Below are 56,547 nucleotides of genomic sequence, written 5' to 3' on the forward strand. Positions count from 1 at the left end.
GCCAGTACAGCGCGGACAGCGGCAGCAGCACGGGGATGAAGATGTACCCCGCGCCGTAGTACGACCAGACCGTCGCGTCCGGGAACGCCGAGCTGTCGATGACGGTCAACGTTCCGACGACGAGGACACCCGCGAGTTCGGCGGCGCAGCACACCTGTGCCGCCCTGCGGGCCGTCTCGCCGCCGCGGATCAGGGAGTACGTGATGAATCCGTACACCACGCCCGCCACGGCCGACAGGGAGTAGGCGAGCGGGGCCCGGTCGAACTCGGTGGCGATCTGGTAGACGGAGCGGGAGACCGCGCCGACGACCATCACGCCGTAGAACCAGACGAGCAGCATGCCGGGCCCGCTGATGAGCCGCTTCGGCTTCTCTTCCACGGTGTTCTCTTCCACGGTGGTCATCTCAGCTTCCCCAGATGTCGTAGAGCCGCACTTCGAGGACGGCGAGGACCACACCGCCGGCCGCGGCCGTGATCGAACCCCAGCGGGTGCGCTCGGTCAGGGACATGAAACCCGCCGCCGGGACGGACGCGAACGCGCCCAGCAGATACGCCACGAAGATCACGGTGCCCTGCTCCGCCTTCTCGCCGCGCGCCAACTGCACGATGCCGACGACCAGTTGGACCGTGGCCAGCAACGTGACGACGGCCATGCCGATGAAGTGCCAGTCCTTGGTCGGCTGATCACGGTAGGCCGCCCACCCGCACCAGGCGGCGAGCAGCAGCGCGGCGACACCGGTCGCCAGCGTCAGGGCATCAAGCATGGAGTGACCCTATTACGGGCCAAACGGCAGGTGACCGTAGGGTCGGGAACATGAAGATCCACGCTGAGGCCCTCCTGTTCGACAACGACGGCACGCTCGTCTCCTCCCTCGAATCCGTACGCCGGTGCTGGACCCGGTGGGCACAGGAGTTCGGGATCACGGCCGAGGACTTCGCGCGGACCGAACTGCACGGGCGGACCGCCGTGGCGATAGCCGCCGACCTGCTGCCCGCCGACGTCGTCCCGGCCGCGGTCGCGCGGATCGAGGCGCTGGAGGTGGAGGACGTGCCCAACGGCGGCGCGACCCTGCTGCCCGGCACCCGGGACTTCCTCGACTCGCTGCCCGCCGACCGCTGGGCCGTCGTCACCTCCGCCACCCGGCGCCTGGCCGAGGCCCGGCTCGCTTACGCCGGCATCCTCCCCAAGACCCTCGTGGTCGCCGAGGACGTCACCCGCGGCAAGCCCGACCCCGAGCCCTACCTGCTCGCAGCGCGCCAGTTGGGCGTCGACCCGGCCCGCTGTGTCGTCTTCGAGGACGCCCCGGCCGGACTCCAGGCGGGCCGCGCGGCCGGAATGATCACCGTGGCATTGGCCACAACGCACGAGGCCCACGAGCTCGACGCCGACCTTGTTGTGAGTGACCTGTCAGCCTTGTCCGCGCTGGTCAGCGACGGGGGAGTGGAGATCTCGGTGCGCGGCTGACGGGCGTCCGCCGCTGTCCGGGATGCGGACAGCGGCCCTTTGTCAGGACCGTACGTCTGCTTTACTGATTCCATGACCACGACGAGCTACCGCACCCTTGCGACCGAGGCGACCCTGACGCCCGGTGCTCGTTGTATGTGTCGAATGTGCGCCTTCTAGAGGGCCCCCGCACCACCTCCGAGCCTCGCGCCCCGAAGCGAGTCGCCGTGGCATGCGCATGTCCGTGCGTCGCATTTCGTACGTGACTGACGCCGCCCCGCGCACATTTCCCCCCTCGTACCAGGGCACACCCACGCCCGCGTACCCGACAGTCATGGAACCCCAGTGATCACCACATCGGGCCTGACCAAGGTCTACCGCTCACGCGGCCGGGAGGTCACCGCCCTCGACGGCGTCGATCTCCACGTCCGCGAAGGCGAGGTCTACGGCGTCATCGGCCAGTCCGGCGCCGGCAAGTCCTCGCTCATCCGCTGCGTCAACCTGCTGGAGAAGCCCACCGTCGGCACGGTCACCGTCGCCGGGCAGGACCTCACCGCCCTCGCCGGGCGCGGACCGCGCGCCGGAAGGGAACTCCGGCAGGCGCGCAGCCGTATCGGCATGGTCTTCCAGCACTTCAACCTGCTCTCCTCGCGGACCGTGCAGGACAACATCGAGCTGCCCCTCGAAATCCTCGGCAAGTCCGGGAAGGACCGGTCCGCCAAGGCACTCGAACTCCTCGACCTCGTCGGGCTCGCCGACAAGGCGAAGTCCTACCCGGCGCAGCTCTCCGGCGGCCAGAAGCAGCGCGTCGGCATTGCCCGCGCGCTGGCCGGCGACCCCAAGGTGCTGCTCTCCGACGAGGCCACCAGCGCGCTCGACCCGGAGACCACCCGCTCGATCCTCCAGCTGCTGCGCGACCTGAACCGGCAGCTGGGCCTGACCGTCCTGCTCATCACCCATGAGATGGACGTCGTCAAGAACGTGTGCGACTCGGCCGCGCTCATGGAGAACGGCCGCATCGTCGAGTCCGGCACGGTGAGCGAACTGCTCGCGACCCCGGGCTCCCAGCTGGCCTCCGCGCTCTTCCCGGTCAGCGGCGAGGCGCACGGCACCGACCGCACGGTCGTCGACGTCACCTTCCACGGCGAGGCCGCGACCCAGCCCGTCATCTCCCAGCTCTCGCGCACCTACAACATCGACATCTCGATCCTCGGCGCCGCCATCGACACCGTCGGCGGACTCCAGGTCGGCCGCATGCGCATCGAACTGCCCGGCCGCTACGAGGACAACGTCGTGCCGATCGGCTTCCTGCGCGAACAGGGCCTGCAGATCGACGTGTTGGGCCAGGAGCCCGTACTGCTGAAGGAAGGTGCCAAGTGACCTGGTCGGAGATGCAGCCCCTGCTGTCCCAGGCGTGTTGGGACACGCTGTACATGGTCGGCTGGTCCACGGTCATCGCCGTCGTCGGCGGACTCCCGCTCGGCATCCTGCTGGTCCTGACCGACCGTGGCGGACTGCTCCAGAACGTCGCCGCGAACAAGGTCATCGGGCAGATCGTGAACGTCGCTCGCTCGCTGCCGTTCATCATCCTCATGGTCGCGCTGATGGGCTTCACCCGGACCATCACCGGCACGACCATCGGCCGCGAGGCCGCCATCGTGCCGCTCGCGATCGGGGCAATCCCCTTCTTCGCGCGCCTTGTTGAGACGGCTGTCCGCGAAGTGGACGGCGGGCTCGTCGAGGCCGTGCAGTCGATGGGCGGCAACACCTGGACCGTCGTGCGCAAGGTCCTCGTGCCGGAGTCCCTGCCCTCGCTGATCTCCAGCACCACGACCACGATCGTCGCGCTCATCGGCTACTCCGCGATGGCCGGCACGGTCGGCGCCGGCGGCCTCGGCGACATCGCCATCCGCTACGGCTACCAGCGCTTCGAGACCCAGCTGATGTGGATCACCGTCGCGATCCTCGCGGTCGTCATCTCCCTCATCCAGTTCGCCGGCGACTACGCGGCCCGCTCGCTGCACCGGCGCGGCGGACAGTCCGGTCCCGGGCCGAGGCTCCGGCTGCTCAAGGCGTCCACCGCGACGAGCAAGACCGTCTGAGCCACCCCCTCAAGAACCTCCCCGCACCACCCAACGCGGGGTCGTACCACGCGACACCCTTCAGGAAAGGCACTTTTCGTGCGTAACACCACAAAGCTCACCACCGCCGTCCTCGCTGCCGGAGCCCTCACCTTCGGGCTCTCCGCCTGCGGCTCGGGCAGCGGTTCCTCCTCGGCCTCCTCCGACTACAGCGGACCGCTGGTCGTCGCCGCGAGCCCCACCCCGCACGCCGAGATCCTGGACTTCGTCAAGAAGAACCTGGCGAAGAAGGCCGGACTCGACCTGGAGGTCAAGGAGTTCACCGACTACGTCACGCCGAACACGGCGACGGAGGACGGCTCGGTGGGCGCCAACTACTTCCAGAACCAGCCGTACCTCGACGACTTCAACAAGAAGAACGGCACCCACATCGTGCCCGTCGTCACGGTCCACCTGGAGCCGCTCGGCCTCTACTCCCACAAGGTCAAGAGCGCCGACGCCCTCAAGAGCGGCGCGACCGTCGCCGTCCCGAACGACAGCGTCAACGAGGCCCGCGCCCTCAAGCTGCTCGCGGCGAACGGCCTGATCACCCTCAAGTCCGGTGTGGGCAACGAGGCGACCCCCGCGGACATCACCAAGAACCCGAAGAAGCTCAAGTTCAAGGAGCTGGAGGCGGCCCAGACCCCGCGCTCCCTGGACGACGTCGACGCGGCCGTCATCAACGGCAACTACGCCATCTCCTCGGGCCTGAAGCCCGCCAAGGACGCCCTCGTCCTGGAGTCCGCGACGAACAACCCGTACGGCAACTTCCTCGCCGTGAAGAAGGGCAACGAGAAGGACCCGCGCGTCAAGAAGCTCGCGAAGCTGCTGACTTCGCCCGAGGTGAAGAAGTTCATCGAGGACAAGTACGCCGGTTCCGTCATCCCGTCCTTCTGACCGTCCTTCTGAACAGAGCCGGGGGAATCACCATGCGCAAGAGCATCGCCGTCACGGCGGCCGGACTGGCCGTGACCTTCTTCGGCCTCACGGCCTGCGGTTCGGGCTCCGGCTCCGGCAAGAGCGGTGGCAAGGACGGCACTCTCGTCGTCGGCGCCACCGCCGTACCGGCCGGCGAGGTCCTGTCCTACATCAAGGACAACCTGGCCGAGAAGGCCGGACTGAAGCTGGAGATAAGGGAGTTCACGGACTACGTCCTCCCGAACACCGCGCTCCAGGAGGGCTCGCTGGACGCGAACCTCTACCAGAACCAGCCCTTCCTGGACGAGTTCAACAAGTCCAAGGGCACCGACCTCGTCTCGGTCGTCAAGGCGTATCTGCCGCCGATGGGCGTGTACTCCAAGAAGGTCCAGGACATCGGGAAGCTCGCCGACGGAGCCACCGTCGCCGTGCCGAACGAGACCACCAACGAGGGACGCGCCCTCAAACTCCTCGCCGCCAAGGGGCTGATCACCCTCAAGGCGGGGGCGGGCACGGACGCGTCCCCGGCGGACATCACGGCCAACCCCAAGCACCTGAAGTTCAAGGAGCTGGACCCGGCCCAACTGCCGCGCTCGCTCGACGACTTGGACGTGGCCGTCATCAACAACAACTACGCCCAGGACGCGGGCCTCAGCCCCGCCAAGGACGCGATCCTCCTGGAGTCGGCGAAGGACAACCCCTACGCCAACCTCCTGGCCGTCAAACGCGGCAACGAGGACGACCCCCGCGTCGAGAAGCTCGCGAAGCTTCTCGTCTCCTCCGACGTGAAGAAGTTCATAGCGGAGAAGTACAAGGGCTCTGTCCTGCCGGTCACTTCCGGCTGACGGGGGCGTATACGGCGTATCACCACGCACGGGGTCCACGCCCTCACGATGTGTGGACCCCGTGGTGCGGTTCCCCGCTTTCATGCTGCATGCTGGGCAGTTCAGGTAGGCCCTGAACATTTTCCGAAGGTTACGGAGCGGCGCATGACGAGCACCTTCCCCAACATCTCCATCAGCACGGAGCGGTTGGTGCTCCGGCCCCTCGACGAGGACGACATTCCCGCGCTGACCGAGATGATGAACGACGAACAGGTCGCGGCCTGGACCGACGTCCCCCAGCCGTTCACCGAGGCGGGCGCCCGCCGGTGGATCACCGACTACGCACCCGCCGAACGTACCTCGGGCCGCGGCCTCGACCTCGCCGTCACCGAGTTCCTCACCCAACGGCTCGTCGGCATCGTCCAGTTGACCAAGACCAACTGGCATGTCCGGTCCACCGAGCTGTCGTACATCATCGCGCCCTGGGCCCGCGGCGAGGGCTACGCCTCCGAGGCGGCGCTCGCCACCGCCCAATGGCTGTTCGGGGACCAGAAGTTCGAGCGCATCGAGCTGCGCACCGCCGCCGACAACACGGCGTCCCAGCAGGTGGCCCAGAAGATCGGCTGCATCAGCGAGGGCGTTCTGCGCAACGCGTGCATAGTGCATGTCCACGCCGACGACGGCACCTGGAGCGACGTCCGCACCGACTTCATCGTGTGGAGCCTCCTCCCGGAGGACCTGGAGGGCACGGCCGAACAGCTCGAGGACGTCGACGGTTTCACGTCACTCGCCGACTGGAACTGAATCCGGCGGGTACGACCACGGGAGCACCGCCCAGCCGCACCAGGTACCCTCACGGTGCCCGCGTACGGGCCGCTTTCCCCGACGACCCGCGAATCACCCCTGGAGACTGACGACGATGGCCGACCGCGTCACGGTGATCGGCTGGGACGGCTCTCCGCTGACCGCCGCGGCACGCTCCGCCCTCGCAGCCGCCACCCTGGTGGCCGGCGCCCCCCACCATCTCGCGCTCCCCGAGGTGTCGCAGCGCGCCGAGCGCATCCGCCTCGGCAGCGTGGCCCTCGCCGCCCGCCGGATCGCCGGGCACCGCGGGACCGCGGTCGTGTTCGCCGACGGCGACCCCGGCTTCTTCGGAGTCGTACGGACCCTGCGCGACCCGGAGTTCGGCCTGGAGGTCGAGGTCGTCCCCGCGGTCTCCTCCGTGGCCGCCGCCTTCGCTCGGGCCGGGATGCCCTGGGACGACGCACAGGTGGTGGTCGCACACAGGCGCACCCTGCGACGCGCGGTGAACGTGTGCCGGGCCCACACAAAAGTCGCCGTCCTCACCTCACCGGGCGCCGGACCCGCCGAACTCGGCCTCCTCATGGAGGGCGTCCACCGCACCTTCGTCATCTGCGAGGAACTGGGCACCGAGCGCGAGCAGGTCACCGTCCTCACCTCCGACAAGGCCGCCGACCGCACCTGGCGCGACCCCAACGTCGTCATCGTCATGGGCGGCCCGGTCGGCCCGACCGTCACGGGCACCACCGCCGAGGGCTGGATCGCCGGCCGCGACCCGTCCGCGGTCGCCCGCGGCTGGACCCTCCCCGCCGAGGCCTACGGCGGACAACTGGGCGAAGGGGAAACGGACTTGCTCCGCGCCGCCCAGCTCGCCCGCCTCGGCCCCCGCGTCGGAGACCTCGTGTGGGACATCGGCTGCGGCAGCGGCGCCTTCGCCATCGAGGCGGCCCGCGCCGGAGCCGCCGTCATCGCCGTCGACCGCGACACCCAGGCCTGCACCCGCACCGACTCCGCCGCACGCAGCTTCGGCGTGCACCTCCAGATCGTCCAGGGCGACGCCCCGCACATCCTGGAGAACCTCCCCGAACCTGACGTAGTACGGGTCGGCGGCGGGGGAGTGGCCGTCGTCTCCGCGGTCGCCGACCGGCGCCCGCAGCGCATCGTGGCGCACGCCTCCACCCGAGACGAGGCCGAACTCGTCGGCCGCGACCTCACGGAGCACGGCTACCACGTGGAGTGCGCCCTCCTCCAGTCCGTCGAACTCGACACCAGGGCCTGGACGGAGACGGAACGGAGCGTCGCGTTCCTGCTCAGCGGCCTCCTTCCGGAGCGCGTTTCGTGACCCCTCGTACCGTCCCCGTGATCCTGTTGTCGTACTGCGCGCGGTAGGCTGGCGGACTGTTGTACCGCATCGGGTGACCCGGCACTTCGTTCGTCAATGTCCGGAAAACCCGCCCGTTTTGGGGTGAGTGTGGTACGGCGGAACCGGAGGACGCGCAACGTGGCGCAGTCCACAGCGGGCCGTCGCGGGTCAACCTGTCGCGACGGCCGAACGGCCGCGACAATGCCAGTCAATGGCTTTGTCGTCTAAATGGCTTTGTCGCCTTTTGACGTCGGGTCGTTCGTGCCGCTGGACAGGCACGCTCGTTCTCCACTGCGGGGCGGTCGGTGCGCCGTTCCCGGTGAGCGGGTCGTAGAAGCACTAACCGATGGGCGAGGGGTACGCATGACCGACACCGGCCAGATCCCGGCCGAGGGGCTGCCGGAGAACGCAGGCATGGTGGAACAGCCAGGCGTTCCCGCGCACGGCGCGTACACCTACCTCTCCGAGACCACCGCCGAGGACGAAGACCTCCTGCTGCTCCCGGGCGCCCAGGGCGCTTGGGGCAACGAGGTCCCGCCTCCCGCCCCCGAGCCCGTTTTCGAGGCGGTCCACGAGCCGGCTCCCCAGGAACCGGCGGCGTACGAGCCCGGCCTGCACGAGGCTGCCGCGCAGGAGCCGGGTGTGTACGCCCCCGCTCCGCAGGAACAAGTTCCGCACGAGGCCGTCGCGTACGAGGCTCCCCTGCCCGAGCCGGCCGCGTATGAGGCCGCCGCACACGAGGCTGCCGCGCCGCAGGAGCCGGTTCTGCAGGAGGCCGCTCCGCCCGAGGCCGCCGTGCACGAGCCGGGTCCGCATGAGACGGCCGGCCGTGACAGCGGTTCCGTCGATCTGGGAGGCGTACGGCTTCCCGCACCGCCGCCGCCCGCGCCGGTTCCGCCGCGCCGTCCGCTGCACCTCGGCCCGCCTCTCCCCGACACCTCCGCGAGCCCGGTCCGTTCCCTCGCCGACCGCGGCCCCGCGGGCGCGCCGGTACGGCAGATGGGCCCGCCGGCGACCGGCCCCGAGTACTTCGACGCACCCCAACTCCGCGACCTGCCCCCGCAGGGCGCGGCTCCCTGGGGCGCCCAGGCTCCGGTGAGCGCGGGGGTGCCGACAGCGGAAACGGTTGTTCCGGTTGGCAAACCGGACGGCGAACTCGTCGCCGAGCCCGTCGGCGGCGGGATCGCCATGGCCCTGGACGCCGGGGTGGTCGTACCGGAGCCGCAGCCGGAGCCCGAGCCGGCTCCGTTCATGGGCGCGGTTGCGAGCACCGGCAAGGACGCCGACCTGGCGAAGGCCCCCGACGCCGGTGGGGCGTGGCAGGGGCACGGGCAGTCGTTCGACGGGGAGCCCGCGGCCGCGTTTGCCCACGTGAGCACGGAGGGCTCCGGGCACGCCGGTGTCGCCGAGGCGGGTCAACTGCCGGAGGGCGCGTTCGAGGCCGAGCCGGTCCCGGTTCCGGTTCCCGAGGACGCGTTCGTCGTGGCTGCCGAGCAGGAACCGGAGCAGGTTGCCGTCGCGGTTCCCGTACCGGGTGCGGATGTCGCACCGGAACCTGAGGTCGCGCCGGAGCCCCAGGTCGTGCCGGAACCTGAGGTCGTGCAGGTTCCCGAGGAGGCGGTCGCTTCCGAGGGTGCGGTGTTGCCGGAGGCCGTCGAGGTGCCGGGAGCCGAAGAGGTCTTCGACGCCGGATTCGCTGTCGCCAACGAGCAGGTCGCCCAGCCGGTGGTCGAGGCTCCCGAAGAGGTACTCGCGCAGGATGCCGCCCCCGAGGCGGTAGCCGTTCCGGAGCCGGTCCAGGCGGAGGACGTCGTGTACGCCCCCGCGCCCGAGCCGCTTCCCGAAGCCCCGCACGCCCCGCACGCCCCCGAGGTCACCCCGGTCGACGAGCCGGCGGTCATCCAGGAGGCCGAACCAACTCCGGCTGCGTTCACGGCAGTTGAGACACCGGTCACCCCCGAAGCCGAAGCCGCAGTCACCCCGGCCCCCGAGCCCGTCGTAGCCGAAGCCCACGTAACGGAGACGGCTCAGCCGGAACCCGAGCCGCAGCCGGAGTTGCAGCACCAGCCGCTGCCCCACCCGGACGACTCCCTCGGCCGGTTCGTCCCGGTGGAGGGCTCCGTGCCCACCACCCCCCATCTCGCACCGACCCCGCCGCACCCGCTCGTCCTCCCCGCGGAGGAGCGACCGGGCGTCGTGGCGGAACCCTTCGCCGCCGTTCCCGCCCCCCGTGAGGCAGACCCGGAACTCGTACAGCACGTGGACGACCTGGACACCCGGGCCGCTGACCAGGAAGAAGAGAGCACGGCCGTAGTGGAAGACGTACGAGAGTCCACCGGACCGGCCGCTCCCGCCTACGACGACGCCGAGCGCGAGGCCGTGCTCAAGGTGATGCGCGAGCGCCGGGACATCCGGAACGGCTTCCGCAGCGACCCGATCCCGCACGACGTGCTGCTGCGGGTGCTGGAGGCGGCGCACACGGCGCCGTCCGTCGGGCACTCGCAGCCGTGGGACTTCGTCGTCATCCGGTCCGCCGACACGCGCCGGAACATGCACGAACTGGCGCAGAGCCAGCGCGAGGCGTACGCGAAGTCGCTGCCGAAGGGCAGGGCGAAGCAGTTCAAGGAACTGAAGATCGAGGCGATCCTCGACACCCCGGTGAACATCGTCGTCACCGCCGACCCGACCCGCGGCGGCCGCCACACCCTGGGCCGCCACACGCAGCCGCAGATGGCGCCGTACTCCGCCGCGCTCGCCGTCGAGAACCTCTGGCTCGCCGCCCGCGCCGAGGGCCTCGGCGTCGGCTGGGTCAGCTTCTTCGACGAGCGCGAGATGGTCCGCGCGCTCGGCCTGCCGGAACACCTGGAGGTCATCGCTTACCTCTGCGTCGGCTACGTCGACGAGTTCCCGGACGAGCCCGAGCTGATGCAGGCCGGCTGGTCCAAGCGCCGCCCGCTGTCGTGGGTCGTGCACGAGGAGACCTACGGCCGTCGGGCGCTGCCCGGCGAGGACCCGCACGACCTGCTCGCGGAGACCGTCGCCGGGATCCGCCCGCTGGACGCGAAGGCGCTCGGCGAGGCGTGGGAGCGGCAGAAGCGGATGACGAAGCCGCCGGGCTCGCTCGGCATGCTGGAGATCATCTCCGCGCAGCTGTCCGGTCTGTCCCGGCAGTGCCCGCCGCCGATCCCGGAGCCCGCGGCCGTCGCGATCTTCGCGGGCGACCACGGTGTGCACGCGCAAGGGGTCACTCCTTGGCCGCAGGAGGTCACGGCCCAGATGGTCGCCAACTTCCTTGGCGGCGGGGCGGTTTGCAACGCTTTCGCGAGTCAGGTGGGCGCCGAGGTGTGCGTCGTGGACGTCGGCGTGGCATCCGAACTCCCGGCCACGCCCGGCCTGTTGCCCCGCAAGATCCGTGCCGGTACGTCCGACATGACGACCGGTCCCGCGATGACCCGCGAGGAGGCCAAGCAGGCCATCGAGGTGGGCATCGAGACCGCCCGCGACCTGGTGGCGGCCGGCAACAAGGCGCTGCTCACTGGCGAGATGGGCATCGCGAACACGACGGCGTCGGCTGCCCTGATCTCGGTGTTCACGGACACCGACCCGGCGGAGGTGACGGGCCGTGGCACCGGCATCAACGACGAGACCCTCGCCCGCAAGACCGAGGTCGTGCGCCGCGCGATCGACCTCCACCAGCCGGACCCGGCCGACCCCATCGGCGTCCTCGCGGCGGTCGGCGGCTTCGAACACGCGGCGATGGTCGGCCTGTTGCTCGGCGGCGCGTCCCTGCGTACGCCGGTGATCCTGGACGGCGTGAGCGCCGGCGCGGCGGCTCTCGTGGCTCGCGCGATCGCGCCCGAGGTCCTCGCGGCCTGCATCGCGGGCCACCGCAGCGCGGAACCGGGCCACGTGGCGGCCCTGAACAAGCTCGGCCTACGCCCCTTGGTCGACCTGGACCTCCGCCTCGGCGAGGGCACGGGAGCGCTGCTGGCCCTGCCGCTGGTGCAGAGCACGGCGCGGGCGATGCACGAGGTGGCGACGTTCGACTCCGCAGGGGTGACGGAAAAGTAGTCGCCCGCAGTAGGCGATGCGGCCCAGCCGGTGGACCGGCTGGGCCGCCCTGACGCCCTGCCCTTAAAATCTGCACGTCAGGGCCACCGCACGCCGTGAAAGCACGCGGGGGAGACCCGCCGTAAAAGAGGAGCCGCACCCTCATGGCCGAAAACCCCGCCTACCCCGTAGGCCTCCGCCTCACCGGCCGCAGGGTCGTCGTCCTCGGCGGCGGCCAGGTCGCCCAGCGCCGCCTCCCGGCGCTGATCGCGGCAGGCGCGGACATCACGCTCGTATCCCCCGAGGCGACCCCGTCCGTAGAGGCGATGGCGGACGCGAACGAGATCACCTGGGAGCGCCGCCCGTACGCGGAAGGCGACCTGGCGAACGCCTGGTACGCCCTGATCGCCACCACGGACCCGGAAGCGAACAACCGGGCCTCCGCCGAAGCCGAGACGAACCGCGTCTGGTGCGTCCGCTCCGACGACGCCGACCAGGCCACCGCATGGACCCCGGCGACGGGCCACAGCGAGGGCGTGACGGTCGCCGTCCTCACGACGGACGCGCGCGGCCGCGACCCCCGCCACACCGCCGCGATCCGCGACGCGGTCGTAGCGGGCCTGCGCGACGGCACCCTCGTCGCCCCCCACCACCGCACCCGCACCCCGGGCGTCGCCCTGGTCGGCGGCGGCCCCGGCGACCCGGACCTGATCACGGTCCGCGGCCGCCGCCTCCTCGCCGAGGCCGACGTGGTCATCGCCGACCGCCTCGGCCCCCGCGACCTCCTCGCCGAACTCCCCCCGCACGTCGAGGTGATCGACGCGGCGAAGATCCCGTACGGCCGCTACATGGCCCAAGAGGCCATCAACAACGCCCTGATCGAACACGCCAAACAGGGCAAGTCGGTGGTCCGCCTGAAGGGCGGCGACCCGTTCGTCTACGGCCGTGGCATGGAGGAGATCCAGGCGCTGGCGGAGGCGGGCATCCCGTGCACGGTCGTGCCGGGCATCTCCAGCTCGATCTCGGTACCCGGGGCCGCGGGCATCCCGGTCACCCATCGGGGCGTAGCACACGAGTTCACGGTGGTCAGCGGCCATGTGGCCCCTGACGACGAGCGCTCCTTGGTCGACTGGCCGTCCCTGGCCAAGCTGACCGGCACCCTCGTCGTCCTCATGGGCGTGGACAAGATCGGAAAGATCGCCGAAACCCTGATCGCGCACGGCAAGCCGTCCGACACCCCGGTCGCCCTGATCCAAGAGGGCACGACGGCCGCCCAGCGCCGGGTGGACGCGACCTTGGCGACGGTCGGCGAGACGGTACGCGCCGAGGATGTGAAGCCGCCCGCGGTGATCGTCATCGGCGCGGTGGTCACCGTAGGCCCGAAGGCAGTTGCGTAACCCCGGGTAACACAACCCGTTCCCAGCCGTTGGCACCACACCCAGGACAAGGCAGTATCACCCTGTGGCCGATCTCATCACCGTTGAGGATCCCGACGACCCGCGCCTGCGTGACTACACGGGCCTGACCGACGTAGAGCTGCGCCGCAAGCGTGAACCGGCCGAGGGCCTGTTCATCGCCGAGGGCGAGAAGGTCATCAGACGGGCCAAGGACGCGGGCTACGAGATGCGTTCGATGCTGCTGTCCGCGAAGTGGGTCGACGTCATGCGGGACGTGATCGACGAACTCCCGGCCCCGGTATACGCGGTGAGCCCGGAGCTGGCCGAACGCGTCACGGGCTACCACGTCCACAGAGGCGCCCTGGCCTCCATGCAACGCAAACCGCTCCCCACGGCGGACGAACTCCTCCAGACCACGCGCAGGGTGGTCGTCATGGAGTCCGTCAACGACCACACCAACATCGGCGCGATCTTCCGCTCGGCGGCGGCCCTGGGTATGGACGCGGTCCTGCTGTCCCCCGACTGCGCGGACCCTCTGTACCGCCGCAGCGTGAAGGTCTCCATGGGTGCGGTCTTCTCGGTTCCCTACGCCCGCCTCGACAGCTGGCCCAAGGGCCTGGAGTCGGTCCGGGAGGCGGGTTTCACGCTCCTGGCCCTGACCCCCGACGAGAAGGCGAAGAGCCTGGACGAGGCGGCCCCGCACCGCATGGACAGGGTCGCGCTGATGCTCGGCGCCGAGGGCGACGGCCTGTCGACGCAGGCCCTGGTGGCGGCCGACGAATGGGTCCGCATCCCGATGGCCCACGGCGTCGACTCCCTCAACGTGGGCGCCGCGGCCGCGGTCGCCTTCTACGCGGTGGCCACCGGCCGCCCCGAACTCTAGGAGCCCGCTTGGCCCAGCGCGAGGCGATCGTCGCCGTACTCCGACGCGCAGACCGCGTCCTGGTCATCCGCCGCGGCCCCGACTCGGCCCGCGCGGGCTACTGGGCACCCCTGAGCGGCAAACTGGAACCAGGCGAAACCCAGGAAGAAGCCCTGGTCAGAGAGGTGAAGGAGGAGGTGGGCCTCACAGTCTCCCCCCTCTCCAAGGTCTGGCAGTCCGACGCGGCCGACGGCACCTTCCGCCTCCACTGGTGGACCGCCACGGAAACGGGCAACGGCGTGATCGTCCCGGACCCGGGCGAGGTGTCGGAGGTGCGCTGGGTGACACCGGCGGAGTTCCTGACGATGACTCCGGCGTTCGCCGCGGACAGGGAGTTCTTCGAGCACGTGTTGCCGGGGTTGTAGGTACGGGGCTGAGCACAGACTGGCGATATTCAGCCCGTCCGGCCTCAACTTTTCAGCGCAGGCCGGCAATATTCAGCCCGTCCGGCGTTTGAGGACGAGGCCGTTCAGGCCGATGGGGGTCTGGGGGCGCAGCCCCCAGGCGGGGCGGAAGGGGCGGCAGCCCCTGGGGATGGGACGGGTAGGGGCGGCGGGGGCGAAAACCACCACCGGCTCCCACTACTCGCCGAACCCGTCCGCCCCCGGACCATCCGCCCGCACGACACTCCCATCCCCCGTACGCCCAAGCCCATGAGCCGGCCCCGAACACCCCTGAGCCACAGCAATCCCCAGCGCGACGAGCAGCGTCACCACCACGAACACGAACAACCGCTGCCGCAGCAACCGCGGATTCGCAGGCCGCCGCCCGGTCCCCGTGGTCCGAGGCCCAGGCCGCCCGGCCCCACTACGAGGCGCGGGACGACTCCCACTACCGGACCCGGACCCGGACCCGGACCGCGTGGTGTTACGCCCGGACGGAGTGGGCCGAGGAGAACCCGGCCGGGACGGCACCCCGCTCCCACGCGACGGCACCCCACCGCCACCCCCACGCGACGGACTTCCCCCACCACGGGACGACGGCGCGGCACCACGAGGCGCCGGCGTCCCCTGAGAACCCTGAGGATTCTGCGGCCGCCGCTGACTCTGGGTGCGCTGCTGCTCCGGATAACTGTCGGTGAGCCGCCCGGTAGGCCGATCCGCCTCCGCCGCCCGCGGCCCCGGCGGCCGCACATCGGCCATCCCCTGAGCCTCACGCGCGGCGATCTCCTTGAGCCGCAGGGACAGTTGAAGCGTGCTGGGCCGCTCCTCGGGATCCTTCGCGAGGCACGCGCGGACGAGCGGCGCGAGCGCGTCCGGCACCCCGTGCAGCTGCGCCTCCTCGTGCACCACGCGGTACAGCATCACCTCGGAACTACCGTGCCCGAAGGGCGAGTCGGAGGTCGAGGCGTAAGCGAGCGTGGCCCCGAGCGAGAACACATCGGTAGCCGGAGTGACGGCAGCCCCCCGCACCTGCTCGGGCGCGAGGAACCCGGGCGACCCGACCGCCGTACCGACGTGCGTGAGCGTAGAAGCCCCGGTAGCCCAGGCGATACCGAAGTCGATGATCCGCGGACCCTTGGGGGAGAGGAGGATGTTCGAGGGCTTGAGGTCCCGGTGGACGACCCCGGCCTCATGCACCGCCACAAGCCCCTCGGACAGGGCGGCCCCGATGGCGGCGACCTCGGCCGCTCCCAGCGCCCCCTCGTCGGCGACCTTGTCGTGCAACGACGGCCCGGGCACGTACTGAGTGGCGAACCACGGCCGATCGGCGTCAAGATCCGCGGCGACCAGCCGGGCCGTGCATCCCCCGCGAATCCGCCGAGCGGCCGAGACCTCGCGCGCGAACCGCGAACGGAACTCCTGGTCCTCCGCCAGATCCGGCCGGATCACCTTCAGCGCGACCCGCTGCCCCTTGCGGTCGGAGCCCAGATAGACGACACCCATTCCGCCCGCGCCGAGCCGTCTGTGAAGCCTGAACGAGCCGACGACGCGCGGGTCCTCGCGCCTCAGGCGCATCATCGCCATGTTCATCCCCGCTGCCCGGTCCGTGTGACGAGCGACAGCTTACGTTTCCACGGGCGCCCGCGCGCAAAGGCCGCGCCCTCTCGAACCGATGGATTGTCAGTGCCGGGTGGGAAACTTGAAGAGTGGTCAGAGGCGTTGCGAGCAGCAGGACTTCACATCACCTCGGACCCCAACCAACCATCACAGAAGGGGGATTGAGCGCGTGAAGGGTGATCGCGTCGAGATAGTGGTGGACGCCGGCGACACAACACGTACGTACGAGGTGGTGGCGAGCAGGGCGGGCCGTCGGGTGGAGACGGCGGTGCGCCGAGGGGTGGTGGAAGTGAGCGAAGTCACCCGCAGTGGCTCCGTCGTCCGTACCGCCCGCTTCATGGCGACCAGGGTCCTCGCCCTGGTCGAGCAGCCGGTCCCGCGCGAGGACAGCTCAGAGAAAGCGGGGCACACCGGACTCCCCCTCCGGGAAGACCCCGAGACGTAGGACCCGGTCTCCACCCAGGGGAGTACTCCGCAGGTCATCGCTCATCCTCCGGGAGGCCCGCCAATCGGTACGAGGGCATGACGACCCGCACCCGCCGCGCGCCTAGATTTGAGGTCAAGCGGCGGGTGCAGCACTCGTCCCCCGAGGTCAGACACCCGCCGCTGCCAACGACAACCGAGTTTGGTCAACGGAGCACGGTCAGGAGAGGGACCATGGCCCATACGGCACCGCGGGCATTGATCCGCACCGAGGGACGCAAGGCATACAACGCGGCCTTCCGAACCCGCCGCACGGGCCGTCGCCACCCACTGGTGGCGACCTTGATGGCACTTCCCCTGGCGGTCCTGCTCCTCGTCGTCTTCGACGGCTGGGAGACCGTGGCCACACAAGCGTCGTCCGTGGGAGTGATGCTGGGGCGCTGAGCGGCGACCCCAGGCCCGGAAGAGCGGTCCGGGCGGGGACATCAACCCATGAAACCCCGTGGGGACGGGGGTGCGGCGGACGGCAAAAAAAGCCGGCGCAGCTGGGGAGCTGCGCCGGCTTTGCTTTGCCCTTTTCCTGCCGGAGTCCTCTTGAGCGCAGGCTGGCAATAGTCAGCCCGTCCGGCGTTTGAGGACGAGGCCGTTCAGGCCGATGGGGGTCTGGGGGCGCAGCCCCCAGGCGGGGCGGAAGGGCGGCAGCCCCTGGAGGATGGGAAGGGTAGGGGCGGCGGGGGCGAAAACCCCTGGGCCCACCCACACAGCCCGCCCGAACCCGCCGTAGACGTACGCTCGCGACGAACTCCCCACCCCCCGCCCCAGGAAGCGCGATGCCCCGCACCCCCTTGCTCTCCGCCCTCACCACCCGAGCCAGGACCATGGCCCACGCGCGCACAACCCCCTGCCCCTGCGGAGCAACCCCCACCCTCACCGACCGCCCCGACGGCACAGTCGTCCGCCACGAGGACACCGTCGCGAAGGCCCACGCCCCGAACACGGACCCCACCGACCTCACCGCCCGCCTCACCGCCGCCGCCCACCTCCCCGGCATCCTCCTGCCCCCACTCGACCCCACCCCCCTCCACCTGCACGACCGCTGGGTGACGTGCTGGCCGTACGGCACCCCCGTAGACCCGGACGACCCGGACGCGGCCCCCTGGGAAGCAGCGGCCACCCTCCTCGCCCACCTCCATCGCACTCCCGCCCCCACCCCCCTCCCACCCATGCGAGGCCCCCTCAAGGCGGTCCGAGCGATCACCCGGCTCCGCGAGACCGGCCCCCACCCGGCCGCGGCCCCCGTCCTGCACGCCTGGACCCGCCTCCCCGCCTGGGCCCGCGCGGAGGCACCCCAGCCGGACACCACCACCGTCTGCCACGGCGACCTGCACCTCGGCCAACTCGTCCGCCACCCGGCCCCCGACGGCCCGTGGCTGCTGATCGACGTCGACGACATGGGCGTAGGAGCCCCCGCCTGGGATCTCGCCCGCCCCGCCGCCTGGTACGCCTGCGGCCTGCTCCCGCCCGACGAGTGGACCCGCTTCCTGACCGCGTACCGCGAGGCGGGCGGCCCGGCCGTCCCCGCGGACGGCGATCCCTGGCCCGCCCTGGACGTCCCGGCCCGCGCCCTCACCGTCCAGACCGCCGCCCTGGCGATCGTCAAGGCGGTCACAGCCGGCCGACCGCTCGACGAGGTGGAGCAGGCCGTCGTGGACGCGTGTGACCGAATGGGTTCCGTACCGGCCGAGTTGGCGCCCGGATCCGCGAAGTAGGGTGCAACCGACCGGGGTCGGACGGAGTCTGTCCTGGGGAAACACCAAGATGTCCCGATGGGCGAGGAGTTGAGCCGAGCATGCAGTGTCCGAAGTGCCATGCGCCGATGCACACGTACAACCGCAACGGTGTCCAGATCGAGCAGTGCAGCAACTGCCGGGGGATCTTTCTCGACTACGGCGAGCTGGAGGCGCTGACCCGCGTGGAGTCGCAGTGGCAGCAGCCCGCCCCGCCGCCCCCGGGCCCGCAGGCCTACCCCGCCCCGTCCGCGCCCGCCTGGGGCGCCCCGCACGGCGGCGGTCACGGCGGTGGCCACTACGGCGGTCACGGCGGCCACCACCGCCACAAGAGCTTCGGCCACATGCTGTTCTCCAGCTGACCGGCACACGCAAGAACCCCCGGCCGTACGAGACGGCCGGGGGCTCCGGAGTGTGGACGATACTGGGATTGAACCAGTGACCTCTTCCGTGTCAGGGAAGCGCTCTCCCGCTGAGCTAATCGTCCTCGGGACCACGATCCGGGGATCATGGGCGGTGCGTGCGCGATACTGGGATTGAACCAGTGACCTCTTCCGTGTCAGGGAAGCGCTCTCCCGCTGAGCTAATCGCGCGGGGATCCTTGCGGACCAAGTCCTTGCGGACCAGTGGACGATACTGGGATTGAACCAGTGACCTCTTCCGTGTCAGGGAAGCGCTCTCCCGCTGAGCTAATCGTCCTTGGAGGTGGAGACGGGATTTGAACCCGTGTAGACGGCTTTGCAGGCCGTTGCCTCGCCTCTCGGCCACTCCACCAGGAGCGTAGGGGTTCGGGAAGATCCCCCACTTTCCTGCGAGCGGACGACCAGGTTCGAACTGGCGACCTCAACCTTGGCAAGGTTGCGCTCTACCAACTGAGCTACGTCCGCTTGTCGTTTCCGCTCGGCTTGCGCGTCGCGGCGACGAGTTGAACTCTAGCGGATTCCGGGGCCAGCACAAAAACGCGTTTGTGCAGCGTGCTGGCCTGCGACTACGGGAACACATGGTCAGGGCAGCCACGGGGACACGGCCGGGCAACCTGGAAGACACCCGCCATAGACTCGACGGCGTGTCCCGCCTCGCCCCTCTCGTCCGTTTCGGCGGCCGTGTCGCCACCGGTCTCCTCGATGTCACCAGCGATCCCGCGGCCCTGGACTCCACCGGCTTCTGGGCGGTCGCGGCCGACTTCGAGGGCCGTCTGACCTGCGCGCGCTTCCGCGACGTACGACACGAACCGGTCCCGGCGCCCGCCCCCGGCGCTTGGCACGGCCCCGCGACCGAGGCCTGGACCTCCTCCCTCGACCGCGCCGCCTACACCTCCGGCGTCCGCCGCATCCGGGAGCACATCGCGGCCGGCGAGGTCTACCAGGCGAACCTGTGCCGCGTCCTGTCCGCGCCGGTAGCCCCCGACGCGGACGTCGACGCCCTCACCGCCCTGCTCGCACGCGGCAACCCGGCGCCGTACGCAGGAACGATCCGGCTGCCCGACCACGGCGTGGAGATAGCCACCGCCTCGCCCGAACTCTTCCTGCGCCGTACCGGCAAGGTCGTCGAGTCGGGCCCGATCAAGGGCACCGGGCGCACGGAGGCGGACCTGCTGCAGAAGGACTATGCCGAGAACGTGATGATCGTGGACCTGGTCCGCAACGACCTCGGCCGCGTGTGCGCCACGGGGACCGTGACGGTGCCGGACCTGTGCGTCGTCGAGAAGCACCCCGGGCTGGTCCACCTCGTGTCGACGGTGCGGGGTGAGCTGCCCGCGGACGCCGGCTGGCCGGAGCTGCTGGCCGCCGCCTTCCCGCCCGGGAGTGTCACCGGCGCGCCCAAGTCCAGTGCCCTGCGCATCATCGACGCCCTGGAGACCGCGCCCCGGGGCCCCTACTGCGGGGGCATCGGCTGGGTCGACGCGGACCGGGGGACCGGTGAACTGGCCGTCGGCATCCGCACGTTCTGGATCGACCGCGCCGACGGCGTGCTGCGCTTCGGCACCGGCGCGGGCATCACCTGGGGTTCGGACCCCGAGGGGGAGTGGCGGGAGACCGAGCTGAAGGCGTCACGGCTGCTCGCGATAGCGTCGGGCGCGTACGAGGTGAGCGGAGAGGTTCTTTCATGAAGATCTGGCTCGACGGCGGGCTGCAGGACATCGAGTCCGCCCGTGTCTCCGTCTTCGACCACGGACTGACCGTGGGCGACGGCATTTTCGAGACGGTGAAGGCGACGGACGGGAAGACGTTCGCGCTGACCCGGCATCTCGACCGGCTGACCCGTTCCGCGCGCGGCCTCGGGCTGCCCGACCCCGACCTGGACGAGGTCCGCCGCGGCTGCGCGGCCGTCCTCGACGCCAACCCGATGCCGCTGGGCCGGCTCCGCATCACGTACACCGGCGGCCACGGCCCGCTCGGCTCCGACCGCGGCGAGCACGGCCCGACCCTCGTCGTCGCCCTCGGCGAGTCGAACCGCCGCCCCGACTCCACGGCCGCCGTCACGGTCCCGTGGACCCGCAACGAACGCGGCGCCCTCACCGGCCTCAAGACGACGTCGTACGCCGAGAACGTCGTCGCCCTCGCCCGCGCCCACCAACACGGCGCCTCCGAGGCCCTGTTCGCCAACACGGTCGGCCAACTCTGCGAAGGCACAGGGTCGAACGTCTTCGTCGTCCTCGACGGCGAGCTCCACACCCCGCCGGTCACCTCGGGCTGCCTCGCCGGCATCACCCGCGCCCTGACCGTCGAATGGACCGGCGCCAAGGAGACCGACCTCCCGCTGGACGTCCTGGAACGCGCCGACGAGGTCTTCCTCACGTCGTCACTGCGGGATGTCCAGGCCGTCCACCTGGTCGACGGGCGTCAACTCCCGGGCACGGCAGGCCCGGTGACCGCCAAGGCCATGCGCGTCTTCGACGAGCGGTCGGGCGACGACCTTGATCCGTAGGGGCAGTAGTTAATGGGCTGACCTGGGGCTCCGGTCCGGGTAGAACTCCTTTGATGACTACGACCCTGCGGCCGACCGAGCCGCTTCAGCAAGAGGCCGACGGGACCCGCTCGCGCCGCTATCAGGTGTGCGTGAACAGCCGTCCCGTCGGCGCGATACACCTCGGTACGAGTCCCTTCTTCGGCGATGCGGTGGCCCAGATCCGGGACCTGCGCATCGAGGAACCGGACCGTCGGCGCGGCCGGGGCACGGTGGCCGCGCTCGCCGCCGAGGAGGTGGTGCGGGGGTGGGGCTGCGAGCGGATCGAGGCGTCCGTGCCGGCGGCGGAGGAGGTGGCGCTCAAGATGGCGACCAACCTCGGTTACGTCGTCCGCAACCGCCACATGGAGAAGCCACTCGGCGCCACCGCGCCCGAACTGCCCGCGGGGAGCCGGGGCCGGCCGATGACCCGGGAGGAGTTCGGCCCCTGGCAAGTGCTCGACACGGAGTCCTTCATCGAGAGCTGGACCGAGCGCGGGGTGCCCGAGGCGGAGGCCCGGGCCAAGGCTCTGCAGGGCAACGCCGCTCTGCTGCCAGACGGAGTGGACACCGCGAACATGGTCTTCAGCGTCCTGGAGCACGAGGGGACCGCGGTCGGCACGCTCTGGACGGGCCCCGGCAACGGCAAGGCCTTCGTCTACAAGGTCGAGGCCGACGCGCGCCATCGGGGCCGGGGCCACGGCCGCACCCTGATGCTCCTGGCCGAGGCGCAGGGCATCGCGACCGGTCTGCCGGTCATCCGGCTGAACGTCTTCGCGGGCAACACCCCGGCCGAGCGGCTCTACGAGTCACTCGGCTACGAGACGGTCACCTACCACCTGTACAAAAGCCTGCTCTGAGCCTCTCGCCGAGGCTCACTCACCCCCGGCGAGCAACCGGTCGGCGATCTCCTCGATACGGGCGCGGAGCCCTTCCTGGCTCTTGCCGCCGTCGAGAAGCTCGCCGCCGATGACGTACGTCGGGGTGCCGGTCACGCCGATGGCCTTGCCCTCGGCCTGGTCGGCGTCGACGATCAGGATGTGCCGGCCGTCGATCAGCGCGGTGTCGAACTCCTCGGCGTCCAGACCGAGTTCACCGGCGACCTCGACCAGGAAGGGTTCTCCCTTACGGTCCAGTTCCTGGACCCGGCCGAGCACGGCCTCGACGTAGTCCCAGCCCCGCCCCTGTTCCACGGCCTCCTCGGCGGCCTGCGCGGCGGCGAACGCGTGCTTGTGCTTCTCCAGTGGGAAGTGCCGCAGCCGCACCTCCAGCCGGTCGCCGTAGCGGGCCCGCAGGGCGCGTACATCGTCCAGGGCGGTGTCGCAGTCCGGGCACTGGAGCTCGCACCAGACGTCGAGGACGGGGGTGCGCACGGAGGGGAGGTCACTCATGCGCCCAGTCTCCCAGCCCGGCCGCACCGCTCCCAACCAGGGCCACGGGCCGTACGCGGACGACACCGACCGTCACCCAGGGGCCGCAGCCGTACGACGCCGACCGGCACCTGGGGAGGATGCGACCCGGAGATGTCCCTGATGTCCTACCGGGGCATGGCCTCCCGGGGACCGGACGGTGCAGGATGGAAGGGACGAAGTGCACGCCCGACCTGTGCCTGCCCGACGGATCAGCCTGGAGGACCGGATGATTGCCGAGACCGTCTGTTCCGCCGTCTCCGCGGCCGGCCTGGGCATCGCGGCGGTCACGGCGTATCGCAAGCGATTTCTCTCCGCCGCCCGTATCGCCGCCTATTCGCTGGTGCCGGTTGGCCTGGTGATGACCGGGGTCGTCGGCTGGGCGGCCGACACGGCGTTCAGTCCCACGGCCTGGGCGGGTTTCGTGGTGCTGGGCGGCGCCTGGCTGCTTTTCATGGGCACGCGGGCCGTGGAACGCCGTCGTGGCGGTGGCGGCACCCGTAAGGAACGCAAGGCGGCCCGGGCCTCGGGCCAGTCGGACGCGGTGGCGCCGGCGGCCTCCGCCCCCTCCCTGGGTCCGGCCAAGCGCCCGGCGACCCGGCCGGCGGCCGCGCCCCGCGCGCAGGGCGGGGACGACTTCAGCGACATCGAGGCCATCCTCAAGAAGCACGGCATATGACGGTCGGACGGGACCGCGACTGAAACGACACAGAGTGAGCCAGGTCCGCCGGTAAGCGTTCAGGAGTCGTCGCGACTCGAAACGGACATCACGGAATTCGGCGAACTCCCTCTCATAGCGGGCGTGTTGATCGCGCCAGGGGTCTCCGCTGCGTCATCATCGCCGCGAGATGCTGGACACGACACAGAGCGACGCCGCGCCGCCGAAGGACGAGCCGCGCGGGTGCCTTTTCGCCCTTTCCCAGCCACCGCTGATGATCTTCCTAGCGGTGATCGGGTGTCTGCTGCTCATGGCCTCGCTGCACGACCTGCTGATGCTGTGAGCCGTACTCGTGGTCCCCGACGTCACCCGTCGGGGGCCGCGACCTCATCCCTGTGCGAGTGACGCGATCGGCGCCGGGCCTCAGCCCGCCGCTTCCTTGCGCCGTGCCCGGTACGCGGCCACATGCAGCCGGTTCCCGCAGGTCCGGCTGTCGCAGTACCTCCGGGAGCGGTTCCGTGAGAGGTCGACGAAGGCACGCCGGCAGTCCGGGGCCTCGCAGCGGCGCAGCCGCTCCTGCTCGCCGGCCACCACGAAGAACGCGAGCGCCATCCCGCAGTCGGCGGCGAGATGGTCGGCGACCGAGGCGCCGGGCGCGAAGTAGTGCACATGCCAGTCGTAGCCGTCGTGATCCGTGAGCCGGGGTGTGGTGCCCGCGGCGGCGACCAGGTCGTTGATCAGCCCGGCGGCGGTCCGGGGGTCCGGGGCCGAGAAGACCGCGGTGAACCGGCCGCGGATCTTGCGCACGGCGGAGAGATCGAACTCCGACAGCACCCCGACATCGCTGATCTCGTGGTTTCGTACGAAATCCGCGAGCAGCGCGACATCCTGCAGTCCGTCCGGCGCCGCGGCGTCCTCCGGTGCGGTGTTCACCAGATCGACCACGGTGTCGAGGGCGCACCGGGTGTCGTGGGTGATCAGCACGTTTCGCTCCCTGGCCTGGGGGTCGGGCGGGCGCCCGCCGATGCTGGCCGATGGTAGTGGCTTCCCGGAGGGCGGCCCCCTGTCTCTGAGAACGGGACGGCGGCCCTGGCGGTTCCCCGGATCACGGAGAGTCGCGCGACCGGGCTCCACGCGCACCGGCGCCGCCCCCGCGACGAATCGCGGCGACGGCGCCGGTGTGTGCCTTATGCGGTTGTCTGAGCCCGAGCCGTCTCCCCGAGTTCGGACGGCGCCGGGCGGCTTGGATGGGACCTCGCTCTAGCTCTCCGCCAGGATGTGCGACAGCTCCTGATCCAGGTCGAAGTGCCGGTGCTCCGTGCCGGGTGGCACGGCGGCGTCCGTCCGCTTCAGGAAGGACTCCAGAGCCCGCGCGGGAGCCTCCAGCAGGGCTTCGCCCTCGGGAGAGCTCAGCGCGATGCAGACGACGCCCTGACCGTGACTACGGGATGGCCAGACTCGGACGTCGCCGGTGCCGGTGGGCCGGTGGAGGCCCTCCGCGAGAAGGTCGCGGGCGAACACCCACTCGACGGTCTCCTCGGCTCCGGTGTGGAAGGTGGCGTGCACGGCGTAGGGGTCGGCCGTGTCGTACCGCAGGCCTGCGGGGACAGGCAGGGATGACTCGCTCGACACAACGAGGCGCAGGTGCAGCTCGCAGCTGACCGTGGTGTTCATAAGCGCCAGGGCCTTTCGCTCAGTGTGCGCTCGGGGATTCGCACGTCGGCGAAATCGACATGCCACCTACGGTGCCGTTGTAAACCCCTCTGAGTGTTTTGCGTGCCTTTACGTAACTCTTCCGGCCGAGGGCTCGATCGCTCCGTGGGGCCATTCCGGTGACTGGTTTCCCTCGGGTAGGGTTTGTCCGTATGAATACGGGGAGTGACGAGCCGGGTGAGGTTGTCGTGGCGTCGGACGGGGCGGCCGACGAGAAGCGGGCGGACGGGGCGCGGGACGGGCAGGGGCTCGGTTCCAAGGCGCCGGAATTCATCAAGGCACGCCGTGCGCTGCATCTGAGCTGGCAGGTCGGCGTCTTCGTCATCGGCCTCGCGGTCGTCGTCGCCGGCATCATCATGCTGCCGCTGCCGGGACCCGGCTGGGTCGTGATCTTCGGCGGCATGGCGATCTGGGCGACCGAGTTCGTCTGGGCCCAGCTGGTGCTCCGCTGGACGAAACGCAAGGTCACCGAGGCGGCACAGCGCGCACTCGACCCCGCCGTACGCCGCCGCAACATCGTCCTGACCTCGGTCGGCCTGGTGATCGTGGTCGCCCTGGTCGGTGTCTACGTCTGGAAGTTCGGCGTCGTGATGCCCTGGAAGATCAAGGACCAGTGACCCGCTGACGGCCTCCGGGGGCCTTCCGGTGCTGGTCGGGGCACCTGCTGACATGGGGTAATGTTGTCCGTGCGCCCGGGCGATTAGCTCAGTGGGAGAGCGCTTCGTTCACACCGAAGAGGTCACTGGTTCGAACCCAGTATCGCCCACCCGGACCGACGGCCCGCCTGTGATTCACGCAGGCGGGCCGTCGGCGTTCGGTCACCGGATCGCGCCGTCAACTCCCCACCGCCCAGGCGTTTTTCGGCCGGTCGCCGGTGGAGTGCGGCAGACCGCTTCCCGTTCGGTCGGTCGATCGCACGCGCCTCACCTGCGGTGTCCGTCCCTTCGCCTCCTCAACGCGCCAGGCGGCGGTGTCGTAGCGCTCAGCCGGTCCACAAGAAATTCCTGTCCGAATCATTGACGCACCCCGAGGGCCTCCGTACCTTGTGCCAGCAAGCGCTTACTTGAAACGATTCATGCAGGTGGCAACGACGCTACGGGGAGGGCCCATCATGGGAACCCGCACGAATGTGGAGAGGCGTACGGTCCTGAAGGCCGCCGGGGTCTCGGCGGCGACGCTGGGGCTGGCGGCGACGGGATGCGGCGGGAACGACGGCACGTCCGCGAACGGGAATGTGACGATCCGTTACTCGTGGTGGGGTGCCGAGGAGCGGGCGAAAAAGATCAATCAGTCCATCGCGCTCTTCGAAAAGAAGTATCCGAAGATCAAGGTGAAGACGGACTTTCAGGACTATCCCTCTTTCTGGGAGAAGTTCCAGACGCAGGCCGCGGGCGGAAATCCGCCGGACGTATTCCAGAACGCCGTCGGATTTCTTCGGAAGTACGACAAGAGAGGCGTCCTGCTCGATCTCAGATCGCAGATCGACGCGGGAAATCTGAGCCTGGATCACTTCCGCGCGGGCGTCGTCGCGGTGGGCCAGGTCGACGGCAAGCAGCTCGGTGTTCCGGTCGGTTCGAACACCATGGCGCTGGTCATCGACAAGAAGGTCTACGCGAAGGCGGGCGTCGACCCCTCGGCGGGCTGGACCTGGGACGAGTACTTCAAGGCCCTCAAGACGATCCACGACAAGACCGAAGTCCCCGGGGACACCGGCTACTTCGGCATCATGTACCTGTACGACCTCTACCTCCGGCAGAACGGCAAGGCGTTCTTCACCAAGGACGGACTCGGTTTCGAGGAGTCGGATCTGACGGAGTGGTGGAGGGACGGCTACGGCCGGGTGAAGGCCGGGATCGTCACCTCCCCGAAGGTCGTCGCCCAGGACACCCCCAAGTCCTCGCTCTCGGCGGGCCATGGCGCCTCGGAATTCACCTGGGACAACTTCACCGTCCGCTACACGGCGGAGGGCACCAGCGACTACGGCCTCGCGCCGATCCCCACCACCGACGGCAAGGACACCGGCCAGTACCTCGCGTCCCTGATGCTCAGCGGCTCCGCGCGCACCAAGCACCCGAAGGAAGTCGCCCAGTTCATCGACTTCATGGTCCATGACCCCGCCGTCGGCAGGATCATGGGCTACGACCGGGGCATCCTCGCGACCACCGACCAGTACGACGCGTTCAAGCCGACCGACGCCGTCCAGAAGGAGATCGCCCAGTACGAGGTGGACACCGCCAAGGCCGGTGTCCTCGGGACGATCACCCCGCACCCGTCCGGCGCCGACACCGCCGAGTCCGCCTTCCTGCGCATCGGCGGGGACATGGCGCTGGGCAAGACCAAGGTCGCCGACGCGGTCAAGCAGTTCTTCTCCGAGGCGCAGGCCGCCTTCTCCGCCTGATGGGAACCGCCGTGACGCTCGTCGACGACGCTCCGCCCGCCACCCGGCAGCCCCGCTCCGCCGCCCCCGCCGCCAAGAAGCGGCGGGGGCGCCGGGAGAACCTCGCCGGCTACCTCTTCATGTCCCCGTGGATCGCCGGCTTCCTGCTGCTGACCGCGGGCCCCATGGTCGCCTCCCTCTACTTCGCGTTCACCGACTACAACCTCTTCGACAGCCCGAAGTGGATCGGCTTCGACAACTTCACCCGGATGTTCGACGACCCGAGGTGGCAGAAGTCGGTCGAGGTGACGGCGAAATACGTCGTCATCGGCACCCCGCTGAAACTGCTCCTCGCCCTCGGCGTCGCCATGCTGCTCGCCCAGAGCCGCCGCGGCCAGGCCCTCTACCGGGCCGCCTTCTACGCCCCCTCGCTCATCGGCGCGAGCGTCTCGATCGGCTTCGTCTGGCGGACGCTCTTCTCCGACGGCGCCGTGGTTGACCGTACGCAGTCGCTCTTCGGCTCCCACGTCGGCGGCTGGGTCGGCGACCCCGACTGGATCCTCTACTCCCTGGTCGCGCTCACCGTCTGGCAGTTCGGCGCGCCGATGGTCATCTTCCTGGCCGGGCTCAAGCAGGTACCGAGGGAGCTGTACGAGGCCGCCGCGATGGACGGGGCCGGGCCCTTCCGCCGGTTCTGGAACATCACACTGCCGATGATCTCGCCTGTCCTCTTCTTCAACGTGCTGCTGGAGACCATCCACTCCTTCCAGATCTTCGGCTCCGCGTACGTCGTCTCCAACTCCCAGTGCGGACCGGCCGACGCCACGCTCGTCTACACCTGTTACCTCTACCAACAGGGCTTCAAGAACGCCCAGATGGGCTTCGCGTCCGCGATGGCCTGGATGCTGCTGCTCGCCGTGGCGCTCGTGACGGCCGTCCTCTTCTGGTCGCAGAAGAAGTGGGTGCACTACGAGGAGGACGCCCGATGAGTGCTACGACTGCCCCGAAGTCCCCGGGGCTGGGGCGCAAGCGCACCGGTTCGCTCGTCTGGCACGTCGGAGCCCTGGCCGTCCTCGCTGTCGTCCTCTACCCGGTCGTCTGGGTCATCGGCGCCTCGTTCAAGCCGAGCAAGGACGTCATCAACAGCCTGCAGCTCTTCCCAGGGCACCCGATCCTCGCCAACTTCAAGGGCCTGGCCAAGGGCATCGCCGACATCTCGATCTGGACCTTCTTCCAGAACTCCCTCTTCTACGCCCTCGGTTCGGTCGTCGGCATCCTCATCTCCTGCTCCCTGACGGCCTACGCCTTCGCCCGCATCCGGTTCGCGGGCCGCAACCTGCTCTTCTCCCTGATGATCGGGACGCTCCTGCTGCCGTACCACGTGCTGCTGATCCCGCAGTACGTGATGTTCCAGAAACTCCAACTGGTCAACACCTACGTCCCGTTGCTCATCGGCAAGTACCTGGCGACCGAGGCCTTCTTCGTCTTCCTCATGGTGCAGTTCATGCGCAACCTGCCGAAGGAACTGGACGAGGCCGCGCGCCTCGACGGCTGCGGACACCTGCGGATCTACTGGTCGATCGTGTTGCCGCTGTGCCGGCCCGCGCTCATCACCAGCGCGATCTTCACCTTCATCAACGCCTGGAACGACTTCATGGGCCCGCTGATCTACCTCAACGAGCCCGGGAAATACACGGTTTCGCTGGGTCTGATGATGTTCCGCGACTCCGACGGCGTGGCCGCGAACTACGGCGGCATGATCGCCATGTCACTGGTCGCACTGCTGCCGGTGCTGCTGTTCTTCCTCGCCTTCCAGCGGTACCTGATCGACGGTATGGCGACCTCCGGACTGAAGGGCTGAGACGGTGGCCGAAGCACGCGTGAAACCACGCAGGGAGTCGGTCTTCGCCGAGCGGTTCGGGGTGTTCGCCGAATGTCTGCTCACCGGGGTGTGGATCGCCGTCGCGTCGGCGGGAGTTGTCACGTATCCCGCCGCATTCGCCGCCGGGGCACGGCACTTGAGGCGCCGCACAGCTCATGTGGGCGGTGGCTGGCGGGAGTTCGTCGCGGACTTCCGGGTCGCGGTGCGTGGCGGGTGGGCCGTCGGGGTCGCCGGGTGGGGCGCGGTGGCCGCCGTGTGGGTGGACGTCCAGGCCGTGCGGGCCGGGCTGCCCGGTGGGCAACTCGTCGGTGCCGTCGGGGTGTTCGCGTTGCTCGGGATCGTCGTCGCCGGGATGCGCGCGGCGGCGGTCTGGGCGCCGGGGGACACCTGGCGGGCGCTGCTCGCTGAGGCAGGTCGCCGTACGGTCCTCGACCCGGCCGGTTCCTTCCTGCTCGTCGGCGGGCTGGTCCTCGTCGGCTGTTCCGCGCTGTTCATCGCACCGTTGGCGGTTCCCGTGCTGGGGGCCGTGGCCGCGGCGGCCGTCGCCGTGGAGGAGCGGTACCGGCGCCGCTGACGGGCGGACGGCGCCTTGCGCGAGGTCGGCGCGTTCGGAGCGTCGTACCTCTATCTGTCATGCCCCTGACTAATCGCACGTGACGAACGCTTCCCGCACGGAAAGGAAAGGTGGAAAGGTCATGTCTCCCATTCCCCGCAGGTCCCTGCTCAAGGCGGCGGCCGTCGCCGGAGCCGCCGCGCAGTTCAGCTGGGCGCTTGGCGCGAAGGACGCCCAGGCCGCGCCCAGAGCCGCGGCAGCCGACGGCGACCCGGTGACGCTCGACTGGCTGGAGGACGGCGGTCTCGGCGCCGCGCCCGGTTCGACGCTCGGTGTGCCGTGGCCGATGGGCACCTACCAGGAGGACCAGACCTTCGCGCTGACGGACGCCGAGGGTGCGGCCGTTCCGGTGCAGTCCTGGCCGATCGCCTACTGGCCCGACGGATCGCTCAAGTGGACGGCCCACGCGGTGAGTTCGGGCTCCGGCAAGCTCACCCTCGCCGCCGGGGACACGACCGCCCCCGACAAGAAGGTCACCGTCGACAAGAGCGGCGGCACCATCGACATCTCGACCGGGGTCATCACCGCGAAGATCGGCAAGAACGGCTCCACCCTCATCAAGTCGGTCACCCGGGGCGGCACGGAGATCGCGAAGAACGGCCGTCTCGTCCTCATCCGCCAGCCCGAGATCGAGGACGAGGACCAGGGCGCGGTGAAGACCGAGCGCTTCGACGGGGTGATCGGCGAGGTCACCGTCGAACAGGACGGCCCGGTACGGGCTGTGGTCCGCATCGACGGCAAACACCGCAAGGGCGGCCGGAGTTGGCTGCCGTTCTCGATCCGCCTCTACTTCTACGCGGGCGCCGACTCCTTCCGCATGGTGCACACGATCACCTTCGACGGCACGGTGGAACCGGGCAAGGCGAGCGGCGACTTCATCCGCGGCCTCGGTGTCCGCTTCACCGTGCCGATGCGCGACCAGGCCTACGACCGCCACATCCGCATCGGCGGAGAGGGAACTGGCCTACTGCGTGAGGCAGTTCAGGGCATCACTGGCCTGCGCCGCGACCCGGGCGCGACCGTCCAGGCGGCCCAGTACGCGGGCCAGAAGCTCGCCGACCCGTCCACCTGGGACCAGCGCGTCACGAGCCGCCTCCAGTACATCCCGAAGTGGGGCGACTACACCCTCTCCCAGCTCTCCGCCGACGGGTTCACGCTCCGCAAACGCACCACGAAGGGCTACGGCTGGATCCCCGCCGGTGGTGGGGGACACGCCTCCGGGTTCGGGTACGTCGGCGGGGCGAGCGGCGGATTCTCCTTCGGGCTGCGGGACTTCTGGGAGAAGTTCCCCGCGCAGCTCGACATCCGCGCCGCCCACACCGACGAGGCCGAGGTCACCCTCTGGCTCTGGTCGCCCGAGGCCCAGCCGATGGACCTGCGCTTCTACCACGACGGCATGGGCCAGGACACGTACGCCAAGCAGCTCGAAGGCCTGGAGATCACCTACGAGGACTACGAGCCCGAGTTCGGCACCCCGTACGGCATCGCCCGCACCTCCGAACTCCTCTTCTGGGCCAACGAGTCGACGCCGACGCCGGAGACCCTCGCCCAACAGGTGCAAGCCGTACGGGTGTTGCCCCAACTCGCTGCCCCGCCCGCACAGTTGATCAAGTCCAAGGTGTTCGGACCCGGCCTCTACTCCGAGCCGGACCGCTCCACCACCGCCAAGGCGAAGATCGAGGACCACCTCGACTTCCTCTTCGCCTACTACAAGGACCAGGTGGCGCAACGCCGTTGGTACGGCTTCTGGGACTACGGCGACTTCATGCACTCGTACGACACCGTGCGCCACCAGTGGCGGTACGACATCGGCGGCTACGCCTGGGACAACTCCGAGCTGTCGCCGGACATCTGGCTCTGGTTCGCGTACATCCGCTCGGGCCGCTCGGACATCTTCCGCTTCGCCGAGGCGCTCACCCGGCACACCGGCGAGGTCGACGTCTACCACCTCGGCGAATGGGCCGGCCTCGGCACCCGGCACGGCGTCCAGCACTACGCCGACAGTGCCAAGCAGCAGCGCATCGCCAACACCACCTACCGGCGCTACTACTACTTCCTCACCGCCGACGAACGCGTCGGCGACCTCATGGCGGCGAACGTCGACTCCGACGAGACGTTCCTCGTCCTCGACCCGATCCGCAAGATCCGCACCGCGCCGTACACCCCCGACCGGCACGCCCTGTCGATCGGATTCGGCACGGACTGGAGCGGGTTGGTGTCGGCGTGGCTGACCGAGTGGGAACGCCGGGGGCCCAAGTGGGAGAAGGCCAAGGCGCGCGTCCTGTCGACGATGGAGACAATCGCCGCCCAGCCCAACGGATTTGTGCAGGGGAGCGGGCTGTACGACCTCGACACCGGCAAGTTCGCCGTCGCCACCGCATCCGTCGTCTCCGTCTCGCACCTCTCGGCCGTCTTCGGCCTCAACGAGCTCTGCGCGGAGCTGATTTACCTCGTCGACATGCCCAAGTTCAAGGAGGTGTACATGGATTACTGCCGCTACTTCAACGCCTCCAAGACCGAACAGGCGGCCCGCTACGGCTCCAACTTCGGCACCCTGCTGCTCTTCCAGGGCCATTCACGCCTCGACGCCTACGCCGCCGTACAACTCGGCGACGCGACACTCGCCAAGCGGGCGTGGACGAAGTTCTACGGCTCGGACGGGTACATGGAGTCCTCGCCGTGGAAGACGGAGGCGCTGAACGGTCCGGTCACCCTCGTCCCGGGCAGCGAGGCCGCGTGGGTGTCCTCGAACGACACCGCGCTGTACGGCCTCGCCGCCATCGAGAACCTGGCGCTGCTCGGCGACAAGATGCCCTAGCGCAGGGCTAGTTCATCCTCCCCAGGACCTCCCGCACCCGCCGGGCGTCCCGGATCCGCTGCTCGTACGTCGCCCCGAGTGCGAGCAGCAGGGCTCCGGCGAGGGCGGGCGGTGCCCAGCGGGGCAGGGCGCCGACGGCCTGGGCGAGGTACGGGGCGAGTTCGTGCAGCGTGTCCAGTACGAGGGTGGCGCCGCCGAGGACGAGCGGTGCCTGGAGGCGGTGCCGCGCTCCGATCAGGGTGACCAGCAGTGCGGCCGTGCCCAGCAGGAGTGGGCGCGTCCAGTGCGCGTCGGCCCAGGCCGCGAGGAGGCTCGGCGCGAGCGTGGCGGCGAGCCCGGGACCGTACGCCGTCCAGGACGAGGTGTTCGGTTCGCGGCGCCTGCGCAACGCGCCCACCAGCAGTGCCGGGACGGTCACCGCCAGCGTGTACGCCTCGGGGCTGCCGACGTCCCACGCGGACAGCCGTACCCAGGTGGCCAGGACGAAGAGGGCGGCGGCCGCGTAGCCGACGTTCCTGCGCTCGGGCCGTAGCGCCGTGCCCGCCGCGATCACTCCGCAGAGGGCCAACACCAGGGCGAACATGGGCAGTTCGAGAGTGGACAGGCCGATCGCGACCAGGGCCGCGACGGTGCCCGTGACCTCGACGGCCGTCGTTGTCGTCGGTTCGGTGAGACGCGCGGCGAGCAGCGCGGCGGTCACCGGTACGGCGAGCACCAGCAGCGCGATGTGCTGCGGCTGCCAGTCGAGGGCGGCGCCGACGGCGCAGGCGAGGGCCGTGGCGTAGCCGAGGGACGCGGCGGCGGAGACCGGTGTGAGTCGGTCGCGCCGGGCGGCTACCGCGAACGCGGCGGTCAGGGACGCGAGTACGGCGAGTGTGGCCGGCTCCGTGGCCAGGGAGAGGGCGGCCAGGCTGAGGGAGGCGAGCAGAGCGAGGAGTGTCGCGGCGCGGTGCGCGAGGGCGAGGAGGGCGATGATCGCGAGCCCCTGCGTCAACAGGCTGACGCTGTAGGGCAGTTGCAGTGTGGTCGGGACGGTGATCGCCGTCGCCCAGGCGAGGGTCAGCGCGGCGAAGCGTGCCTGGGGCTTCCACTCGGCGTTGCGGACCGTGCGGGCCAGGATCGCCGCAACCGCCGCGAGAACCAGGGGAGTTGTGGTGGCATGCGGCGGCCAGAAGGCGTCCATCGCCGCCGCGTCACGGGCGTTGCCCGGTGCACCGGACCAGGCGTGCGACAACCACGCGGCCGGACCGAGCAGTGTGACCCCGACGACCGGCAGCGTCCACAGCACCGCGCTCGCCTGTACGGCGCCGGAGGCCCAGCAGAGGCCCTGCCGTACGGGCTCGGGGAGCCGGCCCCGTACGAGCGCCAACAGGGCTACTCCGCAAGCCAGATAGCCGGGAACCGTCCAGTCGGCGGGCAGCGTCGCACGCGCCATTCCGCCGAGCGCGGCGACCAGGAACAGGCCGCCCGCCGCGGCCGTACACGTCCTCAGTCCCCGGCCGGTCGCCAGCCACGCGGCACCGAACGCGCCCGCCGCCGCGAGAGTGAAGAGCGCCGCCGCACGGGCGGCGGCGCCCGGACCGGACGCGTCCAAAGAGATCACGCCGGCCGCCAGCACGCCCCAGCCACCCATGCCGAACGCCCCGCCTGCGGCGACGAGACGAACGGTCTTCGGGGAGACCCGGAGCGCGACAACCATGTCGATCATGGCGGTCAGCAGGAGCGCGGCCGTGATCGTGTGAGGGCCCCCGCCGACCGCGATCGCCCAGAGAAGCAAGGGGAGTTGGGCGATCGCGAGCGCGGCGGGGAGGGGGAGGAGAAGGGTCGGTGAGGGCTGGTCCGCGCGGGCGATGGGCGGGCTGGGCAGCGCCGCGGGTCCGGCGGGGTCCGGGAGGGGGCCGGCCTGTTCCGCGCGGGCGTTGGCCGGGTTCGGGAGTGCGGCGAGTCCGATGCCGTACGCCGTCCAGAGCGCCGTCAGCGCCGTCGCCGCCGCTGCCGCGAACGTCACGCCGTCCCCGTCCGGGAAGGCGACCTCGTGCAGCGCGTACGCGTCCAGCACCGTCAGGGCGAGGCCGAGGCCCGCGAGCGACTCGGCCGTGGAGCGCAGGCCCCGGCGCAGCAGCACGACGGGTGCGCCGAGCGTCGCCAGGGTCACCGCGCCGAGCACCAGCGCCCGGCCCGCGATCCCCATCGACCCCCAGCTGACCAGCGTGAACGCGATCGCCGCGAGGATGAGCAGGGTGGCGCCGAGCAGGAGCAGCACGTTCTGCACGCTCGGTGCGGTGGCCTCACGCCGGGGCGGTGTGGCGGGCGGCGGCGACAGCACGGGTGCGGGCCGCACCGGCTGGAGCACGGTCAGCAGCCAGGCACGCCGGTGCAGCAACTGGGTCCGGCGGGCGTCCAGTTGGCGCAGCTCGGCGTCCAGGATCCCCAGCTCCACGGCCGGGGGCGGAATGTGCGTCATGACTCGGAGTGTGGTGCCCGTCACGTCGTACGACATGAGTACGCGTACTCAAACGCGCCTGGTGGCCGGGAGACGGGCCCGGGACCGGGCAGACTCCCGCCATGGACTGGTCCCATTACCGTTTCCGCGCCCGGTGGTCCCTGCCCGCGCCGCCCGCCGTCGTGTACCCGGTCCTGGAACGGGCCGAGGACTATCCGCGCTGGTGGCCGCAGGTGCGCGCGGTCGACCGCGTCGACGACACGACCGGCGTCATCCGCATCCGCGCGAGCCTGCCGTACGTCCTGACCTTCACCGCGCGCGAAGTGCGGCGCGATCCGGCCGCCGGGGTGCTGGAGATCGCGATGACCGGTGATCTGGTGGGCTGGGCGCGCTGGACCCTCACGGCCGACGGTGCCGGCACGCTCGCCCGCTACGACCAGGAGGTCGACCTGAACCGGCCGTTGCTCAGGTGGTTCGCCGTACCCGGGCGGCCGGTGTTCCGCCTCAACCACGCGCTGATGATGCGGGCCGGGCGGCGCGGGCTCCTCACGTACCTGGAAGCGGTTTGAAGGAAACCGGCGGGGGCCTGTATTGTTCGGTGCGTTCCCGGGCGATTAGCTCAGTGGGAGAGCGCTTCGTTCACACCGAAGAGGTCACTGGTTCGAACCCAGTATCGCCCACCGGGAAAGGCCGGTCCGCAGCAGCGGACCGGCTTTTTGCTGTGCCTGTGCGGTTATGCGGCCTCCGCCGTCAGACCCGGGCGCAGTGGCCACGACTGGTCCACCGACTCCGGGGTGCCGCTGCGCGCGAACCACGCCTGGAGGCCGCGTGCTTGGGCCGCGTGCCACGTCGACTGCAGGGTGTGCAGCTCGGCGGGGGACAGGCGTTCCAGGCGGGTCGCGAAGCGGCGGCCCAGGGCGCGGACCACCTCCAGGGAGGCCAGCGCGTCCGCGCCCGCGTCGTGCGCGCCCTCCAACTCGACGCCGTAGTGCGCGCACAGGTCGGTGAGGGTGCGGCGGCCCTTGCGGTAGCGGTCCAGATGTTTGTCCAGGACCCGGGGATCCAGGACCCGCAGGGGCGTCGACTCGAACCACTGGTCCAGCGAGCACGCGCGGTGGCGGCGCAGTTCGCGGTCCAGCAGGGTCAGGTCGAACGGTGCGTTCATGACCACCAACGGGCGTCCCATCGCGGCCTGTTCGGCCAGCTCGTCGGCTATCTCGTGCATCACCGGCGCGGGCCAGCGGCCGTTGCGCTGAAGATGCTCATCCGTCAGTCCATGGATCGCCGTCGCCCCGGCGGGCACCGGCACCCCCGGGTTCACCAGCCACCGGGCCACCCGGGGGCGGGTACCGGGGGCGTCCTGGACGACGATCGCGGCCGACACGATCCGGTCGGTCTCCACATCCACGCCCGTGGTCTCCGTGTCGAACGCGGCCAACGGGCCCTCGTACCAGCACGTCATACGTACACAACTCCTCGTTCACCCACGGCAGCTGACGCACCGTCTTCTGCCAGTTTGGTGATACCCGGGCTGTTTGCGCCGTACGCCGGAAGGACACAACAGGAGTGCGGGTCTTTGCAGTTCAGCGACCCGGAGCAGGCATTCTGCACCACAATTCACCTGAACTTGGAAGGCTGTTGGCCATGGTGATAGCGCAGCCCGAGCGGGGCGGGCTGCTGCCCGAACGGACGGCACCCCATCGCGGATCGCTCGCCACCACCGCCTGCATGGAGACTCTGCAGGTGGGCTATCTGCACGCCGTCGCCGCCGCGGCCGGCTGCTCGCTGTCGCAACCCTTTCCGGACAACGGCATCGACTGGCACGTCAGTCACGGCTCGCCCGGGCACACGGTGGACGACGAGGTCACGATAAAAGTGCAGCTCAAGTGCACTTACCAGATCCCGCCGAATCCGCCGGGACGTTCCTTCTCCTTCACGCTCGACAACGACCATCTGCGCAAGCTCGCCCGCACACCGGTCTCGGTGCACAAGATCCTGGTCGTGATGCTCGTCCCGCGTTCGCAGGACGACTGGCTGCGCGCCAGCCACGACCGGCTCGACCTGCGGCACTGCTGCTACTGGGTCAACCTCGCCGGTCACGCGATCACCGGCAGGAACCGGACCACCGTGCGAATACCGACCTCGCGCATCTTCGACGACCGGGCGCTGTGCGAGATCATGACGCGGGTCGGGACGGGAGGCAGGCCATGAGGCACCGCTCGGTCGAGGAACACCTGCGGACGGTACGGCCGCACCCCGTGGACCCCACCTCCTGGGAACAGCCCCCGGAGCCCGACCAGGTCGACCCCGCCGTCCTCGGCGCCCTGCTGCGCCGGCACGGCTGGCAGCGGCGCGGCGGAGCGCCCGGACGGTACGGCCGCTGGACCCCACCCGGGCCCGGCGGCTCCGGGACGAGCCTCCTGGTCCCCGAGAGCCGGGCCTTCCCCGACAGTGACGACCTCCTCGGCGAGGCGCTCGACGCGCTCGCCCGCAGCAACACCCCCTCCGCCCGCGAGGTCCTCGTCGGCCTCGCCGTACCGAGCGACGAGATCCGCTGGTGGCGCGACATCCCGACCGGCCCCGCGGGCGTCGCGTCCTGGACCGTGGAGGAGCAACTCCGCGCCGCCGCCCGCCAGATGCTGCTCGCCGCCGCACTCGCCACACGCGCGCGTGCCGGTTATTACGGCGCCCGCCACCGCCGCCCCGCCGCCGCGTCCCTCGAACACGTCCTCGTCGGCTCCGCGCCCGGCGGCCGCCAACTCACCGCGTTCGTCCCGGTCGAGACCGGCCGCGCTCTCGCCGTACGCCTCCACCAGGCCCTGTACGCCACCCGCGAGGCCATCGACTACGAGCGGGCCACCGGCGGCATGGACGCCTTCGACGGGGCCGTAGAAGCGGGCGTGAGCCGGGAGTTGACCGAAGCCGTCGTCGCGCTCGTGCGCGGTACGGAGGGTGCCCGGATCGCCGTCGAGTGGGCGCCCGGCGCGGGTGTCCCCGAGGGCTGCTCCGCCCCCGTCGAGGCCGTCGAGTTCTCGCCCGGCGACCTGCCCGTGCTGCGCGCGGCCGGGGCCCGCTATCTGCGCGAGGAACCGTCCATGCCTGTGCGGATCACCGGCTCGGTGGTACGGATGCGCAGGTCGGGGCCGCGCGGCGAGGGCACCGTACGGATGCAGGTGATCGCCGGCGCGGAGGTCGGGCACGTCCGGATGACCCTGGACGAGGAGTCGTATCGCATAGCCGGGCACGCCCACCTCGTCGGGCTGCCGGTGCGGGTGCACGGGCGGCTGGAGAGCCGGGGTGGGTTCCGGCGGCTGACCGGTGCCTCCGGGGTCGTACCCGTGCAGGTGGACGAGGCGGAGCGGGACCGGCTGATGAAGTCCCTCCAGGAGAACCTCGACTTCTTCGAGGAGGCGTGCAGCGGGGAGGACTGAGCCAGGGGAGTGGGGGCGACCGTTTCGCGGTGGGCCCCTTAGGGTCGGTACGATCCCCTATTGCGCGCGCTCACGGTATGGCGCCGCATCCACCCTGTAGTCAGGAGAGACCCGTGTCAGACGTCCGTGTGATCATCCAACGCGATTCCGAGCGGGAAGAGCGCACGGTGACGACGGGCACCACGGCCGCGGAACTCTTCGCCGGCGAGCGCTCGATCATCGCCGCGCGCGTGGCCGGGGAGCTCAAGGACCTGGCGTACGTCGTCTCCGAGGGGGAGGAAGTCGAGCCCGTCGAGATCTCCTCCACCGACGGCCTCAACATCCTGCGCCACTCCACCGCGCATGTCATGGCGCAGGCCGTGCAGGAGCTGTTCCCCGAGGCCAAGCTGGGCATCGGCCCGCCGGTCAAGGACGGTTTTTACTACGACTTCGATGTCGAGCGGCCGTTCACGCCCGAGGATCTCAAGGCCATCGAGAAGAAGATGCAGGAGATCCAGAAGCGGGGGCAGAGGTTCTCGCGCCGCGTCGTCACCGATGAGGACGCCCGCGAGGAGCTGGCCAACGAGCCGTACAAGCTCGAACTCATCGGCATCAAGGGCTCCGCGTCCACGGACGACGGCGCGGACGTCGAGGTCGGCGGCGGCGAGCTGACGATCTACGACAACCTCGACGCCAAGACCGGCGACCTGTGCTGGAAGGACCTCTGCCGCGGTCCGCACCTGCCCACCACGCGCAACATCCCGGCGTTCAAGCTGATGCGCAACGCGGCCGCCTACTGGCGCGGCAGCGAGAAGAACCCCATGCTCCAGCGCATCTACGGCACCGCCTGGCCCTCCAAGGAGGAGCTGAAGGCGCACCTCGACTTCCTGGTCGAGGCCGAGAAGCGCGACCACCGCAAGCTGGGCAGCGAGCTGGATCTGTTCTCCATCCCGGAGCAGATCGGCTCCGGCCTCGCGGTCTTCCACCCCAAGGGCGGGGTCGTCCGCCGGGTCATGGAGGACTACTCGCGGCGCCGGCACGAGGAGGAGGGCTACGAGTTCGTCTACACGCCGCACGCGACGAAGGGGAAGCTCTTCGAGACGTCCGGGCACCTGGACTGGTACGCCGACGGCATGTACCCGCCCATGCAGCTCGACGAGGGCGTGGACTACTACCTCAAGCCCATGAACTGCCCGATGCACAACCTGATCTTCGACGCGCGCGGCCGCTCGTACCGTGAACTGCCGCTGCGCCTCTTCGAGTTCGGGACCGTGTACCGGTACGAGAAGTCGGGCGTCGTGCACGGTCTGACCCGGGCGCGCGGCTTCACGCAGGACGACGCGCACATCTACTGCACGCGCGAGCAGATGGCCGACGAGCTCGACAAGACGCTCACCTTCGTCCTCAACCTGCTGCGGGACTACGGCCTGACGGACTTCTACCTGGAGCTGTCGACCAAGGACCCGGAGAAGTTCGTCGGCTCGGACGAGGTCTGGGAAGAGGCCACGGAGACGCTGCGCCAGGTCGCCGAGAAGCAGGGTCTGCCGCTCGTTCCCGACCCGGGTGGCGCCGCGTTCTACGGTCCGAAGATCTCCGTCCAGACGAAGGACGCGATCGGGCGGACCTGGCAGATGTCCACGGTCCAGCTGGACTTCAACCTGCCGGAGCGGTTCGACCTGGAGTACACCGGGCCCGACGGTTCCAAGCAGCGGCCGGTCATGATCCACCGCGCGCTGTTCGGTTCCATCGAGCGGTTCTTCGCGGTGCTCCTGGAGCACTACGCGGGCGCGTTCCCGGCGTGGCTGGCGCCGGTGCAGGCGGTCGGGATCCCGATCGGCGACGGGCACGTGGAGTACCTGGAGAAGTTCGCCGTGGCGGCGAAGAAGAAGGGGCTGCGCGTCGAGGTCGACTCGTCCTCGGACCGGATGCAGAAGAAGATCCGCAACGCGCAGAAGCAGAAGGTCCCGTTCATGGTCATCGTCGGCGACGAGGACATGAACGGCGGGACGGTGTCCTTCCGTTACCGCGACGGCTCGCAGGAGAACGGCATCGCCTTCGACGACGCCATCGCGAAGATCGAGCAGGTCGTGGCGGACCGCGTGCAGGTCTGATCCTGTTGCTTTGAGAGGCCCTCGGGGAGTTCTTCAGCTCCCCGGGGGCCTCTCGTCGTCCTCCCTCGTGAAGACCTGGAGCAGCCAGGAGGCGAAGGTTCCGGTGACCGCGCCGAGCAGGGCCAGGCCGATGGCCATCATGCCTACGGCGATCAGGCGGCCGAGCGGGGTGACGGGGGCCACGTCGCCGTAGCCGACGGTCGCGAAGGTCGCGCAGGTCCACCACACGGCGTCGCCGAAGGTCTTTATCGTCGCGCCCGGGGCCGCGTGTTCCTCGTGGTAGACGGAGAGGGCGCCGGCGAAGCCGAGCAGGACGGTGGACAGGCCGGCGTAGACGATCACGCGCGCGTGCAGGGCGAGTCGGGGTTGTCCGTGCCGTCGCTGGACGGCCTCGTAGACCCTGACGACGCGCAGTGGCCGGAGGAGGGGCAGGAGCAGGACCAGGGTGTCCAGCCAGTGCGTGCGGACGAAGCGCAGGTGCTGTCGGCTCAGGCGCCAGCGGACCGCGTAGTCGACGGCGAAGAGCGCCCACGCGGCGAACAGCACGGCGAGGCAGAGGTCCTGCCAGGTGTCCGGCAGGCCGTGGGCCAGGATGCGCACCGCGTAGGCGGCGAGGAAGACCAGGGACGCCACGGCGAGGGGGACCTCAGTGCGCTGCTCCCAGCGGGCCTTGCGGCTGTCGTCGTCCATCGGCCCAGCTTGGCGCGGGAGGGGTTTCGCGCAACCCCGGCGACACGCCGCGAACGGGCGAAGCCATATGCTTCCCTGCATGACGAGTGAGCCGGAGCAGCAGATCGGAGTGGGCACGCCGGACGCGTTCCAGCGCCTCTGGACGCCCCACCGGATGGCCTACATCCAGGGCGAGAACAAGCCGACCGGCCCCGGTGCCGACGACGGTTGCCCCTTCTGCTCGATTCCGGCGAAATCGGACGAGGACGGGCTGATCGTCAGGCGCGGTGAGCTGGTGTACGGGGTGCTCAATCTGTACCCGTACAACGGCGGCCATCTGATGGTCGTCCCGTACCGTCACGTCGCGGACTACACCGACCTGACGGACGCGGAGACCGTGGAGCTGGCGGCGCTCACCAAGCAGGCGATGACGGCCCTGCGCACCGCGTCCGGCGCGCACGGTTTCAACATCGGCATGAACCAGGGGAGCGTGGCGGGCGCGGGCATCGCCGCCCACCTGCACCAGCACATCGTCCCGCGCTGGGGCGGCGACACGAACTTCATGCCGGTGGTCGGCCACACGAAGGTGCTGCCCCAACTCCTCGCGGACACACGGAAGATGCTCGCGGACGCGTGGCCCACGGCGTGAGCCACGCGATCGTCCAGTCGGCTACGCGTCGTAGAGGTCCGCCTTCTTCGGTGACACGTCCTGCACGCCTCCGCTGAGGGCCGACGATCGGCTGCTGAACTTCTCCGTGTCCACGCCGTTCTCGTCCAGGACGCGGATCGCCGCGGCGTGGACCACGCGCAGGACCGGTGTCGCGGCGCGCAGCGCGTCGTCCGCCATGAAGCGGTGGCGCCAGGGCTGGTCGGCCCAGGCATGCCGCAGGCCGAACGGCTCGGGCAGGGATATGGAACCGCCCAGCCAGTTCAGCAGCGGCGGGTACCAGGTGATCGGGGCGCGGACCGCGAGGCGTACGACCTCGCCGGCGGGGACGAGCGGGAGCTTGACCTTGCGGGTCTCCCACGGCTTGAGGGTCTTCTGGACGTCCTTCGACGGGGCCTCGGGCTTGCCGGTGAACAGCGAGTTCACCGGCCCGAGGGCGTGCCCGGTGATCTCGACGCGCAGCGTTTTGTGCAGCACGGTCACCGTGATCATCATGGTCATGACCAGCTGGCCTTCCCAGAGCGTCCACTGGACACCCAGGTAGTGCCGGTCGCCGCTGCCGAACTGCTGCTTGTTGCAGATGTCTTGTATGGCGTGCGTCTTGACCTGGTACGCGTCCACGTCTGTGCCCTCGGGCCGGGACACCGCCTTGGCGCCCTCTCCGATATGCGTGACGACCCAGTGCCGTATGGATGCCTTCGGGAAGCCGCCGGTGTTGATCGTGTTCCGCTCCAGCATGCGCAGGTCGTCGTGGATGTTGCGGATGACGTCCCAGCTGCGGAAGGGGTGGATCTCCCGGTCGGCGTCCCGCGCGATCAGGTCCTCGGCGAGCTGCCAACTGCCCCAGCGGGTGCCCATGCCGAGGATGCCCTTGGTGCCTGCGTAGAAGATGGAGTTGGACTGCTGCTCGGCGCTGAGTTTGGCCAGGGACTGGCGCAGTTGCTCGGCCTGCGTCTCGCCGGGGCTGGTCGGCACCGCCTCCGGGACCTTGGCGCCGACGCTGCTGCCGGACAGCAGGCTGTCCCAGCGCCCGCGCAGGTCCTTCGCGGTGTTCTCGCAGACCTGCTTGGCCCACAGCCAGCCGACCACGGGGAGGATAACGCACGCGCGTGCGTACCAGGACCAGAAGCCGTGGAACGGCATCTTGATCAGGAAGATCACGGCGACGGCGCCCACCGCGACGAGCAGAGTCGTGGCGATCGCACCGGCCCTCTTGTTGTTCTTGGTGCCTTTGTCGATCATGCTCCGCAGCTGGAAGACCAGCAGCCAGACGATGAGCCCGGGCAGGAAGAGCAGGCCGCACAGCACCATGATCATGGACAGCCTGTTGTCCCGCGCGCGGCGGATGTTGTTGGCCGCCAGGGCATGCTCGACGACGGACTGCGGTTCGGTGCCGAACGACTGGATGAGCGGCTTGCGTCCGGGGCCGAGCATGCGGGCCACCACGGCTCCGGAGAACGCCTCACCGAGGTTGGGGCGGAAGAGCGTCGTCCAGATTCCCGGATTGACCGTCGTCTGGTGCCATTCGTTGTCGGCCTTCTTGATGTCGGCCACCGGGTTGTCCCGGTAGGCCGCCGAGGCCAGCGCGAAGGTCGCCGTCTGCCCCTCGTCGCCGGTACGCGGCACCTGTGGTCCGAAGATGTCCGCGTAACCGCTGTCAACGGTCATTCCCGCCCCCGATCGCCGCTGTTCCCGCTTCTGCGGCTTTCCCGACTTCCGTGCTCCGCACACCTGTTGATCAGGTCATCAGCGTATCGGCCATCACTGACATCCGTCGGCGGACAGCGGAAGCTGCCCGCCGACCCGGAAGTGATCGTTCCTTTTAGGTCACTTGTGGGTCGCCGCACGCCACAAGTGAGCCCCTCGGCATCAACTCCTAGGCGTCGCCCGCCTCTTCGCGGATCCGTTCGGCGATCTGTGGAGGCATCGGCTCGTGGCGGGCGTAGGCGCGGTTGAAGCGCGCGGTGCCGTGCGAGAGGGAGCGGAGGTCCACGGCGTAGCGGCCGATCTCTATCTCCGGTACCTCGGCGCGGATCAGGGTGCGCCCGCCGGTCGTCTGCTCGGTGCCGAGCACGCGGCCCCGGCGCCCGGAGAGGTCGCTCATGACCGCGCCCACGTAGTCGTCGCCGACCAGCACGGTCACCTCGGCCACCGGTTCCAGGAGATGGATCTTCGCGTCCACCGCGGCCTCTCGCAAGGCCAGCGCCCCGGCCGTCTGGAACGCGGCGTCCGAGGAGTCCACCGAGTGCGCCTTGCCGTCCAAGAGCGTGATCCGTACGTCCAGAAGCGGATGGCCGGCCGCGACTCCCCTCGCCGCCTGGGCCCTTACGCCCTTCTCCACCGACGGGATGAACTGCCGGGGCACCGCGCCGCCGATGACCTTGTCCACGAACTCGATGCCCGTGCCGCCCGGCAGCGGCTCGACCTCGATCTCGCAGATCGCGAACTGCCCGTGCCCGCCGGACTGTTTGACGTGCCGGCCGCGTCCCTGCGCCTTGGCGGCGAACGTCTCCCGTAGGGAGACCTTGTGCGGTACGAGGTCCACCTGGACGCCGTAGCGACTGCGCAGCCGTTCCAGCGCGACGTCCGCGTGGGCCTCGCCGAGGCACCACAGGACGACCTGGTGGGTGTCCTGGTTCTGCTCCAGGCGCATGGTCGGGTCCTCGGCGACGAGCCTGCTCAGGCCCTGCGAGAGCTTGTCCTCGTCGGCCTTGCTGTGTGCCTGGATGGCGAGTGGCAGCAGGGGGTCGGGCATCTCCCAGGGCTCCATCAGGAGCGGGTCGTCCTTGGCCGAAAGCGTGTCCCCGGTCTCCGCGCGGCCGAGCTTCGCCACGCACGCGAGGTCGCCCGCGATGCAGTGCGTGAGCGCCCGCTGCTGCTTGCCGAAGGGCGCGGACAGGGCGCCGACGCGTTCGTCGACGTCGTGGTCCTCGTGCCCGCGGTCGGCGAGGCCGTGCCCGGAGACGTGGACGGTCGCGTCGGGCCGCAGCGTCCCGGAGAAGACGCGCACCAGGGAGACGCGGCCGACGTACGGGTCGGAGGCGGTCTTCACGACCTCGGCGACCAGCGGACCGTTCGGGTCGCACGGCTTGAGCTCACGCGCCCTGCCGTCGACCGTGGTGACCCCGGGCGCCGTGCGCTCCAGCGGGGTCGGGAAGCCGCCTGTGATCAGCTCCAGCAGCTCGACGGTGCCGAGACCCTGCCGGGCTCCCTCGGCGGCCGGAGCGGCCGCCAGAACGGGAAAGAAGACCCCGCGCGCCACGGCCCGCTCCAGATCGCCGATCAGCGTCTTGACGTCGATCTCCTCGCCGCCGAGATAGCGGTCCATGAGGGTCTCGTCCTCGCTCTCCGCGATGATCCCCTCGATGAGCCGGTTGCGCGCCTCCTCGATCCGCGGCAGCTGGTCCGGCCCGGGCTCGGACTCCTTGCGCTCCCCGGAGGCGTAGTCGAACAGCTTCTGCGACAGCAGCCCGACCAGACCGGCCACGGGCGCGTGCCCGTCCGGCCCAGGCGCGCCGTGCAGCGGCAGATACAGGGGGAGTACGGCGTCGGGGTCGTCCGCGCCGAAGGCCTCCGCGCAGTACCGGGTCATCGACTCGAAGTCCGCGCGGGCGGACTCCAGATGCGTGATGACGATGGCGCGCGGCATGCCGACCGCCGCGCACTCCTCCCACACCATGCGGGTCGAGCCGTCCACGCCGTCGGAGGCCGAGACGACGAAGAGGGCCGCGTCCGCCGCGCGCAGACCGGCCCTCAACTCGCCGACGAAATCGGCGTACCCGGGGGTGTCGAGAAGATTGACCTTGTACCCGTCCCAGTCGACGGGCACCAGGGAGAGCTGCACCGAGCGCTGCTGCCGGTGCTCGATCTCGTCGTAGTCGGAGACGGTGCCGCCGTCCTCCACGCGGCCCGCCCGGTTCACCGCCCCCGCGGTCAGCGCGAGGGCCTCCACCAGAGTCGTCTTGCCCGATCCGGAGTGGCCGACCAGCACCACATTCCGTACGGACGCGGGTTGGTCGGCCGCTGTAGCCCTGCCGGCGGCTCCGGGGTGTGCGTTCGCCTTGTCGCCCATGGCCTTGCCTCCCGTACACGGTGAGGTCACTGTGGGCGCGGACACACGCAGCCGCGTGCGGTGGCGGCTCCGATGACGCCCGCGGTGGTTCGAGCTTTCCACTCCGGTCACGGTGCGTCCATACAGCGGACGCGATCCGGCCGCCGGCACCGATGGCATCGAGTCGTGCCGCGGCCATTCAAAACACGGGCGCACGGGTGCCCGGCCGTCAGCCACGCGCGCGCGTGGCTACGATGGGCCAGCCGGTGGCCAGCAGGGGCCGCGCGGCGACACCGACCCTCCGGGAAGGCCATGCTGAACAAGTACGCGCGTGCATTCTTCACGCGTGTCCTCACGCCGTTCGCCGCGTTTCTGATCCGCCGGGGCGTCAGCCCCGACACGGTCACCCTCCTCGGCACCGCCGGGGTGGTCGCGGGCGCGCTGGTCTTCTATCCCATGGGCGAGTTCTTCTGGGGCACGGTCGTGATCACGCTGTTCGTGTTCTCCGACCTCGTCGACGGCAACATGGCCCGCCAGCTGGGCCGTTCCAGCCGCTGGGGCGCCTTCCTGGACTCCACGCTCGACCGGGTCGCCGACAGCGCGGTCTTCGGCGGCCTGGCCCTCTGGTACGCGGGCGGCGGCGACAACATCGCCCTGTGCGCCGTCTCGATCTTCTGCCTGGCCAGCGGCCAGGTGGTGTCGTACACCAAGGCGCGCGGCGAGTCGATCGGCCTGCCGGTCGCCGTCAACGGCCTGGTCGAGCGGGCCGAGCGGCTCGTGATCTCACTCGTGGCGTGCGGTCTCGCCGGTCTGCACAAGTTCGGCGTCCCGGGCATCCAGTGGCTGCTGCCGATCGCGCTGTGGATCGTCGCCGTCGGCAGCCTGGTCACGCTGATCCAGCGGGTCGTCACCGTCCGCCGGGAAGCCGCCGAGGCCGACGCCACGGCGGCCCAGGAGGCCCCGGAACAGCACAGCAGCGGGGCGACTCCGTGAGCAGTGCCCAGGAGCGGCTGACGGACGCGCTGTACGGCCTGGGCTGGAGCGCCGTCAAGAAGCTCCCCGAGCCGGCCGCCGTCCGGCTCGGCCGCACCGTCGCCGACCTCGCCTGGAAGCGGCGCGGCAAGGGCGTTCAGCGGCTGGAGAGCAACTACGCGCGCGTGGTGCCCGACGCGAGCCCCGAGCGGCTCGCCGAGCTCTCGCGCGCGGGCATGCGGTCGTACCTGCGCTACTGGATGGAGTCCTTCCGGCTCCCCGCCTGGAGCGCCGAGCGGATCCGCACGGGCTTCGAGCCCAAGGACGTCCACCACCTCACCGACGGCATCGCCTCCGACCGCGGTGTCATCCTCGCGCTGCCCCACATGGCCAACTGGGACCTCGCCGGCGCCTGGGTCACCACCAAGCTGGAGACCCCGTTCACCACGGTGGCCGAACGCCTCAAGCCGGAGACGCTCTACGACCGTTTCGTCGCCTACCGCGAGGGCCTCGGCATGGAGGTCCTCCCGCACAGCGGCGGCACCGCCTTCGGGACGCTCGCCCGCCGCCTGCGCGACGGCGGCCTGGTCTGCCTGGTCGCCGAACGCGACCTGTCCGCCTCGGGCGTCGAGGTGAAGTTCTTCGGCGAGGCCACCCGCATGCCCGCAGGACCGGCCCTCCTGGCCCAGCAGACGGGCGCGCTCCTGCTCCCCGTGACGCTCTGGTACGACGACTCGCCGGTCATGAAGGGCCGGGTCCATCCACCGGTCGAGGTGCCCGAGTCAGGTGACCGGGCCGAGAAGACGTCTGTCATCACACAGGCGCTGGCAGACGCTTTCGCCACCGGCATCGCCGACCACCCGGAGGACTGGCACATGCTGCAGCGTTTGTGGCTCGCGGATCTCGACCCCACGAAGGGGCCCTCGTGAGGATCGGCATCGTCTGCCCCTACTCCTGGGACGTGCCGGGCGGCGTCCAGTTCCACATCCGAGACCTCGCCGAGTACTTCATCCGGCTGGGCCACGAGGTCTCCGTCCTGGCCCCGGCCGACGACGACACCCCGCTGCCGCCCTACGTCGTCTCGGCCGGCCGCGCCGTCCCGGTGCCGTACAACGGCTCGGTGGCCCGCCTGAACTTCGGCTTCCTCTCCGCCGCCCGGGTCCGACGCTGGCTGCACGACGGCGAGTTCGACGTCATCCACATCCACGAACCGACCTCGCCGTCCCTGGGCCTCCTGGCGTGCTGGGCGGCACAGGGCCCGATCGTCGCCACCTTCCACACCTCGAACCCGCGCTCCCGGGCGATGATCGCCGCGTACGCCATCCTCCAGGCCGCCCTGGAGAAGATCAGCGCGCGCATCGCCGTGAGCGAGTACGCCCGCCGCACCCTGGTCGAACACCTGGGCGGCGACGCGGTGGTGATCCCGAACGGCGTCGACGTCGACTTCTTCGCCCGAGCCGAACCCAAGCCCGAGTGGCAGGGCGAGACCATCGGCTTCATAGGGCGCATCGACGAGCCCCGCAAGGGCCTCCCGGTCCTGATGAACGCCCTCCCGAAGATCCTCGCCGAGCGCCCGCACGCCCGACTCCTGGTGGCCGGCCGCGGCGACGAGGAGGAGGCCGTCGAATCGCTCCCCAAGGAACTGCGTTCACGCGTCGAGTTCCTCGGCATGATCAGCGACGACGACAAGGCCCGCTTCCTGCGCAGCATCGACCTCTACGTAGCCCCCAACACCGGCGGCGAGAGCTTCGGCATCATCCTCGTGGAGGCCATGTCCGCAGGCGCCCCGGTCCTCGCCTCCGACCTCCCCGCCTTCGCCCAGGTCCTCGACCAGGGCGTCGCCGGCGAACTGTTCCCCAACGAGGACGCGGACGCCCTGGCGGAGGCGGCCGTACGACTTCTGGGGGACCCCAAGCGCCTGGCGGAGCTGCGCCGGAGCGGGAGTTCCCACGTACGCCGCTTCGACTGGTCGACGGTCGGCGCGGACATCCTGTCGGTGTACGAGACGGTGACGGCGGGCGCGGCGGCGGTCGCGACGGACGAACGGACGGGACTGCGGGCGAGGTTCGGCTTGGCGCGGGACTGAGGGGCGGGGTTTGGAGGAGATGTGATGGGCGCCCCCTCCCAGCCAAGGCCGGCTACATCCAGCCCGTCCGGCGTTTGAGGACGAGGCCGAAGGCCGAAGCGGGGGCCTGGGGGCGGCAGCCCCCAGAACCCCAACCCCGGTATCCCCACCAACTCCCCGCACGAGACCCGGTCAACCCAAGTGGAACGGCCCCGTAGGGTTGCCGTCCGTGACCGCAACCCTGATCTGGATCCTCGTCGCCGTCGTCGCGATCGGCCTGTACCTGAGCTGGACCGCGGGACGGCTCGACCGGCTGCACGCGCGGATCGACGCGTCCCGCGCGGCCCTCGACGCCCAACTGCTGCGCCGCGCCTCGGTGACCCAGGAACTGGCCACCTCCGGTGTTCTCGACCCGGCTGCCTCGATCGTCCTCTACGAGGCCGCGCACGCCGCCCGGCAGGCCGAGGAGGAGCAACGGGAGGTCGCCGAGAGCGAGTTGAGCCAGGCCCTGCGTGCCGTGTTCGCGGAGGCCCCGCAGGTCGAGGGCGTCCGCGAGGCCCCTGGGGGAGAGGCGGCGGCCCACGAACTCACCGAGGCGGTACGGCGGGTGCCCATGGCCCGGCGCTTCCACAACGACTCCGTACGCGCGGCCCGCGCCCTGCGCCGGCACCGCAAGGTCCGCTGGTTCCGGCTGGCCGGACACGCCCCGTTCCCGATGGCCTTCGAGATGGACGACGAGCCACCGGCGGCACTGGTGGACCGAGCCGCGTAGAAAACAGCGGTGCAGCACAGCCGTAGAAGACCGCCGTAGGGCACAGCCGTAAGGCACGGGGGTTCGAAAACGATCCACTGCCTACCCATTGGCCCTTGCTGTGGCCTGCACCTCTCGCGTTTGCTCGGTACTGCAGAAACCCTCTTTCACCGAGTGAGGTCACCCCGTGTCCAGCACCCCCAGCTCCGCCCAGACTCCCGAGACCGGCACCGCGCGCGTGAAGCGCGGGATGGCCGAGCAGCTCAAGGGCGGTGTGATCATGGACGTGGTCAACGCCGAGCAGGCGAAGATCGCCGAGGACGCCGGTGCCGTGGCCGTCATGGCCCTGGAGCGGGTCCCCGCCGACATCCGCAAGGACGGCGGCGTGGCCCGGATGTCCGACCCGACGATGATCGAGGAGATCATCGAGGCGGTCTCCGTCCCGGTCATGGCCAAGTCCCGCATCGGCCACTTCGTCGAGGCCCAGGTCCTGCAGTCCCTCGGCGTCGACTACATCGACGAGTCCGAGGTCCTCACCCCGGCCGACGAGGTCAACCACTCCGACAAGTGGGCCTTCACGACCCCCTTCGTCTGCGGCGCCACCAACCTGGGCGAGGCCCTGCGCCGGATCGCCGAGGGCGCCGCGATGATCCGCTCCAAGGGCGAGGCCGGCACCGGCAACGTCGTCGAGGCGGTCCGCCACCTGCGCCAGATCAAGAACGAGATCGCCAAGCTGCGCGGCTTCGACAACAACGAGCTGTACGCCGCCGCCAAGGAGCTGCGCGCCCCGTACGAGATCGTCCGCGAGGTCGCCGAACTGGGCAAGCTCCCGGTCGTGCTGTTCTCCGCCGGTGGAGTCGCCACCCCCGCCGACGCCGCGCTGATGCGTCAGCTCGGCGCCGAGGGCGTCTTCGTCGGCTCCGGCATCTTCAAGTCCGGCGACCCCGCGAAGCGCGCCGCGGCCATCGTGAAGGCGACCACCTTCTACGACGACCCGAAGATCATCGCGGACGCGTCCCGCAACCTCGGCGAGGCCATGGTCGGCATCAACTGCGACACCCTCCCGGAGACCGAGCGTTACGCGAACCGGGGCTGGTGATGACCACTCCCGTAATCGGAGTGCTCGCCCTCCAGGGCGACGTACGGGAGCACCTGATCGCCCTGGCCGCGGCCGACGCCGTGGCCAGGCAGGTCAGGCGCCCCGAGGAACTCGCCGAGGTGGACGGTCTCGTCATCCCCGGGGGTGAGTCGACCACCATCTCCAAGCTGGCCGTCCTCTTCGGAGTGATGGATCCGCTGCGTGCACGCGTGCGTGCCGGAATGCCCGTCTACGGCACCTGCGCCGGCCTGATCATGCTCGCCGACAAGATCCTCGACCCGCGCTCGGGCCAGGAGACGGTCGGCGGCATCGACATGATCGTGCGCCGCAACGCCTTCGGACGTCAGAACGAGTCCTTCGAAGCAGCTGTCGACGTCCGGGGCATTGAGGGCGATCCTGTGGAGGGCGTCTTCATCCGCGCCCCCTGGGTCGAGTCCGTCGGTGCCGAGACCGAGGTCCTCGCCGAACACGAGGGCCACATCGTCGCGGTCCGCCAGGGCAACGCGCTCGCCACGTCGTTCCACCCGGAACTGACCGGCGACCACCGCGTGCACTCCCTGTTCGTCGACATGGTGCGCGCGAACCTGGCTCCGGGGTCCTAGTAGGATCTCTGGGGTTCGTAAAGAGTTGGGTTACGCGAAGGAGACAGGCAGATGTCCGGCCACTCTAAATGGGCTACGACGAAGCACAAGAAGGCCGTGATCGATGCCAAGCGCGGCAAGCTCTTCGCGAAGATGATCAAGAACATCGAGGTCGCGGCCCGCACCGGTGGCGCCGATGTGTCCGGCAACCCGACGCTGTTCGACGCCATCCAGAAGGCCAAGAAGAGCTCGGTCCCGAACAAGAACATCGACTCCGCGGTCAAGCGCGGTGCCGGTCTCGAGGCCGGTGGCGCCGACTACGAGACGATCATGTACGAGGGTTACGGCCCGAACGGTGTCGCGGTGCTCATCGAGTGCCTCACCGACAACCGCAACCGCGCCGCCTCGGACGTGCGTGTCGCCATGACCCGCAACGGCGGGAACATGGCCGACCCCGGCTCCGTCTCGTATCTCTTCAACCGCAAGGGCGTCGTCATCGTCCCCAAGGGCGAGCTGGGTGAGGACGATGTCCTCGGTGCCGTGCTCGACGCCGGTGCCGAAGAGGTCAACGACCTGGGTGACACCTTCGAGGTCATCTCCGAGGCCACCGACCTGGTCGCGGTCCGCACCGCGCTCCAGGACGCCGGCATCGACTACGACTCCGCCGACGCCAACTTCGTCCCGACCATGCAGGTCGAGCTCGACGAGGACGGCGCCCGCAAGATCTTCAAGCTGATCGACGCCCTGGAGGACAGCGACGACGTGCAGAACGTCTTCGCCAACTTCGACGTCAGCGACGAGGTCATGGAGAAGGTCGACGCGTAGCGCTGCCGCGAGCTGAAGTCGAACAAGCGGTTCAACGGGCCGACGGGACACACCCCGTCGGCCCGTCGCTTTGTCAGTGACACCCGATAGCCTGCACAAACAGGCGATCGAACGAGGGGGGTTGGTGTGCGGGTACTGGGAGTCGACCCCGGACTGACGCGCTGCGGGGTCGGTGTCGTCGAGGGCGTCGCGGGCCGGCCGCTCACCATGGTCGGCGTCGGTGTCGTACGGACCCCGTCGGACGCCGAGTTGGGCCTGCGCCTCGTCGCCATCGAGCAGGGCATCGAAGCCTGGCTGGACGAACACCGGCCCGAATTCGTCGCCGTGGAGCGGGTGTTCAGCCAGCACAACGTCCGTACGGTGATGGGCACCGCCCAGGCCAGCGCCGTAGCGATGCTCTGTGCCGCCCGGCGCGGCATCCCGGTCGCCCTGCACACCCCCAGCGAGGTCAAGGCCGCCGTCACCGGAAGCGGCCGCGCCGACAAGGCCCAGGTGGGCGCGATGGTGACCCGGCTGCTACGGCTCGACGCGCCCCCGAAGCCCGCCGACGCGGCCGACGCCCTCGCGCTCGCCATCTGTCACATCTGGCGCGGCCCCGTGACCAACCGCCTCCAACAGGCCGTCGCCCAGAACCGGTTGCAACAGGCGGTCGCCCAACACGCGGCCGGCACGCTGAAAACCCCGCAAGCCCAGCAAGCACCGAAGACCCCGCACGCATCGAAAGGCCGTACCGCATGATCGCCTTCGTCAGTGGCACGGTCGCCGCCCTCGCCCCCGACACCGCGGTGCTGGAGGTCGGCGGTGTCGGCATGGCCGTCCAGTGCACGCCGAACACGCTGTCCACGCTCCGCCTCGGCAAGCCCGCCAAGCTCGCCACCTCCCTCGTCGTCCGCGAGGACTCGCTCACCCTGTACGGCTTCGTGGACGACGACGAACGCCAGATCTTCGAGCTGCTCCAGACCGCGACCGGCGTCGGCCCCCGGCTCGCGCAGGCGATGCTCGCGGTGCACACCCCGGACGGGTTGCGTCGAGCGGTGGCGGCGGGGGACGAGAAGGCGCTGATGGCCGTGCCCGGCATCGGCAAGAAGGGCGCCCAGAAGCTGCTGCTGGAGTTCAAGGACCGGCTCGGCGCACCGGTGGGATCCGCCCCGGCGATCGGCGCCCCGGTCACCAGCGGCTGGCGCGATCAGCTGCACGCCGCGCTCATCGGCCTCGGGTACGCCACCCGCGAGGCCGACGAGGCCGTGGCCGCCGTAGCACCGCAGGCCGAGGCCGCTCAGGGCACGCCGCAGGTCGGGCAGTTGCTGAAGGCGGCCCTGCAGACCCTGAACCGCGCCCGCTAGGAGAACCGTCAGTGAACTGGGACGACACGACCGACGAGACCGCCGCCGAGCGGCTGGTGGGCTCGGTCGCCGACCGCGAGGACCAGGCCGTCGAGGCCGCCCTGCGCCCCAAGGACCTGGGCGAGTTCATCGGCCAGGAGAAGGTCCGCGAACAGCTCGACCTGGTGCTGCGCGCCGCACGCGCGCGTGGCGCCACCGCCGACCACGTGCTGCTCTCCGGTGCCCCGGGCCTCGGCAAGACCACCCTGTCGATGATCATCGCGGCCGAGATGGAGGCCCCGATCCGCATCACCAGCGGGCCCGCCATCCAGCACGCCGGCGACCTCGCCGCGATCCTCTCCTCCCTCCAGGAGGGCGAGGTCCTCTTCCTCGACGAGATCCACCGCATGTCACGGCCCGCCGAAGAGATGCTCTACATGGCGATGGAGGACTTCCGCGTCGACGTCATCGTCGGCAAGGGCCCCGGCGCCACCGCGATCCCGCTGGAGCTGCCGCCGTTCACCCTGGTCGGCGCCACCACGCGCGCGGGACTGCTGCCGCCCCCGCTGCGCGACCGCTTCGGCTTCACCGCGCACATGGAGTTCTACGAACCCACCGAGCTGGAGCGCGTCATCCACCGCTCGGCGAACCTGCTCGACGTGGAGATCGACCCCGCAGGCGCCGCCGAGATCGCCGGCCGCTCCCGCGGCACCCCCCGCATCGCCAACCGACTGCTGCGCCGTGTACGGGACTACGCGCAGGTCAAGGCCGACGGCTTCATCACCCAGGACATCGCCGGAGCCGCCCTCAAGGTCTACGAGGTCGACGGCCGCGGCCTCGACCGGCTCGACCGCGGTGTCCTCGAAGCGCTGCTCAAGCTGTTCGGCGGCGGACCGGTCGGCCTGTCCACGCTCGCCGTCGCCGTGGGGGAGGAGCGCGAGACCGTCGAGGAGGTCGCCGAACCCTTCCTCGTACGGGAGGGACTGCTGGCCCGCACCCCGCGCGGACGCGTCGCCACCCCGGCCGCGTGGGCGCATCTGGGCCTCACCCCGCCCCGCTCGTCAACCGGGGGAAACGGACAAGGGGACCTGTTCGGGGCGTGACGGCGGGGGCACTGGCCGGGTCAGGAACCCCGGTGCCATGCTGAGCGTTGTTCCATCAGCGTGGACTCGCTTAGACTCCGCCGATGCCGCCTTTGTGGGCGGCGCCGACCACCCCCATCCACCAGGCCGCTCACCGCCGCGGTCGTGCGAAGGAAATTCCGTCCCGTGAATATCGTGACCCTTCTCCCCTTCATCGTGCTCATCGGGGCCATGTTCCTGATGACCCGCTCTGCCAAGCGCAAGCAGCAGGCGGCCGCGTCGATGCGTAGTGACATGCAGCCCGGCACCGGCGTCCGCACGATCGGGGGCGTGTACGCGACGGTCAAGGAGGTCAACGAGGAGACGGTCCTTCTCGACGCGGGCCCGGGCGTCGAGCTCCTCTTCGCGAAGAACGCGATCGGCGCCGTCCTCACCGACGACGAGTACAACCGCATCGTCCACGGCGTCGAGCACGACCTGAAGGACGACGCCGACATCGTCCCGGACGACGCCTCCTCCCTCACCGAGACCGACGAGCCCGCCGCCGTCTCTTCCGACGACAAGCCCATCGACCTCGGCAAGAAGGACGCGGCCGACGAGCCGGCCGACGCCACCGAGGAGCCGGCGAAGCCCGCCGAGGCGAAGACGGAAGAAGAGCCGAAGAAGACCGACGGCGACACCGACGCGAAGTAGTAACGTCCCGGGAGCGCGGCGCGACCCGCTCGCGCCCCGCGCACCCGGTACGTGCGTCACTCGCACGGGATCCCGACACCATGTCATGGCCGTAGCCGCGCTGACCCGGCGCGGAGCGGCCCGAGAGGGAGTACGAGAAGGTGGCAGCACCTAAGAGGGGCCGCAGCGCGAGCGCCCAGAGCAAGCCGTGGCGCTCGCTGGCCCTCATCCTGATCGCCATCGTGGCGCTCACCGGTGGCATGTTCGCATCCGGGCACAACACTCCGCGTCTCGGCATCGACCTGGCCGGCGGCACGAGCATCACCCTGCAGGCGGTGGCCCAGCCCGGCGAGGAATCGTCGATCAACAAGACCAACATGGACACCGCGGTCGACATCATGAACCGCCGTGTCAATGGTCTTGGTGTCTCGGAGGCCGAGGTCCAGACCCAGGGCTCCAAGAACATCATCGTCAACATCCCCAAGGGCACGAACTCGGAGGAGGCAAAGCAGCAGGTCGGTACGACCGCCAAGCTGTACTTCCGCCCGGTCCTGGCCACGGAGGCCTCAACGGGCGCCGCGACGGCCAGCCCGTCCCCGAGCGCGTCCGGCAGCGCCTCCAGCAGCCCGTCGAGCTCGGCCAGCTCCAAGGCGACCGCCTCCTCGTCCAAGACCGGCTCCGCGACCCCGTCGGCCACCGCCACCTCGCAGGGCCGTGCCGCCAGCGACGCCCTGAAGGCCGACGCCACCTCGTCCGCGAGCCCCAGCGCCTCGGCCTCCGCCACCCCGTCGGCGACCAGCAGCGCCGCCGCCAGCGCGGCGGCCGCCAAGTTGGAGGCCCAGTACACCGCGCTCGACTGCTCCAAGAAGTCGGTGCAGAACACCGCCGGCAAGAATGCCAGGGCCGAGGACGCGACCGTGGCGTGCGGCCAGGTCTCGGGCGTCTGGTACAAGTACGTGCTCGGCCCCGCCGCAGTGGACGGCACCGACGTCAAGAAGGCCGCGGCCGTCCTGAACACGACGACCGCCGCCGGCTGGCAGGTCACCATGGACTTCACCGGCAAGGGCGGCGACAAGTTCGCCAAGGTCACCGGTGAACTGGCGAAGAACACCGCCCCGCAGAACGAGTTCGGCATCGTCCTCGACGGCCAGGTCGTCTCCAGCCCCTCCGTCAGCTCGTCGATCACCGGCGGCAGCGCGGAGATCTCCGGCAGCTTCAGCCAGGAAGAGGCCCAGAGCCTCGCCAACATGCTGTCGTACGGCGCCCTGCCGCTGACCTTCAAAGTGGCGAACATGACCACCGTGACCGCCGCCCTCGGCGGTGAGCAGCTGCACGCCGGTCTGATCGCGGGCGCGATCGGTC

54 protein-coding genes and 7 tRNA genes (2 of these 61 cut by a window edge) are annotated in these 56,547 nt (G+C 70.1%); 45 read left to right on the forward strand and 16 right to left on the reverse strand.

Going from position 1 to position 56,547, the window contains the following annotated elements:
* Together OO69_RS20690 and OO69_RS20695 are read right to left on the reverse strand one after the other, a co-directional pair.
* On the reverse strand, window positions 1-403 hold the 5' portion of the coding sequence (locus OO69_RS20690; RefSeq protein ID WP_033282215.1) for a hypothetical protein. The gene continues 47 nt to the left of window position 1, outside the view; 403 of the gene's 450 nt are visible here — the first part of the coding sequence; its start codon is at window positions 401-403; its stop codon lies beyond the left edge, outside the window.
* 1 nt (window position 404) lies between these two features.
* Window positions 405-764 (reverse strand): hypothetical protein, encoded by a 360-nt coding sequence (locus tag OO69_RS20695; RefSeq protein ID WP_033282216.1) that lies wholly within the window; start codon window positions 762-764, stop codon window positions 405-407.
* Window positions 765-814: 50 nt separating this feature from the next.
* Here OO69_RS20695 and OO69_RS20700 point away from each other — a divergent pair, with 50 nt between their 5' ends.
* From OO69_RS20700 to OO69_RS20750, 11 genes are all read left to right on the forward strand, one after another.
* A complete protein-coding gene (locus OO69_RS20700) occupies window positions 815-1,465 on the forward strand; it encodes an HAD family hydrolase (protein WP_033282217.1) in 651 nt (216 codons plus the stop codon).
* Between the two features lie 324 nt (window positions 1,466-1,789).
* On the forward strand, window positions 1,790-2,824 hold the full coding sequence (locus tag OO69_RS20705) for a methionine ABC transporter ATP-binding protein (protein ID WP_033282218.1): 1,035 nt from the start codon (window positions 1,790-1,792) through the stop codon (window positions 2,822-2,824).
* A complete protein-coding gene (locus OO69_RS20710; protein ID WP_033282219.1) occupies window positions 2,821-3,546 on the forward strand; it encodes a methionine ABC transporter permease in 726 nt (241 codons plus the stop codon). The genes OO69_RS20705 and OO69_RS20710 overlap by 4 nt, the downstream gene beginning before the upstream one ends.
* Before the next feature lie 78 nt (window positions 3,547-3,624).
* Window positions 3,625-4,461, forward strand: a complete 837-nt coding sequence (locus tag OO69_RS20715) for a MetQ/NlpA family ABC transporter substrate-binding protein (RefSeq protein WP_033282220.1) — start codon at window positions 3,625-3,627, stop codon at window positions 4,459-4,461.
* Window positions 4,462-4,493: 32 nt separating this feature from the next.
* Window positions 4,494-5,327, forward strand: a complete 834-nt coding sequence (locus OO69_RS20720; RefSeq protein WP_033282221.1) for a MetQ/NlpA family ABC transporter substrate-binding protein — start codon at window positions 4,494-4,496, stop codon at window positions 5,325-5,327.
* Between the two features lie 144 nt (window positions 5,328-5,471).
* The gene (locus OO69_RS20725) at window positions 5,472-6,110 is read left to right on the forward strand and encodes a GNAT family N-acetyltransferase (RefSeq protein ID WP_033282222.1); all 639 of its coding nucleotides are present in this window, start codon (window positions 5,472-5,474) and stop codon (window positions 6,108-6,110) included.
* 115 nt (window positions 6,111-6,225) lie between these two features.
* Window positions 6,226-7,449 carry a precorrin-6y C5,15-methyltransferase (decarboxylating) subunit CbiE gene (gene cbiE / locus OO69_RS20730; RefSeq protein ID WP_033282223.1) on the forward strand — a complete coding sequence of 408 codons (1,224 nt, stop codon included), beginning with the start codon at window positions 6,226-6,228 and terminating at the stop codon, window positions 7,447-7,449.
* Between the two features lie 384 nt (window positions 7,450-7,833).
* Complete coding sequence (gene cobT, locus OO69_RS20735; protein WP_033282224.1) at window positions 7,834-11,541, forward strand: nicotinate-nucleotide--dimethylbenzimidazole phosphoribosyltransferase; 3,708 nt, start codon at window positions 7,834-7,836, stop codon at window positions 11,539-11,541.
* A gap of 143 nt (window positions 11,542-11,684) precedes the next feature.
* Entirely contained in the window at window positions 11,685-12,917 is a 1,233-nt protein-coding gene (gene cobA / locus OO69_RS20740; RefSeq protein WP_033282225.1) for a uroporphyrinogen-III C-methyltransferase, read from the forward strand.
* A 64-nt stretch (window positions 12,918-12,981) separates the two neighbouring features.
* Entirely contained in the window at window positions 12,982-13,800 is an 819-nt protein-coding gene (locus tag OO69_RS20745; RefSeq protein WP_019059837.1) for a TrmH family RNA methyltransferase, read from the forward strand.
* A gap of 8 nt (window positions 13,801-13,808) precedes the next feature.
* A complete protein-coding gene (locus OO69_RS20750) occupies window positions 13,809-14,204 on the forward strand; it encodes an NUDIX domain-containing protein (protein WP_033282226.1) in 396 nt (131 codons plus the stop codon).
* Window positions 14,205-14,420: 216 nt separating this feature from the next.
* Here OO69_RS20750 and OO69_RS20755 read toward each other — a convergent pair whose 3' ends face one another.
* Entirely contained in the window at window positions 14,421-15,812 is a 1,392-nt protein-coding gene (locus OO69_RS20755; protein WP_033282227.1) for a serine/threonine-protein kinase, read from the reverse strand.
* 196 nt (window positions 15,813-16,008) lie between these two features.
* On the opposite strand from OO69_RS20755, the gene OO69_RS20760 reads away from it, so the two are divergent.
* From OO69_RS20760 to OO69_RS20775, 4 genes are all read left to right on the forward strand, one after another.
* Window positions 16,009-16,284, forward strand: coding sequence for a hypothetical protein (locus OO69_RS20760; RefSeq protein ID WP_033282228.1), 276 nt, complete (start codon window positions 16,009-16,011; stop codon window positions 16,282-16,284).
* Between the two features lie 212 nt (window positions 16,285-16,496).
* Window positions 16,497-16,706, forward strand: a complete 210-nt coding sequence (locus tag OO69_RS20765; RefSeq protein ID WP_033282229.1) for a hypothetical protein — start codon at window positions 16,497-16,499, stop codon at window positions 16,704-16,706.
* Between the two features lie 386 nt (window positions 16,707-17,092).
* Window positions 17,093-18,031 carry a phosphotransferase family protein gene (locus tag OO69_RS20770; protein WP_033282230.1) on the forward strand — a complete coding sequence of 313 codons (939 nt, stop codon included), beginning with the start codon at window positions 17,093-17,095 and terminating at the stop codon, window positions 18,029-18,031.
* Window positions 18,032-18,111: 80 nt separating this feature from the next.
* A complete protein-coding gene (locus OO69_RS20775) occupies window positions 18,112-18,411 on the forward strand; it encodes a zf-TFIIB domain-containing protein (protein ID WP_078652509.1) in 300 nt (99 codons plus the stop codon).
* A gap of 53 nt (window positions 18,412-18,464) precedes the next feature.
* Here the strand turns inward: OO69_RS20775 and OO69_RS20780 are convergent.
* The 5 genes from OO69_RS20780 to OO69_RS20800 form a co-directional block, all read right to left on the reverse strand.
* Window positions 18,465-18,536: transfer RNA gene (locus OO69_RS20780), tRNA-Val, on the reverse strand.
* Between the two features lie 34 nt (window positions 18,537-18,570).
* Window positions 18,571-18,642, reverse strand: a tRNA-Val gene (locus OO69_RS20785).
* Window positions 18,643-18,676: 34 nt separating this feature from the next.
* Window positions 18,677-18,748, reverse strand: a tRNA-Val gene (locus tag OO69_RS20790).
* Between the two features lies 1 nt (window position 18,749).
* A tRNA-Cys gene (locus OO69_RS20795) sits at window positions 18,750-18,823 on the reverse strand.
* A gap of 40 nt (window positions 18,824-18,863) precedes the next feature.
* Window positions 18,864-18,936 (reverse strand) — tRNA-Gly (locus tag OO69_RS20800).
* A gap of 179 nt (window positions 18,937-19,115) precedes the next feature.
* Here OO69_RS20800 and OO69_RS20805 point away from each other — a divergent pair.
* The 3 genes from OO69_RS20805 to OO69_RS20815 are packed head-to-tail and all read left to right on the forward strand — an operon-like array spanning window position 19,116 to window position 21,855.
* Entirely contained in the window at window positions 19,116-20,159 is a 1,044-nt protein-coding gene (locus tag OO69_RS20805; RefSeq protein ID WP_033282232.1) for a chorismate-binding protein, read from the forward strand.
* Window positions 20,156-20,977, forward strand: coding sequence for an aminotransferase class IV (locus OO69_RS20810; protein WP_033282233.1), 822 nt, complete (start codon window positions 20,156-20,158; stop codon window positions 20,975-20,977). The genes OO69_RS20805 and OO69_RS20810 overlap by 4 nt, the downstream gene beginning before the upstream one ends.
* 53 nt (window positions 20,978-21,030) lie before the next feature.
* Window positions 21,031-21,855 carry a GNAT family N-acetyltransferase gene (locus tag OO69_RS20815; RefSeq protein WP_033282234.1) on the forward strand — a complete coding sequence of 275 codons (825 nt, stop codon included), beginning with the start codon at window positions 21,031-21,033 and terminating at the stop codon, window positions 21,853-21,855.
* A 15-nt stretch (window positions 21,856-21,870) separates the two neighbouring features.
* Here OO69_RS20815 and OO69_RS20820 read toward each other — a convergent pair whose 3' ends face one another.
* Entirely contained in the window at window positions 21,871-22,386 is a 516-nt protein-coding gene (locus tag OO69_RS20820; RefSeq protein WP_033282235.1) for a DsbA family protein, read from the reverse strand.
* Between the two features lie 247 nt (window positions 22,387-22,633).
* Between OO69_RS20820 and OO69_RS20825 the strand changes: the two genes are divergently transcribed.
* Window positions 22,634-23,083, forward strand: coding sequence for a hypothetical protein (locus tag OO69_RS20825; RefSeq protein ID WP_033282236.1), 450 nt, complete (start codon window positions 22,634-22,636; stop codon window positions 23,081-23,083).
* Window positions 23,084-23,252: 169 nt separating this feature from the next.
* Window positions 23,253-23,405: a hypothetical protein gene (locus OO69_RS52530; RefSeq protein ID WP_019059824.1), complete on the forward strand. Its 153-nt coding sequence runs from the start codon at window positions 23,253-23,255 to the stop codon at window positions 23,403-23,405.
* A gap of 80 nt (window positions 23,406-23,485) precedes the next feature.
* Here OO69_RS52530 and OO69_RS20830 read toward each other — a convergent pair whose 3' ends face one another.
* A complete protein-coding gene (locus OO69_RS20830) occupies window positions 23,486-24,046 on the reverse strand; it encodes a CGNR zinc finger domain-containing protein (RefSeq protein WP_033282237.1) in 561 nt (186 codons plus the stop codon).
* A gap of 276 nt (window positions 24,047-24,322) precedes the next feature.
* Window positions 24,323-24,736 (reverse strand): SsgA family sporulation/cell division regulator, encoded by a 414-nt coding sequence (locus OO69_RS20835; RefSeq protein ID WP_004002642.1) that lies wholly within the window; start codon window positions 24,734-24,736, stop codon window positions 24,323-24,325.
* A 191-nt stretch (window positions 24,737-24,927) separates the two neighbouring features.
* Between OO69_RS20835 and OO69_RS20840 the strand changes: the two genes are divergently transcribed.
* The 7 genes from OO69_RS20840 (at window position 24,928) to OO69_RS20870 (ending at window position 32,465) form a co-directional block, all read left to right on the forward strand.
* Window positions 24,928-25,392, forward strand: a complete 465-nt coding sequence (locus tag OO69_RS20840) for a TIGR02611 family protein (RefSeq protein WP_033282238.1) — start codon at window positions 24,928-24,930, stop codon at window positions 25,390-25,392.
* A gap of 77 nt (window positions 25,393-25,469) precedes the next feature.
* Window positions 25,470-25,541: transfer RNA gene (locus OO69_RS20845), tRNA-Val, on the forward strand.
* A 345-nt stretch (window positions 25,542-25,886) separates the two neighbouring features.
* Window positions 25,887-27,173: an ABC transporter substrate-binding protein gene (locus OO69_RS20850; RefSeq protein ID WP_033282239.1), complete on the forward strand. Its 1,287-nt coding sequence runs from the start codon at window positions 25,887-25,889 to the stop codon at window positions 27,171-27,173.
* Window positions 27,173-28,141, forward strand: coding sequence for a carbohydrate ABC transporter permease (locus OO69_RS20855; RefSeq protein WP_106971080.1), 969 nt, complete (start codon window positions 27,173-27,175; stop codon window positions 28,139-28,141). Before OO69_RS20850 ends, OO69_RS20855 begins: the two co-directional genes overlap by 1 nt.
* A complete protein-coding gene (locus OO69_RS20860) occupies window positions 28,138-29,013 on the forward strand; it encodes a carbohydrate ABC transporter permease (protein ID WP_051801137.1) in 876 nt (291 codons plus the stop codon). The genes OO69_RS20855 and OO69_RS20860 overlap by 4 nt, the downstream gene beginning before the upstream one ends.
* Before the next feature lie 4 nt (window positions 29,014-29,017).
* The gene (locus OO69_RS20865) at window positions 29,018-29,608 is read left to right on the forward strand and encodes a hypothetical protein (protein WP_033282241.1); all 591 of its coding nucleotides are present in this window, start codon (window positions 29,018-29,020) and stop codon (window positions 29,606-29,608) included.
* Window positions 29,609-29,729: 121 nt separating this feature from the next.
* A complete protein-coding gene (locus OO69_RS20870; RefSeq protein WP_033282242.1) occupies window positions 29,730-32,465 on the forward strand; it encodes a Tat pathway signal sequence domain protein in 2,736 nt (911 codons plus the stop codon).
* Between the two features lie 7 nt (window positions 32,466-32,472).
* Here OO69_RS20870 and OO69_RS20875 read toward each other — a convergent pair whose 3' ends face one another.
* Complete coding sequence (locus OO69_RS20875; RefSeq protein WP_033282243.1) at window positions 32,473-34,965, reverse strand: SCO7613 C-terminal domain-containing membrane protein; 2,493 nt, start codon at window positions 34,963-34,965, stop codon at window positions 32,473-32,475.
* A gap of 65 nt (window positions 34,966-35,030) precedes the next feature.
* On the opposite strand from OO69_RS20875, the gene OO69_RS20880 reads away from it, so the two are divergent.
* Window positions 35,031-35,477 carry an SRPBCC family protein gene (locus OO69_RS20880; RefSeq protein ID WP_033282244.1) on the forward strand — a complete coding sequence of 149 codons (447 nt, stop codon included), beginning with the start codon at window positions 35,031-35,033 and terminating at the stop codon, window positions 35,475-35,477.
* A 39-nt stretch (window positions 35,478-35,516) separates the two neighbouring features.
* Window positions 35,517-35,588, forward strand: a tRNA-Val gene (locus OO69_RS20885).
* A gap of 53 nt (window positions 35,589-35,641) precedes the next feature.
* Here OO69_RS20885 and OO69_RS20890 read toward each other — a convergent pair.
* Window positions 35,642-36,370, reverse strand: coding sequence for a 3'-5' exonuclease (locus OO69_RS20890; RefSeq protein WP_033282245.1), 729 nt, complete (start codon window positions 36,368-36,370; stop codon window positions 35,642-35,644).
* A gap of 182 nt (window positions 36,371-36,552) precedes the next feature.
* Between OO69_RS20890 and OO69_RS20895 the strand changes: the two genes are divergently transcribed.
* From OO69_RS20895 to thrS, 3 genes are all read left to right on the forward strand, one after another.
* Window positions 36,553-37,119 (forward strand): DUF4365 domain-containing protein, encoded by a 567-nt coding sequence (locus tag OO69_RS20895; RefSeq protein ID WP_033282246.1) that lies wholly within the window; start codon window positions 36,553-36,555, stop codon window positions 37,117-37,119.
* Window positions 37,116-38,339 (forward strand): hypothetical protein, encoded by a 1,224-nt coding sequence (locus tag OO69_RS20900; RefSeq protein ID WP_033282247.1) that lies wholly within the window; start codon window positions 37,116-37,118, stop codon window positions 38,337-38,339. Before OO69_RS20895 ends, OO69_RS20900 begins: the two co-directional genes overlap by 4 nt.
* 113 nt (window positions 38,340-38,452) lie before the next feature.
* Complete coding sequence (gene thrS, locus OO69_RS20905) at window positions 38,453-40,429, forward strand: threonine--tRNA ligase (RefSeq protein WP_033282248.1); 1,977 nt, start codon at window positions 38,453-38,455, stop codon at window positions 40,427-40,429.
* 33 nt (window positions 40,430-40,462) lie between these two features.
* Here thrS and OO69_RS20910 read toward each other — a convergent pair whose 3' ends face one another.
* A complete protein-coding gene (locus OO69_RS20910; protein WP_033282249.1) occupies window positions 40,463-41,119 on the reverse strand; it encodes a potassium channel family protein in 657 nt (218 codons plus the stop codon).
* A gap of 67 nt (window positions 41,120-41,186) precedes the next feature.
* On the opposite strand from OO69_RS20910, the gene OO69_RS20915 reads away from it, so the two are divergent.
* On the forward strand, window positions 41,187-41,747 hold the full coding sequence (locus OO69_RS20915; protein ID WP_033282250.1) for an HIT family protein: 561 nt from the start codon (window positions 41,187-41,189) through the stop codon (window positions 41,745-41,747).
* 21 nt (window positions 41,748-41,768) lie between these two features.
* Here the strand turns inward: OO69_RS20915 and OO69_RS20920 are convergent, their stop codons facing one another.
* Window positions 41,769-43,433 (reverse strand): hypothetical protein, encoded by a 1,665-nt coding sequence (locus OO69_RS20920; RefSeq protein ID WP_033282251.1) that lies wholly within the window; start codon window positions 43,431-43,433, stop codon window positions 41,769-41,771.
* A 208-nt stretch (window positions 43,434-43,641) separates the two neighbouring features.
* Entirely contained in the window at window positions 43,642-45,837 is a 2,196-nt protein-coding gene (locus OO69_RS20925) for an elongation factor G-like protein EF-G2 (protein ID WP_033282252.1), read from the reverse strand.
* Between the two features lie 291 nt (window positions 45,838-46,128).
* On the opposite strand from OO69_RS20925, the gene pgsA reads away from it, so the two are divergent.
* The 12 genes from pgsA to secD all read left to right on the forward strand — a co-directional run.
* A complete protein-coding gene (pgsA, locus tag OO69_RS20930) occupies window positions 46,129-46,809 on the forward strand; it encodes a phosphatidylinositol phosphate synthase (RefSeq protein WP_033282253.1) in 681 nt (226 codons plus the stop codon).
* Complete coding sequence (locus tag OO69_RS20935; protein WP_033282254.1) at window positions 46,806-47,717, forward strand: phosphatidylinositol mannoside acyltransferase; 912 nt, start codon at window positions 46,806-46,808, stop codon at window positions 47,715-47,717. Before pgsA ends, OO69_RS20935 begins: the two co-directional genes overlap by 4 nt.
* Window positions 47,714-48,874, forward strand: coding sequence for a glycosyltransferase family 4 protein (locus OO69_RS20940; RefSeq protein ID WP_033282255.1), 1,161 nt, complete (start codon window positions 47,714-47,716; stop codon window positions 48,872-48,874). Before OO69_RS20935 ends, OO69_RS20940 begins: the two co-directional genes overlap by 4 nt.
* A gap of 208 nt (window positions 48,875-49,082) precedes the next feature.
* Window positions 49,083-49,625, forward strand: a complete 543-nt coding sequence (locus tag OO69_RS20945; protein ID WP_033282256.1) for a membrane protein — start codon at window positions 49,083-49,085, stop codon at window positions 49,623-49,625.
* 166 nt (window positions 49,626-49,791) lie between these two features.
* Window positions 49,792-50,703, forward strand: coding sequence for a pyridoxal 5'-phosphate synthase lyase subunit PdxS (gene pdxS, locus OO69_RS20950; protein ID WP_033282257.1), 912 nt, complete (start codon window positions 49,792-49,794; stop codon window positions 50,701-50,703).
* Window positions 50,703-51,305, forward strand: a complete 603-nt coding sequence (pdxT, locus tag OO69_RS20955; RefSeq protein ID WP_033282258.1) for a pyridoxal 5'-phosphate synthase glutaminase subunit PdxT — start codon at window positions 50,703-50,705, stop codon at window positions 51,303-51,305. The genes pdxS and pdxT overlap by 1 nt, the downstream gene beginning before the upstream one ends.
* A gap of 51 nt (window positions 51,306-51,356) precedes the next feature.
* A complete protein-coding gene (locus OO69_RS20960; protein ID WP_033282259.1) occupies window positions 51,357-52,109 on the forward strand; it encodes a YebC/PmpR family DNA-binding transcriptional regulator in 753 nt (250 codons plus the stop codon).
* A gap of 126 nt (window positions 52,110-52,235) precedes the next feature.
* Window positions 52,236-52,847 carry a crossover junction endodeoxyribonuclease RuvC gene (gene ruvC, locus OO69_RS20965; RefSeq protein ID WP_033282260.1) on the forward strand — a complete coding sequence of 204 codons (612 nt, stop codon included), beginning with the start codon at window positions 52,236-52,238 and terminating at the stop codon, window positions 52,845-52,847.
* Window positions 52,844-53,452, forward strand: a complete 609-nt coding sequence (gene ruvA, locus OO69_RS20970; RefSeq protein ID WP_033282261.1) for a Holliday junction branch migration protein RuvA — start codon at window positions 52,844-52,846, stop codon at window positions 53,450-53,452. Before ruvC ends, ruvA begins: the two co-directional genes overlap by 4 nt.
* Window positions 53,453-53,463: 11 nt before the next feature.
* A complete protein-coding gene (ruvB, locus tag OO69_RS20975; protein WP_019059776.1) occupies window positions 53,464-54,534 on the forward strand; it encodes a Holliday junction branch migration DNA helicase RuvB in 1,071 nt (356 codons plus the stop codon).
* 165 nt (window positions 54,535-54,699) lie between these two features.
* Window positions 54,700-55,206 carry a preprotein translocase subunit YajC gene (gene yajC / locus OO69_RS20980; protein WP_033282262.1) on the forward strand — a complete coding sequence of 169 codons (507 nt, stop codon included), beginning with the start codon at window positions 54,700-54,702 and terminating at the stop codon, window positions 55,204-55,206.
* A 140-nt stretch (window positions 55,207-55,346) separates the two neighbouring features.
* On the forward strand, window positions 55,347-56,547 hold the 5' portion of the coding sequence (gene secD / locus OO69_RS20985) for a protein translocase subunit SecD (protein ID WP_199810994.1). The gene runs 578 nt beyond the window's last position; 1,201 of the gene's 1,779 nt are visible here — the first part of the coding sequence; its start codon is at window positions 55,347-55,349; its stop codon lies off the right edge, out of view.

Origin of the sequence: Streptomyces sp. NRRL F-525 (assembly GCF_000716605.1) — a bacterium.
In the GTDB taxonomy this organism is placed as follows: domain Bacteria; phylum Actinomycetota; class Actinomycetes; order Streptomycetales; family Streptomycetaceae; genus Streptomyces.

Coding starts and splice junctions, on each gene's coding strand:
- OO69_RS20820 (WP_033282235.1), bottom strand. CDS start 22,386: ATGAGTGACCTCCCCTCCGTGCGCACCCCCGTCCTCGACGTCTGGTGC.
- OO69_RS20875 (WP_033282243.1), bottom strand. CDS start 34,965: ATGTCGTACGACGTGACGGGCACCACACTCCGAGTCATGACGCACATT.
- OO69_RS20960 (WP_033282259.1), top strand. CDS start 51,357: ATGTCCGGCCACTCTAAATGGGCTACGACGAAGCACAAGAAGGCCGTG.
- OO69_RS20700 (WP_033282217.1), top strand. CDS start 815: ATGAAGATCCACGCTGAGGCCCTCCTGTTCGACAACGACGGCACGCTC.
- OO69_RS20920 (WP_033282251.1), bottom strand. CDS start 43,433: ATGACCGTTGACAGCGGTTACGCGGACATCTTCGGACCACAGGTGCCG.
- OO69_RS20720 (WP_033282221.1), top strand. CDS start 4,494: ATGCGCAAGAGCATCGCCGTCACGGCGGCCGGACTGGCCGTGACCTTC.
- OO69_RS20835 (WP_004002642.1), bottom strand. CDS start 24,736: ATGAACACCACGGTCAGCTGCGAGCTGCACCTGCGCCTCGTTGTGTCG.
- cobA (WP_033282225.1), top strand. CDS start 11,685: ATGGCCGAAAACCCCGCCTACCCCGTAGGCCTCCGCCTCACCGGCCGC.
- OO69_RS20880 (WP_033282244.1), top strand. CDS start 35,031: ATGGACTGGTCCCATTACCGTTTCCGCGCCCGGTGGTCCCTGCCCGCG.
- OO69_RS20850 (WP_033282239.1), top strand. CDS start 25,887: ATGGGAACCCGCACGAATGTGGAGAGGCGTACGGTCCTGAAGGCCGCC.
- OO69_RS20770 (WP_033282230.1), top strand. CDS start 17,093: ATGCCCCGCACCCCCTTGCTCTCCGCCCTCACCACCCGAGCCAGGACC.
- OO69_RS20755 (WP_033282227.1), bottom strand. CDS start 15,812: ATGAACATGGCGATGATGCGCCTGAGGCGCGAGGACCCGCGCGTCGTC.
- OO69_RS20810 (WP_033282233.1), top strand. CDS start 20,156: ATGAAGATCTGGCTCGACGGCGGGCTGCAGGACATCGAGTCCGCCCGT.
- OO69_RS20860 (WP_051801137.1), top strand. CDS start 28,138: ATGAGTGCTACGACTGCCCCGAAGTCCCCGGGGCTGGGGCGCAAGCGC.
- OO69_RS20925 (WP_033282252.1), bottom strand. CDS start 45,837: ATGGGCGACAAGGCGAACGCACACCCCGGAGCCGCCGGCAGGGCTACA.
- OO69_RS52530 (WP_019059824.1), top strand. CDS start 23,253: ATGCTGGACACGACACAGAGCGACGCCGCGCCGCCGAAGGACGAGCCG.
- OO69_RS20725 (WP_033282222.1), top strand. CDS start 5,472: ATGACGAGCACCTTCCCCAACATCTCCATCAGCACGGAGCGGTTGGTG.
- OO69_RS20870 (WP_033282242.1), top strand. CDS start 29,730: ATGTCTCCCATTCCCCGCAGGTCCCTGCTCAAGGCGGCGGCCGTCGCC.
- pgsA (WP_033282253.1), top strand. CDS start 46,129: ATGCTGAACAAGTACGCGCGTGCATTCTTCACGCGTGTCCTCACGCCG.
- OO69_RS20900 (WP_033282247.1), top strand. CDS start 37,116: ATGAGGCACCGCTCGGTCGAGGAACACCTGCGGACGGTACGGCCGCAC.
- OO69_RS20855 (WP_106971080.1), top strand. CDS start 27,173: ATGGGAACCGCCGTGACGCTCGTCGACGACGCTCCGCCCGCCACCCGG.
- cobT (WP_033282224.1), top strand. CDS start 7,834: ATGACCGACACCGGCCAGATCCCGGCCGAGGGGCTGCCGGAGAACGCA.
- cbiE (WP_033282223.1), top strand. CDS start 6,226: ATGGCCGACCGCGTCACGGTGATCGGCTGGGACGGCTCTCCGCTGACC.
- OO69_RS20775 (WP_078652509.1), top strand. CDS start 18,112: ATGCAGTGTCCGAAGTGCCATGCGCCGATGCACACGTACAACCGCAAC.
- OO69_RS20890 (WP_033282245.1), bottom strand. CDS start 36,370: ATGACGTGCTGGTACGAGGGCCCGTTGGCCGCGTTCGACACGGAGACC.
- pdxT (WP_033282258.1), top strand. CDS start 50,703: ATGACCACTCCCGTAATCGGAGTGCTCGCCCTCCAGGGCGACGTACGG.
- OO69_RS20840 (WP_033282238.1), top strand. CDS start 24,928: ATGAATACGGGGAGTGACGAGCCGGGTGAGGTTGTCGTGGCGTCGGAC.
- ruvA (WP_033282261.1), top strand. CDS start 52,844: ATGATCGCCTTCGTCAGTGGCACGGTCGCCGCCCTCGCCCCCGACACC.
- OO69_RS20910 (WP_033282249.1), bottom strand. CDS start 41,119: ATGGACGACGACAGCCGCAAGGCCCGCTGGGAGCAGCGCACTGAGGTC.
- OO69_RS20695 (WP_033282216.1), bottom strand. CDS start 764: ATGCTTGATGCCCTGACGCTGGCGACCGGTGTCGCCGCGCTGCTGCTC.
- OO69_RS20815 (WP_033282234.1), top strand. CDS start 21,031: ATGACTACGACCCTGCGGCCGACCGAGCCGCTTCAGCAAGAGGCCGAC.
- OO69_RS20915 (WP_033282250.1), top strand. CDS start 41,187: ATGCTTCCCTGCATGACGAGTGAGCCGGAGCAGCAGATCGGAGTGGGC.
- OO69_RS20825 (WP_033282236.1), top strand. CDS start 22,634: ATGATTGCCGAGACCGTCTGTTCCGCCGTCTCCGCGGCCGGCCTGGGC.
- OO69_RS20895 (WP_033282246.1), top strand. CDS start 36,553: ATGGTGATAGCGCAGCCCGAGCGGGGCGGGCTGCTGCCCGAACGGACG.
- OO69_RS20765 (WP_033282229.1), top strand. CDS start 16,497: ATGGCCCATACGGCACCGCGGGCATTGATCCGCACCGAGGGACGCAAG.